Origin of the sequence: Streptomyces sp. E2N166, assembly GCF_003671715.1 — a bacterium.
Taxonomy (GTDB): domain Bacteria; phylum Actinomycetota; class Actinomycetes; order Streptomycetales; family Streptomycetaceae; genus Streptomyces; species Streptomyces thinghirensis.
In genome coordinates, this window is record NZ_RAIF01000018.1 from 448,816 (window position 1) to 503,024 (window position 54,209).

Consider the following 54,209-nt stretch of genomic DNA (forward strand, 5'->3'; position numbering starts at 1 on the left):
CCCGACGCGGACCGGCCGCAGGTCCGCGCCCCCGCCCACCAGCCGGACGTCGCCAACGGCCCGCCGTGCCCGTGGTGTTCCACCCCCAACCGCCCCGACCGCCACTACTGCGCGCGCTGTGCGATGCCCCTGGACCGCACCGGCGAGGACACCACCGCGCCCGCCCCCTGGTGGCGCCGCCTCTTCGGCGGCCGGCGCAGCGAGACCCCCTGGGCCGGTGACCGCCCCCGCCTCCGCCGCGTCTTCGACCGCATCGGCACCTGGATCACCGTCCTGGTCGTCATCACCCTGGTGGTCCTCGGCTTCGTCTACATCCCCGACGGTGTCCAGGCCACCCGGGACCACTTCGCCAAGCGCGCCCCGGTCTCTCCGGACCGGATCACGGCCTCGCGCTCCTTCACCGGTCACAAGCCGGAGTTCCTCATCGACAAGCTCAGCAACACCTGGTGGGGCCCGGGCATCTCGCAGTCCGGCCAGGGCGAGTGGATCGAGGTCAGTTTCACCGAGCCGACCCGTCTGCTGGACCTGATCATCACCCCGGGCACCTCCACCAAGCCCGACCAGCTCAGCAAGTCGGCGCTCCCGCACCGGGTGAAGGCGACGATCACGGCGAAGGACGGCCGGACCACGACCCGCGACCTGACTCTGGACCAGGGCGCCGGCGGCCAGCGACGCCCCTTCCGCGTCGGCGAGGTCACCAAGGTCCGCTTCACCATCGAGTCGGCCCACGCGGCCTCCGCGGACAAGCAGGTGGCCATCGCGGAGATCGAGTTCTTCGGCCCGTCGAGCGCCAACCGCACCTGACCCGCGCCCCGGAGCACATGGGAAACGGCCTCCGCCCGGCACCGGCGGGGGCCGTTTCCACCGAATGGACGCCACGCCGCGCGCCCCCGGACGGCCCGCCGGAGTCTTGGGCCATGCCCTCAGCACGAGCGATATCCACCGCTGTCCTGCTGTCCACCGCCACCCTGCTCTCCTGCTCCCTGACCGCCTGCGCGCCGAAGGCGCAGGACGGCGGCCGGGCCGGTGACGGCGGCGGCACGGCGACCGGCGCACAGGACGAGAACCGCTTCCGGAAGCAGACCCTGAACTGGAAGGACTGCCCCGCGCCCGCTCCCATCCAGGGCGGCGGCGAGGCCCCCGCGCCCCTCCCCGACGGAACCCGGTGGCAGTGCACCACCATGCGGGCGCCACTGGACTGGAAGAACCCGTCCGGGGAGTCGATCGGCGTGGAACTGATCCGGGCCCGCGCCGGCGGCGGAACCGACGACCGGATCGGCTCGCTGCTCTTCAACTTCGGCGGCCCCGGCGGCTCCGGAGTCACCACCCTGCCCGGTCTCGCCCCCGACTACGAGAAGCTCCGCTCCCGGTACGACCTGGTGAGCTTCGACCCGCGCGGCGTCGGCAACAGCCGGGGCGTGCGCTGCCTGGCCCCCGACGCCGCCGAAGAGGCCGAGGACGAGGTCGACGAGACCCCCGACGACGGCGGCGACGAGACCGACGCGCTGGTCGAGCTGAACCGGCTGACGGCCGCGGCGTGCGAGAAGAACTCCGGCGACGTCCTCCCGTACGTCGGCACCACCGAGGCCGCCCGGGACATGGACCTGATGCGGCACCTCCTCGGCGACGAGAAGCTCCACTACTTCGGGATCTCGTACGGCACCCAACTCGGCGGCGTGTACGCCCACCTGTTCCCCGAGAACGTCGGCCGTGCCGTCCTGGACGGCGTCGTCGACCCCACCCACGACATGATGGAGGAGGCCCTCGGACAGGCCGGGGGGTTCCAGCTCGCCTTCGAGCACTTCGCCGACTGGTGCGTCGAGCAGCGCTGCACCCTCGGCGAGGACACCGAGGCGATCGTGGCGGCCGCCGTGGAACTGGAGGCGGGCCTTGACGAGGCTCCGCTGCCCACCACGGACGGAAGCGAACTGGACGGCGACGAACTCGTCGAGGCCGTCGTCGGCTCGCTCTACAGCCAGACCCTCTGGCCGGCGCTCCTGGTCGGCCTGGAGGCGGTGACCAGGGGCGACGGCGATGTCCTGCTGGACCTGGCGGAGGCCCTCGGACAGCACGGCTCCGGCGGCGGCACCGACGACGACAGCGCCGAGGACGAAACCGACGAAGGCAACGAGAACGACGCCTTCAGGGCCATCACCTGCGACGACTCCAGCGACCGCTACACCCCGGCGGACGTGCGGGCCCGGCTGTCCGAGTTCGTCGAGGCGTCGCCCCTGTTCGGCCCGGGCCTGGCGTGGAGCACGCTCTCCTGCGCCGGCTGGCCGGTGCCGGGAGAGGCCGAGCACCCCGAGGTGAGCGCACCGGGCGCGCCCCCGATCCTCCTGGTCGGCAACACCGGCGACCCCGCCACCCCCTACGCGGGCGCCGCCCGCATGGCCGAGCGGCTCGGCAAGGGCGTGGGCGTCGAGCTGACCTACGACGGTGAGGGCCACGGCGCCTTCGACAGCGGGAATCCCTGCGTGCGCGACGCCGTCCACGCGTACCTGCTCGACGGCAGGCTCCCGAGGAGCGGCGCGGTGTGCGAGCCGGAGCCGCTGCCGGAAGGCAAGTAGCACCCGCGCGACAGCGTGAAGCCCTGCCGTCCGGTGGACGGCAGGGCTTCGTCTCGCTCCCGAGCCCCCTGTCGGATTCGAACCGACGACCTTCGCTTTACAAGAGCGGCGCTCTGACCAGCTGAGCTAAGGAGGCACCGCGCGGCGGCGCGCGCGGAGGCTGCTCCACTGTACACAGAGCCGGTGAACGATGGGGTTCGAAAATTTCGGCGAAGTTCACAGGTCCACAGGTACTGACAGACCAGGTGAACGCCAGGTACCGTCCTGTGCCAGTCCACCCGTGTGGACTACACCACACCACCTTCCTACAACGGATCGTCCGGCACGTTCCTGCCGGTAGAAGGGGGCCCATCACCATGGCCACTGTTACGTTCGACAAGGCGACCCGCATTTACCCGGGTTCCACGAAGCCCGCCGTCGACGGTCTCGACATCGACATCGAGGACGGCGAGTTCCTCGTCCTGGTCGGCCCCTCCGGCTGTGGCAAGTCCACCTCGCTCCGCATGCTCGCGGGGCTCGAGGACGTGAACGGCGGCGCCATCCGCATCGGCGACCGCGACGTCACGCACCTGCCGCCGAAGGACCGGGACATCGCCATGGTGTTCCAGAACTACGCGCTGTACCCGCACATGACGGTCGCCGACAACATGGGCTTCGCGCTCAAGATCGCCGGCGTCAACAAGGCGGAGATCCGGCAGAAGGTCGAGGAGGCCGCGAAGATCCTCGACCTCACCGAGTACCTGGACCGCAAGCCGAAGGCGCTCTCCGGCGGTCAGCGCCAGCGTGTGGCGATGGGCCGCGCGATCGTGCGTGAGCCGCAGGTGTTCCTCATGGACGAGCCGCTGTCCAACCTGGACGCCAAGCTGCGTGTCTCCACCCGTACGCAGATCGCCTCGCTCCAGCGCCGCCTGGGCATCACCACCGTCTACGTCACCCACGACCAGGTCGAGGCCATGACGATGGGCGACCGCGTGGCGGTCCTCAAGGACGGTCTGCTCCAGCAGGTCGACAGCCCGCGCAACATGTACGACAAGCCCGCCAACCTCTTCGTCGCCGGCTTCATCGGCTCCCCGGCCATGAACCTGGTCGAGGTCCCGATCACCGACGGCGGCGTGAAGTTCGGCAACAGCGTGGTGCCGATCAGCCGCGAGGCCCTGGCGGCCGCCTCCGACAGGGGCGACCGCACGGTCACCGTCGGCGTCCGCCCGGAGCACTTCGACGTGGTGGAGCTGAACGGCGGCGTCTCCAAGGCCCTGTCGAAGGACGCCGAGGACGCCCCGGCGGGCATGGCGGTCTCCGTGAACGTCGTGGAGGAGACCGGCGCCGACGGCTACATCTACGGCACGGTCGAGGTCGGCGGCGAGAGCAAGGACCTCGTGGTCCGCGTCAGCAGCCGCGCGGTGCCGGAGAAGGGCGCGACCGTGCACGTCGTGCCGCGCCCGGGCGAGGCCCACGTCTTCTCGTCCTCCACGGGCGAGCGCCTCACCGACTGAGGACCCGCACCCCGGGAGACCGGGCGCCGGGAAACCACACACCGAGAAACCACGCGACCGGGTGAATTCACCCGCGTTGACGCAAAGAGCCCCGCGGCCTGCTGCGGGGCTCTTCGCGTTGTCGACAAATACCCCGGCACAACGGACGTTTCGGGCAGTAGACGTCAACGCTCTACCCATTTCCCGCCCTCTCTTCATCCCCCATCCGGGTGACTAAATGTCGCCAAATCATTACCGGGCGCTACCCTCACTCGCGTGAAGCACTCCGTGAAGCACTCCACCACCCGACAGACGCGACGCGGCCGGGGCCCCGCCCGCCGGATCGGCCGCTCTCTCGCCTTCGTCCTGCCCGTCGTCCTGGTGCTCTCCGGGACCCTCGCCGTCACCCGGGTCAACTGGTCGGGCGATCCGGCCGACTCGGTGCTCGCCGCGTCGGAGGCATCGTCCTCCAAGGCCTCCTCCAAGGCCGCCGCCCGCGCGCCGCACGAGGTGCTGCGCGACCGGCTCCTGACCGAGCTGCAGGAGGAGGATCCGGGCGTCGCCCTCACCCACCTCCAGCAGGCCGTGAACGAGCGCCCGTCGCTGGCCGGCCACTGCGCGTCCATCGCCCGCGCCCTCGGCCGCGCCGCGGTCAAGGTGTACGGCCCGACCCGCGCCCAGTCGTACGCGCGCCCCGTCTGCGACACCGCCTTCGCCTCGGGCGTGCTGGCCGCGGCCGGCTGAGCACCCTTTCGGGGACCGGTGGGCCGCCGCGTACAGTTCGGGCATGACCGATCCGAGCGCCGCGTCCCGCCGCCCCGTTCAAGCCGTCGTCCTGGCCGGCGGACAGGGTTCCCGGCTGCGTCCCTACACCGACGACCGGCCCAAGCCGATGGTCGAGATCCCGGGCACCGGGACTCCGATCATCGGCCATCAGCTCGCCTGGCTCGCCGAGGAGGGCGTCACCGACGTGGTGGTCTCCTGCGGTCATCTGGCCGAGGTGCTGCAGAAGTGGCTGGAGAGTGCCGACCTGCCGCTCTCCGTCGCCACCGTCGTCGAGACGGAGCCGCTGGGCCGCGGCGGCGGCCTCAAGTACGCCGCCGCGCACCTGCCCCACCCGGACCGGCCCTGGTACGCCACCAACGGTGACATCTGGACCCGTTTCTCGCTGCGCGACATGGCCGACTTCCACGCCGAGCGGGACGCCGTCGCGACCCTCGCCCTGGCCCGCCCGCGACTGCCGTGGGGCGCCGTGCAGACGGACGGCTTCGGTCACATCACCGACTTCATCGAGGCACCGCCGTCGACCTTCGAGATCAACGCCGGTGTCTACGTCTTCTCGTCCGGCTTCGCCGCGATGTTGCCGGAGCGCGGCGACCACGAACGGACGACGTTCCCGAGACTGGCCCGTGAGCGCCGGCTGGCCGGCTTCCCGATCCCGCAGGGCTCCTACTGGCGCGCGATCGACACCGCCAAGGACCTGACGGAGGCGGCACGGGAGCTGGCGGCCCTGCGCGGCCGCTGAACGCCCCGGTACGCCGGTACGCCGAAGGGGCCCCGCACAGTCGATGTGCGGGGCCCCTTCGGCGTACCGAGGGCCGTGTGAGCCCTGTGGGCCGGCTAGCCCAGGAGACCGCCCACGAGGCGGCTGCCCGGCTCTCCGGTGGAGGAGGAGCCGCCGCCGTCGCCGCTTCCGGTGCCGCCGGTCGTGCCGCTGCCGCCGCCGGTCGCGGCGCCGCCGGAGGTGGGTCCCGCCGTGCTGCTCGGCGCCTGGCCGGCCGGTGAGGACTGCCGCGGCGGGGCCTGGCCCGTGGTGCCCTGGGTCTGGCTGGGCGTGCCGCCGGTGGCGGTGCCGCTGTCGCGGGTCGCTCCCGGGGTGGTCGCGGCGTCCTCGGAGGGGGTGGCCGCGCCGCTGGTGGCGCCCTGGGTGGGTGAGGCGGAGGCCTCCGGAGACGTCTTCGGCTTCCGGGTGCCGGGCTCCTGCGGGACCGGGGTGCCCGGCAGTTCGTTGCGCGGGGCCTCGCCGGGGCCGGGGACGACCACGCGGTCGGCGTCCCGGACCGCGCCGCCGAGCAGCGAGCCGACGAGGAGGGTGACGCCGGCGACGAGGAAGGTGACGAGGGCACCGCGGCGCAGGACGTAGCGGCGCAGGTCCCAGATGTCGGCGCGAGGGCCGAGCCGGCGCCAGGCACTGCCGGCGAGCCGGCCGTCCACGGAGTAGACGGGGGCGCCCGCGATGATCAGCGGGGACCAGGCGGCGAGGTAGATGATGTCGGGCGCGTCGTAGACGGGGACGCTCTTCCAGCTGACGGTGACGAGCAGCGCCGCGGACAGGCCCGCGCCGATGACGGCGCCGACGCGCTGCCAGCAGCCCAGGACGGTCAGCACACCGACGATCACCTGGAGGAAGGCGATCACGAGCCCGGAGCCGACGGGGTGGGCGAGGGCGAACTGACGCAGCGGCTCGGCGACGTCCCACGGGTGCAGCGTGTTGAGCCACTTGACCATGGAGCCGCGCTCGCCGCCGTCGAAGTAGACGGGGTCGCAGAGCTTGCCCATGCCGGCGTAGATGGAGATGAAGCCGAGGAAGACGCGCAGCGGCAGCAGCACGACGCCGAGGTTCATGCGGCGGCCGGGGAAGTAGGCGTGCCGCGCCGGGTCGTCGGCGTGGCGCCTGGTGCGCGGCCCGGCCGGCTGCGTGCCGCCCTCGTCGTAGCCGTCGGGACCGGCGGCGGAGTCGAAGTCCTCGCCGGTGTAGGCGGGTTCGTCGTAGGCGCTGCCGACGGTGCGCATGGCGGGCAGCAGCCGGGTGCCGTCGGGGACGGGGCCGCGCTGGGCGCCGACGAGCGGGGTCTCGAGGGTCTGGGTGGCGGGCCCGTCGTCGTAGCCGTCATAACCGTCGTAGCCCGGGCCGCCCCCGTCGATGCCGACGCGGGGGATGACCTGCGTGGCTCCGGCGTCGGCCGGGTCCTCGGCGTGGTGACCGGCTCCGGCCCGCACCGCCTGGAGCAACCGGTGTGCGCCGGTGTCGTCCGGGTCGGACCGCCCGCTCCACACGAGCGCGCGGCGGCGGGCGACGGCCGGGGCGGCGGGGCCCGCGGCACCTGCGACGGGCATGCGGGCGGTGTCCTGGGTGGCGCTCAAGTGCCGCGCGATCCGCGGGGATTGGGTCTGCCGCGCGGAGGCACCGAACTGCACGCGGAAACTCGCGTGATTGACGATGACCTGGGCCGGATCGCTCGGCACCTTCACCATGCTCAGCGCGGGAGCGTCGTCGATTCCCGACGAGCGGTCCCCCGTGGGTGTGCGGGGTGTTCTGGTGTCCACACTCATCTAACCGAGTGATGTGTCGTTAGGACACTGCCTTGACCGCCCCGAACTGTCCGGACCGCGTCAAGCCTGCCCGGACCGCCCGGAACACCCCCTGTGGGGGACCGAGTCGAACACTCGCTCCCCCTCCGGCCTCACCTCCGCCGACGCGCCGCCTCGTACAGCACGATCCCCGCGGCCACACCGGCGGCCCCTTCTCTCTGCCGCACTCGCACGCTGCGCGGCTTCGCACGGCTGCGCCGGCCTCCGACCGGCGGTCACCGCACCCCGCGCCCGCGTCAGCCCCGCCGACGCGCCGCCTCGTACAGCACGATCCCCGCGGCCACACCGGCGTTCAGGGACTCGGCGCCACCGGGCATCGGGATCCGCACCCGGAAGTCGCACGTCTCCCCGACGAGCCGCGAGAGCCCCTTGCCCTCGCTGCCGACCACGATGACCACGGGGCCATCGAGGGCCGCCAGCTCGCCGAGTTCGGCCTCGCCGTCGGCGGCGAGGCCGACGACCGTGATCCCGGCCTTCTGGTACGACTCCAGCGCCCGCGTGAGGTTGGTGGCGCGGGCGACCGGCGTACGGGCGGCCGTACCGGCGGACGTCTTCCAGGCGCCCGCCGTCATGCCGGCCGCGCGCCGCTCGGGCACGACGACGCCGTGGCCGCCGAAGGCGGAGACGGAGCGCACGATGGCCCCGAGGTTGCGCGGGTCGGTCACGCCGTCGAGGGCGACGATCAGCGGGTCCGCGCCCTCGTCGTGGGCGGCGGCGACCAGGTCCTCCGGGTGCGCGTACTCGTACGGCGGCACCTGGAGCACGAGCCCCTGGTGGTTCAGCCCGTTGGTCATCCGGTCCAGCTCGGGGCGCGGCGCCTCCATCAGGTTGATGCCGCCGCGCTCGGCCGCGAGCTGGAGCGCCTCGCGCACCCGCTCGTCGTTGTCGATGAACTGCTGGACGTAGAGCGTCGAGGCGGGCACACCGTCGCGCAGCGCCTCGTAGACGGGGTTGCGGCCGACGACCAGCTCGGAAGTCGACCGTCCGCCCCCGCGCCGCTGCGGGGCGCGTCCCGTGGCGCGGCGCGCCTTGGCGTTGGCGGCACGCTGCTTGACGTGCCCCTTGCGCATCTCGGCGGGAGGCGTCGGCCCCTTGCCTTCCAGGCCCCGGCGTCGCTTGCCGCCGCTGCCGACCTGCGCGCCCTTCTTGCCGGACATGCGGCGGTTGTTCGCGGCCATGAGTTACCTGTCTCCGCTCTCTACGGGAGTGTGCGTGATGCTTGCGTCTTATGCAGTGTGCCGCCCGGGAGGCCGGGCGGCACAATCGATCTACGGAACCCGTGCGGCCGACCGACCCGGGCTCCGGTGAACCGGGCGGGGGTCAGCGGGAGCCGAGGCTCCAGCGGGGCCCCTGCGGGCCGTCCTCGATGACCAGGCCGGACTGACCGAGCTGGTCGCGGATGGCATCGGCGGTGGACCAGTCCTTGCGCGCCCGCGCGGCCTCGCGCTGGTCCAGGACGAGGCGTACGAGGCTGTCGACGACGTGCCGCAGGTCCTCGCCCTGCTCCTGCTCCCCGGCCCAGTGCGGGGCCAGCGGGTCGAGGCCGAGCACCCCGAGCATCGCACGGACCTCGGCGAGGCGGGCGACCGCGGCGTCCTTGTCGTCGTCGGCCAGCGCGCTGTTGCCCTGCCGCACGGTGGTGTGCACGATGGCCAGCGCCTGCGGCACGCCCAGGTCGTCGTCCATCGCCTCGGCGAAGGCGAGCGGCACCTCGGCGGCGGGCTCGACGGCCTGGCCGGCCAGCTCGGTGACCCGCTGCACGAAGCCCTCGATGCGCGCGTACGCCGACTCGGCCTCGCGCAGGGACTCCTCGCTGTACTCGATGGTGGAGCGGTAGTGCGGCGTGCCCAGGTAGTACCGGAGCACGACCGGGCGCCACTGCTTCACCATCTCGCTCACGAGCACGCTGTTGCCGAGCGACTTCGACATCTTCTCGCCGCTCATGGTGACCCAGGCGTTGTGCACCCAGTACCGCGCGAAGGCGTCGCCGAACCCCTTGGCCTGGGCGATCTCGTTCTCGTGGTGCGGGAAGATCAGGTCGATCCCGCCCCCGTGGACGTCGAACTCCTCACCCAGGTACTTGTGCGCCATGGCGGAGCACTCCAGGTGCCACCCCGGGCGCCCCCGCCCCCACGGCGCCTCCCAGCTCGGCTCCCCGGGCTTGGCCGCCTTCCACATGGCGAAGTCCCGCGGGTCCCGCTTGCCGGAGGCGCCCTCGTCGGGCTGCCGCAGGTCGTCGAGGTCCTGGTTGGACAGCGACAGGTACCCGGGCAGGGACCGTACGTCGAAGTAGACGTTGCCGTCCGCCTCGTAGGCGTGGCCGCGCTCGATGAGGCCGCGCATCATCTCGACCATCTCGGTGATGTGGCCGGTGGCACGGGGCTCGTAGGTGGGCGGCAGGCAGCCGAGGGCGTCGTACGCGTCGTTGAACGCGCGCTCGTTGTCGTACCCGATGGACCACCAGGGGCGGTTCTGGTCCGCCGCCTTCTTGATGATCTTGTCGTCGATGTCGGTGACGTTGCGGATGAACGTGACGTCGTAGCCGCGGTACGCGAACCACCGGCGCATGATGTCGAAGTTCAGCCCCGACCGGATGTGCCCGATGTGCGGGGCGGCCTGCACGGTGGCACCGCACAGGTAGATCGAGACGCAGCCCGGCGTGAGGGGGGCGAAGTCACGGATCTGCCGGGCGCTGGTGTCGTACAGGCGAATAGTCACGACTCCAGGGTAGTAGGCGACGGACAGTGCCACGGGCGCACGTGCCCCGCTTGTTACGTCGCCTTACCCGACCGAGCCGGTGAGACAAGCCCGGCTTCCCGCCCTACCGAGCCCGTGAGGCAAGCCCGGCCTCTTGCCCGACCGAGTCGGGTGGTGGGTGGGCATAGGCCGGGGTCCAGGGGCGGAGCCCCTGGCGGGGTGCGGGGCGGAGCCCTCACGGCACGCCCGACGCCGGCGCGACACACCCCGGCCCAGGACACACCCCACCCCGCTCAACCCAAACCCACCCCGCTCACCCCACCCGCACGACCAACGCCGTAGCCACCGCCATCAGCCCTTCCCCCCGCCCGGGAAACCCAAGCCCGTCCGTCGTCGCCCCGGACACCGACACCGGCGCCCCCACCGCCTCCGACAACACCTTCTGCGCCTCGTCCCGCCGCTTACCGATCTTCGGCCTCGGACCGACCACCTGCACCGCGACGTTGCCGATCCGGAAGCCCGCCGACCGCACGATCCGCGCCGCCTCCGTCAGCAGCGTCACCCCGGACGCCCCGGACCACTCCGGCCGCCCGGTACCGAAGTGCTGCCCGAGGTCTCCGACCCCCGCCGCGGAGAACAGCGCGTTGCACGCCGCGTGCGCGACGACATCCGCGTCGGAGTGCCCGGCCAGCCCGGCGCCCTCGCCCTCCCACTTCAGCCCCGCGCACCACAGTTCACGCCCGTCCTCGAAGGCGTGGATGTCCGTACCGATGCCGACCTGGGGCAGCACGAGGAGCCCGTCCGTGCCGGACATGCCAGGACTGTCAGAACCCATCGTTCAGCCTCCTGCGCGCCAGCACGGCCTCCGCCAGCACCAGGTCGAGCGGTCGCGTCACCTTGAACGCCTCCTCGTGCCCCGGCACCACCATCACCGTGAGCCCGAGCTGCTCGACCATGCTCGCGTCGTCGGTGACGTTGTCGGTCACCGTCTCGTGGGCGCGCACCAGCGTCTCCCGGTCGAACCCCTGCGGCGTCTGCACCGCGCGCAGCCGCGCCCGCTCCGGCGTCGCCACGACCGGTTCCGGCTCACCCGGCACGGCGGCGGGCTCGACCTGTTTGACCGTGTCGGCGAGCGGCAGCGCGGGCACCACGGCGGGCGCGCCGTCCCGTACGGCCTCGATCACCGCGTCCACCGTGTCGACCGGCACCAGTGGCCGGGCCGCGTCGTGTACGAGGACGGTGTCGTAGGTGGCCGGCAGCGCGTCCAGGCCGAGCCGTACGGACTCCTGCCGCGACTCGCCGCCCGGCACGACGAGGAAGTCCGTCCGCTCCGGCAGCGCGTGTGCGTCGAGCAGGCTCTTGACCTCGGCGGCTCCGTCGGGAGGCGCGACGACCACGACGAGCGAGACGCCGCGCGAGGCGGCCATCGCCCGGACCGCGTGGATGAGCATGGGCGTGCCGCCCAGCGCACGGAGGGCTTTCGGAACGCCCGGACCCAGTCGGACGCCCCGGCCGGCGGCCGGAATGACGGCCGCGGTTCGGGTGCTCGCACGGGTGTCGGGGGGCATCTCGGCGGGCGAGGGACGCGATTCGTCAGACATCGGTTCCTGTCAGGTTTGTGTGCTCGACCTAGTTGGGTATGGCCTCACCGTGCCGGGCGCGAAGCCTTGACCGGACCCTTCCGTGACCCTGGTCGAGCCGGCGACCCGGGCCCGGCACGCCGGCACCACGCCAGACCGGGGGAAGTCCCCCGGAGTGATCGTACGAGGACTCGATCCGGGTACGGACATGCCGCAGCGCCCGGCGACAGCAAGGATGTCATCGGGCACCGCGGCATTTCAGTGCGCTGAACCGAGTGGGCAGCGGCCTGCGCCTCGACTCAAAGGCTGAGGTCAGAGACTCAGGAGGCGAGCACCTCGTCGAGCAGGGCCTCCGCCTTGTCCTCGTTGGTGTTCTCCGCGAGTGCCAGCTCGCTCACCAGGATCTGGCGGGCCTTGGCGAGCATGCGCTTCTCACCGGCGGAGAGTCCGCGCTCGCGCTCACGACGCCACAGATCGCGTACGACTTCCGCGACCTTGATGACGTCGCCGGAGGCGAGCTTCTCCAGGTTTGCCTTGTAACGACGCGACCAGTTCGTGGGCTCCTCGGCGTACGGCGCGCGCAGCACCTCGAAGACCCGGTCCAGCCCGTCCTGACCAACCACATCACGCACGCCGACGAACTCCGCATTGTCCGCTGGCACACGTACCGTCAGGTCACCCTGGGCGACCTTCAGCACCAAGTAGGTCTTGTCCACGCCTTTGATCTGGCGAGTTTCGATAGCCTCGATCAGCGCGGCCCCGTGATGGGGATAGACCACGGTGTCGCCAACCTTGAACGTCATGTGACAGGTACCCCTTCCGTGGCTATCCAGGGTAACACGGATACGGCGTCTTCTGAATGGCGTTTTCGCAGGTCAGGGCATATCTCGGGGCTTGACAACAGCAACAGGAACGTGCTGCGGCGGGCGAGCGGAAGAAAGTATTCGCAGGTCGGAGCAGCTCTTCAGGTCGCACGAAACGCGCACGTCACACACGCCCGGAGACCCTCCCGCCTGCCCGAAGATACCCAAATGTCCGGTTCCGGGCGTGCGACTTCCGCTACTCCGTTCGGTGACCGGTGCGGGCTTCCGGACGAATCCGGAATTGATCACGAGGTGCCCCGACCGTCCCACCGGTGATCAATTTCCTGGCCGTCCGCGCATTCCTCCACGGAAAATTCGTGCGCCGATCCACGACCGGTATGACAGCCGGCTTCTTATGTGAATGACGGACGAGTACGAGCCACAAAGTGACGCGGGAACCGGTCTCGGAACGAGCGCGCCGCGCACACCGCCCGCGCACACCGTCCGCGCGCCGGTCCTACCGCCTGCCGGGCGAAGCCGGGCGTCTTGGGGGAGGGTCGGGTGCGGCGGCCCGGGAACGGCTCGGTAGCCTGAAGCCGCTGACAGACACTTAGGGCGGCTTTATCCGTTGCCGCCACCTCGCTCGAGTCCAAGGAGTTGCCGCCGCCGTGAGCAGCAGCCTTCGACGCGGTGCCCTCGCCGCCGCCGCCATCGCGTTCTCGATCGCCTCGCTCGCCGCGTGCGGTGCCGGTCACAACGCCCAGACGCTGGAGATCAAGCCGGACAACGCTGCGACGAGCGTCGGTGACATCCAGATCCAGAACGCGATCGTCATCACGCAGCCCGACCTGGAGTCGACCGGCCCGGCCGTGGTCTCCGCCACCCTGTTCAACGAGGGCAGGTCCGACCAGAAGCTCGAGTCCATCACCGTGGCCGGCACCGGCAAGTCCGCCGAGCTGAAGCCCGCCGAGGGCGAGAAGGGCGGCAACGGCGGCCTGACCGTCCCGGCCGGCGGTTCCCTGATCCTGGGCGGCGAGGGCAACGCCTCCGCCGTCCTGCCCAGCAGCCGCGAGGCCATCCAGGACGGCAACGCGCAGGAGATCACCTTCACCTTCAGCAAGACCGGCGAGGTGAGCCTGCGCGCCTTCGTCGTCCCCGCCGAGAGGTACTTCTCCGAGTGGGGCCCGAGCGACGTCCCGGCGGCCCCCGGCTCGTCGGCGAAGCCGTCGCAGGACGCCTCGGGCGAGCCGTCCGACGGCCAGACCTCCGGCGCCCCGGCCGACGGCACGACGGACCCCTCGACCGGCGAGTCCGCCGACGCCGGGGACGGCACCGAGGGCGGGACCGGCGCCGGTACGGCGACGGACGGCACCTCGCAGGAGACCGGCACCGGCGCCGGTCACTGAGCACCGTGACGCCGAAGGGCGGGACCTCTCCGGGAGGTCCCGCCCTTCGTCGTACCGCCTTCCGCCGAGGGCGCCTGCGACGCGCGCCCGGGCGCTCTACGGCTCGAACTTGTAGCCGAGCCCGCGCACCGTCACCAGGTACCGCGGCGCGCCCGGGTCGGGTTCGATCTTGGCGCGCAGCCGCTTGACGTGGACGTCGAGGGTCTTGGTGTCACCGACGTAGTCGGCACCCCAGACCCGGTCGATCAGCTGCATGCGGGTCAGCACGCGGCCGGCGTTGCGCAGCAGCATCTCCAGCAGGTCGAACTCCTTCAGGGGCAGGTCGACCTTGGTGCCGCCCACGGTCACGACGTGCCGGTCGACGTCCATGCGGACGGGGCCGGCCTCCAGCGCGGCGGGGGCGACCTCCTCCGGCTCGCCGCGGCGGCGCAGTACGGCGCGGATGCGGGCGACCAGCTCGCGGGAGGAGAAGGGCTTGGTGACGTAGTCGTCGGCCCCTATCTCCAGCCCGACGACCTTGTCGATCTCGCTGTCCTTGGCGGTCACCATGATCACGGGGACGTTGGAGCGGCCGCGCAGCTGGCGGCAGACCTCGGTGCCCGGCAGGCCGGGCAGCATCAGGTCGAGAAGCACGAGGTCGGCGCCGTTGCGCTCGAACTCGTCGAGTCCGTCGGGGCCGGTGGTCGCCACGGCGACCTCGAAACCCTCCTTGCGGAGCATGTACGACAGGACGTCGGAGAAGGACTCCTCGTCCTCGACGACGAGCACACGGGTCACGGAAGGACCTCCGGGGCGGGAAGCGTTTCGTACGGGGAAGTATGGGGGGATGAGGGGGACCGCTCGGTCTCGGCGTTGAGTCCGGCGCGGTCGGGGCGCCGCTGTGCGCGGTCGCGGGCGGGGCCCGACTCCGGCAGTCGCAGCGTAAAGGTGGAGCCCTGGCCTTCGGCACTCCACACCGTGACCTCCCCGCCGTGCGAGGCGGCCACGTGCTTGACGATCGCGAGACCCAGGCCGGTTCCTCCGGTGGCCCGTGAGCGGGCCGGGTCGACGCGGTAGAAGCGCTCGAACACGCGCTCCTTGTCCTTCTCCGAGATGCCGATGCCCTGGTCGGTCACGGCGATCTCGATCTGATCGCCGCCGGGGGCGTTGACGCGGCGGGCGGCTATGCCGACGCGGGTGCGGGCGGGCGAGTAGTTGACGGCGTTCTCGACGAGGTTGCCGAGGGCGGCGGCGAGCTGGCCGCGGTTGCCGCGTACGTGCAGATCCGCCGTTCCTCCGGCGGCCATGGTGATCTGCTTGGTGCCGGCCGCGTGCCGGCAACGGTCGATGGCCTCGGCGACCAGCTCGTCCACCCGGACGGGCTCGGCGTCGTCGAGGGGGTCGTCGTTCTGGACCCGGGACAGGTCGATGAGTTCCTGTACCAGGTTGGTCAGGCGGGTGGCCTCGATCTGCATGCGCCCGGCGAACCGCTCCACGGCCTCCGGATCGTCCGAGGCGTCCATGACGGCCTCGGACAGCAGCGAGAGCGCGCCCACCGGCGTCTTCAGCTCATGGCTCACATTGGCGACGAAGTCGCGGCGTACTGCCTCGATGCGGCGGGCCTCGGTGAGGTCCTCGACCAGCAGCAGCACCAGCCGCGACCCGAGGGGCGCCACGCGTGCGGACACGGCGAGGGCCTCGCCCCGCCCCGTCCCCCGCCTCGGCAGATCCAGCTCGACCTGCCGTATCTCCCCGTCCCGCCGGGTGTCCCGGGCCATCTGCAGCATGGGCTCGACGGCGAGCTTGCCGCCCCGGACCAGGCCGAGGGCGTACGCCGCCGAGCTGGCCTTGACCACCGCGTCGGCCTCGTCGAGGACGACCGCGGAGGAGCGGAGTACCGACAGGACGGTGTCCACGCCGGGCGGCAGCACGGGGTCCGTGTGAAGCGAGGTGCGCGTGGGGCGCTTCTGCTCCCGCTCGCTCCAGCGGAACGCCAGCATGGCGATGACACCGGTGAGCACTCCGGCGATCGCTGCCGCTGCGGCGACCGCCGCGTTCACGTCCATGCATCCAGGTTAGGCATGCCGAACGGCCCCGCCCCAGCCATCGGACTGCGACCTCGAACACTCGTCGCCCAGAGTTCACCTTGGAGCCAGGGATGGTTCATTTGTGGTGCCGGAAACGGACGCGTACAGGCCGGAACGTGTAAGCGTGGGGGCACGGCAAGGGGTGCGAGCCGGCAACGAGCCAGCGCAAGCGGGTACGAGCCGGTGCGAGCCCCACAAACGGACGTACGAGAGGGAACCTGATGCGGGACGCGTACCACGAGGAACTTGATTCGATCGGCGACAGCCTGGTGGAGATGGCCCGGCTGGTCGGGTCGGCGATCGGGCGCGCCACGACCGCGATCCTCGACTCCGACCTGAAGCTGGCCGAGAACGTGATCGAGGGCGACCAGAAGGTCGACGAGCTCCACCACGAGCTGGAGGCCCGCGCGATAGCTCTGCTGGCCCGGCAGCAGCCGGTGGCGACGGACCTGCGCATCGTCGTCACCTCGCTGCGGATGTCGGCCGACCTGGAGCGCTCGGGCGACCTGGCCCAGCACGTGGCCAAGCTGGCCCGGCTGCGCTACCCGGAGCGCGCGGTCCCGAGCGACCTGCACGCGACCATTCTGGAGATGGGCCAGCTCGCGCAGCGCCTGATGGCGAAGGCGGCCGAGGTGATCATCACCAAGGACGTCGATCTCGCCCTCCAGCTGGAGCAGGACGACGACGCGATGGACCTCCTGCACCGCACCCTCTTCCAGCACCTGATGGACGACCGCTGGAAGCACGGCATCGAGACGGCCGTCGACGTCACCCTCCTCGGCCGCTACTACGAGCGCTACGCCGACCACGCCGTCTCGGTCGCCAAGCGCGTGGTCTACCTGGTCACCGGTGAGCACGTGGGCGACCTCCAGGCGGACATCCAGCCGACGACGCAGGTCGACGAGTCCTGACGGCACCTTGCGGGGCCTTGTGGGGTTTTGTTGGGACTTGCGGGGCCCACGCGGACCTGGGCGGGGCTCCGACAGGACCCGGCACGGGCCTTGGCGGGGCCCGACGGACCCGGCACGGACCTGGGTGGGAGCGCCCGGCGTGGGCCAGGGGCGCGCACGATCGCCCCAGTGCGCCGTTGATGCGACGGCCACTGGGGGCGTGCAATGGGCCCAGGCACCAGCCTCTAGGAGGAACCCATGGCCGATTCCCCCAGCACCAAGCCCGCCCCCACCCAGGAACGCCGGACCGAGCAGCCCCCCGAGCCCCGCAGCCTGCCCCTGATCGCCGCGTGCGGCTGCGGATCGGGCTGCGGCTGCGGCTGCCAGTCGGGAAATCCGTGCCAGTGCGGCTGACGCACCGGCGGTACTACGGCGGCCGGGTTCGCCCCGGCCGCCGTACGGGCGCACCCTGGAGGTAAGACCCTGAAGGGGGTGCGAAGCCATGGCTCACTTCATGGACGTGCACCACGGCATGCACGGCATCACCGCGGACCAGCTCCACGAGGCCCACCAGGCGGACCTCGCCATCGGGAAGGACGAGGACGTCCACTTCGAACACGCATGGGCGGACCCGGCCTCCGGTACGGTCTACTGCCTCTCCGAGGCCCCATCGGCCGACGCCGTCCAGCGCGTCCACGAACGCGCGGGCCACAAGGCGGACGAAATCCACGAGGTCCCGCTGACGGTATAGAGCGCCGGTACGTCCCTCCTCCCCCGAGTACCGCGCCGTCCGACTTGAGTACGGGTACTCAGGCCCGGGCCCCCGCCCCCGTCCGACCCTGGGACACAGGACGACGACCAAGGGGAGACGACACCCGATGAAGACCAGCCGGACCAGCCGGATACGCGCCCTCGCCCGCCTGACCTTCGCCAACCGCGCCTCGGCGGTCTACCTCGCCCTGGTCGGCGGCGCGATGGCCGTCGCCGCGCTGGAACCCCTCTTCACGTCCAGCCCGGACGCGTCCCTCATCTGGGTATGGCCGGCCCTGTTCACCTTCCCGGCCTTCGGCTTCGTCGCCTGGCTCGGCGAAGCCGGCTGGGGCGGCGACGCGCCCACCTGGTTCTTCACCGGCGGCATCGTGCTCGCGGCCCTGATCCAGTCACTGGCCCTGGGCACGGCCTGGGACGCCCTGCGGGGGCGCCGGGAGCGCCGGGGACGCCTGACGACGGCGAGCTGACGCGGGGGGTCGGTGGATCGGCCGGGCCGACCGGCCGTCAGTACCCCCGGCTAAAGTCACGAACGCGCGGTCGGCTGCCGGGGGTTCCAGCTCTGTAGGGAATGGTTGCATCCCCGTCCTGTCCGGGGGCGGCCCGGAGATCCCGTCCGGGACCCAACCGACGGACGGGCTCCGTCGATGACCAGGGAAAGACCTGTCAGCGCCGACCGCGCACCCTTGACGTGCCGACCGTGACAGAGCGGCGTTCCATCCTCAGCGGCTCGACCTTCGAAGAACGGATCGGCCACGCCCGTGCCGTGGTCGACGGCGACTGGGTGCACGTGTCGGGCACCACCGGCTTCGACTACGCCACGATGACGATCTCCGAGGACGTGGCGGACCAGGCCGAACAGTGCCTGCGCGACATCGAGGCCGCGCTGACCGAGGCGAAGTGCACCTTCGCCGACGTGGTCCGGGTCCGCTACCTGCTCCCCGACCGAACCGACTTCGAGCCCTGCTGGCCGGTCCTGCGCCGCGCCCTCGGCGAGATCCGCCCGGCGGCCACGATGCTCGTGTGCGGGCTGGCCGACCCCCGCATGAAGATCGAGATCGACTCGCCGTCCACCACGCGGTGATGCGGCCGGTCTTGCCTCAACTCGAACGCCCCGGCAACGCCGCCCGGGTCTGGCAGGCCCGCGGCCGTCGCTACGTCGCCAACCGCCGCATCCGGGACGTCATCACCCGCACCGGCCGTTACGACACCAGCCGCACCCAACTCCTCTGCTTCAGCGGCGCAGGCTTCAACGACAAGGCCCGCCACGCCGCCGCCACCTCACCGGACGTCCAACTCGTCGGTCTGCGGGCCCTGTACGGCGGCGACGGAGCCTGACCGGACCTCCCCCAGCTGCCGCTAGGCTCCCCGCATGAGCAGCGACGAAGCCCTCTTCGCGTCCATCGAACCGTCAGAAGCAGCGCCGGCGAATCCCGCCGATGCCGGGCCGTTGGCCGACGCCAGTGCCCAGGCACCTGAGCGAGTGCGGCCAACGCCTCACAAGTCGAAGCTCGTTGAGCTGCTCAAGAACCCGAAGCTGCCCGAGGACGACAGGTTCGCGGTCGAGGAATCGATAGAGCGATACAAGTCATGGGTTGGCGACATGGCGAGTATCGACGCCACCGGCAACGAACTCGTGCGACGCCTGGTCGACCTGACCAACGACTACAAGAAGAGCGTGGAGCTCGATCTGATCTGGGACAGCGGAGAGGATTTCCTGTTCAGGCAACGGGGACAGCTGAAGATCGACAACTCGATCATTGAAGAGTTCCTGCCGTGGTTGATCGATCCGCGGGTGATTCCCGCCTTGGCCGATCAGGATCTGTTCGCCGGACCGGCCGGAGCTTTTGCTGCCGCCTACTTCTCCAGTTCCCTCACGGCCCCGGCCAGTGACATCTCCATGGCGGTCAGGAAGAAGGACCAGGACTTCACACTGAGCCGGCGCGCCTACTTGAAGGCATCGTTCAAGTCGGACTTTCCCGCTGAAGCCACCTCCAGCATGGACGTATGGCTGGCCTATGTGGCCGCCGAATGCAAAACCAATCTGGACAAAACAATGTTCCAGGAGGCAAGCGCAACTTCCCACGACCTCAAGGTGGCCGTACCAGCCGCTCGCTACTACTTGATCTGCGAGTACCTTGACATGACGCCCATCAGTACCGCTGGTACAGATATTGACGAAGTATTGATCCTGCGCGGTAAGAGGCTGGGCTCCCACAAGAGGAAAGCTTACTCGTCAGCCGCAAACAGGAAGCGGCTCCGGTCGGAATATGTCGATTACATCGAGGCCAATCCGATCAGGTATGATGTCGTGCAGCGATTCGTCGACCATCTGAAATCCCTGTTCGAGGCCAAAGATCCGAACGAAGAAGATGTCGTCACCAAGGGATATTTCTAGAAAGCAGGAGAATGGACGTCGAGGAGACCTTTGACGCGGTCCGGAGGCGTGAATTCGACCGCAGCTTCATCGGGCAGGCTGATCTCGACGTGCTCGTGCGGGAGCGGCGCAGTGCGCTCCCCTGGCGCGGCCAGTTCACCCCGGGCCTCGTGAGCAAGCTCCTCGACGCCTACTATCCCGGCTCCGGAATGGTAGTCGATCCGTTCCTGGGCAGTGGCACGACTGTCCTGGAATGCATTCGGAAGGGTATCCCGTCGGCCGGTGTCGAGATCAATCCCGCGGCGTTGGAGCTGTCGGGCATCCTGGAGATCGCGTCATTGCCGCACGATCAGCGACTACGGATCGTACGGGAAGCCTCGTCGTACCTGGACAAGGTTGACGACGCGGGGCAGGACACGCTCTTCGGCAGCTCGGCAGGCATCGAAGACGTCGTTGAATACCTGCTCGATGGCCATCGCGGTGCCGTCGACAAGAACATCGAGCGCATCTTTTCCACCACCCTCCTGCTGAGCATGGGGGACAAGAAGGAAGCAGACGCGAAGAAGGTCAAGAAGTCCTGGAATCAGGTGCGAGACCTGATCATGGACTTCCCCTCCGCCTCGGTCCCCTCCCAGGTGATCGCCGGCGACGCCCGCAGGGTCCCCCTCGGCGACGGGTGCGCAGGTCTTGTGGTCACCTCCCCCCCGTACATCAACGTGTTCAACTACCACCAGAACTATCGCCCTGCGGTGGAAAACATCGGCTGGAATGTCCTGCCTGCCGCCAGAACCGAAATCGGGTCCAACCGAAAGAATCGCCAGAACCGATTCCTGACAGTCATCCAGTACTGCGTCGACATGATGCAGGCGCTCTGCGAGATGGAGCGGCTGGTTTTCGAGGCGGGGAACGTCGTCCTGGTCGTGGGCCGCGAGTCCCGGGTGCGTGGCGTCGCGTTCTCCAACTCCGAAATCGTGGCCGCTCTGGCTGAAGGGCTTCCCAACCTGCGGTTCGCACGGTGGCAGGAGCGCAAGTTCACCAACAGGTTCGGCGCTGTGATCTACGAGGACGTCCTGTCTTTCGAGGTGGACAAAACATCCGTCATCCCTGGCGGAGCGAAGTTGGATGCATTCTCTCGTGACGTAGCACGCCACATATTGACGGAGGCGCTGGACCAATCGACGGATGACGTGCGGAAAGATCTGCAGAGCGCCGTCGAGAGCGTAACGAAAGTAGAAGCTTCGCCAGAATTGAGCCTGCTGAAGGTCTGAGAACACTTGAGCCCCCGCACCGCGAACAGCCGCGGTGCGGGGGCTCAGTGCTGTGGGCCTACTTCTTCTTGCCCTGGTTCTTCACGGCCTCGATCGCGGCCTTCGCCGCGTCCGGGTCCAGGTAGGTCCCGCCCGGGTTCAGCGGCTTGAACTCGGCGTCCAGTTCGTAGGAGAGCGGGATGCCCGTCGGGATGTTCAGGCCCGCGATGTCGGCGTCGGAGATGCCGTCGAGGTGCTTGACCAGGGCGCGGAGCGAGTTGCCGTGGGCCGCGACCAGGACCGTGCGGCCGGTGAGGAGGTCGGGGACGATCGCGTCGAACCAGTAGGGGAGCATGCGGACGACGACGTCCTTGAGGCACTCCGTCTGGGGGCGCAGCTCCGGCGGGAGGGTCGCGTAGCGGGCGTCGTCGAACTGGGAGTACTCGGCATCGCGGTCCAGCGCGGGCGGCGGGGTGTCGTAGGAGCGGCGCCACAGCATGAACTGCTCCTCGCCGAACTCGGCGAGGGTCTGGGCCTTGTCCTTGCCCTGGAGGGCGCCGTAGTGGCGCTCGTTCAGGCGCCAGTGGCGGTGGACGGGGATCCAGTGGCGGTCGGCGGCCTCCAGCGCGAGCTGGGCAGTGCGGATCGCGCGCTTCTGGACGGACGTGTGGACCACGTCGGGCAGCAGGCCGGCGTCCTTGAGCAGCTCGCCGCCGCGCGTCGCCTCCTTCTCGCCCTTCGGAGTGAGGTTGACGTCCACCCAGCCGGTGAACAGGTTCTTCTCGTTCCACTCGCTCTCGCCGTGGCGGAGGAGGATCAGCTTGTACGGTGCGTCGGCCATGGCTCCGAGCGTAATCGAACCCCGTGATGCCCCGCGCGGTGCGCCCGGTGGGCGGACGGTTGACGAGAAGTGTTAATTGGCTGGCTTCCCGCGGCCCCGCGCTCGTAAGTTGTGCTCGCCGTCAGAGGCACTTACAGCCAGCCGCTTGTCGTTCACGGGGGTCTCCATGTCAGTCGTCGGAATGAGACGTGCCGTGCGCGAGTCCGTCTCCGGGCTCCCCCGCGAGTTCTGGTGGCTGTGGACCAGCACCCTGGTCAACCGGCTCGGTGCCTTCGTCGCCACCTTCATGGCGCTGTACCTGACCATCGACCGCGGGTACTCCGCCTCGTACGCCGGGCTGGTGGCCGCTCTGCACGGGCTCGGCGGGGTCGTGTCCTCGCTCGGGGCCGGGGTGATGACCGACCGGCTCGGGCGGCGGCCCACGCTGCTGGTGGCGCAGGTCTCCACCGCGCTGTCCGTCGCGCTGCTCGGCTTCGTGCGGGACCCGGTCGCCATCGCGGCCGTCGCCTTCCTTGTCGGCATGGCGAGCAACGCCTCCCGGCCGGCCGTGCAGGCGATGATGGCGGACATCGTCCGGCCCGAGGACCGTATCCGGGCCTTCTCGCTCAACTACTGGGCCATCAACCTCGGCTTCGCGATCTCCTCCATGGCGGCCGGGTTCATCGCCGAGGTCAGCTACCTCGCCGGGTTCCTGATCGAGGCGGGCATGACCATGGCGTGCGCCGTGCTGATCTTCGTCAAGCTGCCCGAGTCCCGGCCGGAGCGGACGCCCGGGAAGGGCGGGGCCGCCGGCCTCTCCGCGGCGAGCGAGCCCGCCGTCTCCCTCGGGACCGTCCTGCGCGACGGGCGCTACATGAGCGTGGTCGGGCTGTCCTTCCTCGTCGCCCTGATCTTCCAGCAGGCCTACGTGGGGCTGCCGGTGGCCATGGGCGAGGCAGGGTTCACGCCGGCCGACTTCGGCATGGCGATCGCCGTCAACGGCGTCCTGATCGTCGTACTGCAGATTCCCGTCACCCGGTTCATCGAGCACCGGGATCCGCGGCTGCTGCTCGTCCTCTCGTCCCTGCTGGCCGGGTACGGCTTCGGGCTCACCGCCTTCGCCGGGTCGGTCGGTGTCTTCGCCCTCACCGTGTGCGTGTGGACGCTGGCCGAGATCGTCAACGCGCCGACCCAGACCGGGCTCGTCGTCCGCCTCTCCCCCGTGCACGGGCGCGGGCGCTACCAGGGCATGTACACCATGTCCTGGGCGGTCGCCGCCCTCGTCGCGCCGCTGATGTCCGGGTTCGTCATCGACCACTGGGGCGCCGGGTGGCTGTGGGGTGTCTGCGCGGTCGTCGGCACGGTGGCGGCGGCGGGGTACTGGGCGCTCATGCGGGGGCTGCCCGAGGAGGAGGCCTTCACCTCCGCTGCCCCGGAGGACGCCGGAGCCCCGGAGGACGCCGGAGCCCCGAAGACCACCGGACGGCCCGAGGTCTCCCGGGCCGCCGAGCCTGCCAAGCCCGAGGTCAGCGCGGCCTGACGGCCGCCTTCGGGCGCCCGCGTACTCACGGGTGCATCCGTGCCCCCTTCAGCACCTTGTCCACCGCGTTCCTCGGGCCGTACACCGCGAGGCCGACCAGGTCCAGTCCGGCCGTGGGCACGGCCCGTACCGCCGCCCGGTTGTCGCGGTCGTTGCCCGTGGTGAAGAGGTCGGACGTGAAGAGTGCCCGGGGCAGGGAACGGGAGAGCACACGCGCGTGGGCGTTCGCCAGCGTCTCCTTGGTGCCCTCGAAGACCAGTACCGGCTGGCGGAACATCGGCAGGTAACCGACCGCGTCGGCGTCCTCGTACGGCTCCCCGACCACCTCGGGGAACTGCGCGCCCAGGCCGCTGACCAGGAAGGCGGTGACGTTCAGGCGCTGCCAGGTCTCCAGGTCCTCGCGGAGCAGGACGGCGATCTTGGTGTCGAAGCGGACGGGGGCGTCGGAGGGCGCGGGGGCCGCGTCGTGCGTGCTCATACGGTGAGACTGCCGGTCGGTGTGCGGCCGGGTCTTGTACGTTTTTTGCATGGCCGACCAGGACCGGCGGACCGTATCCGCCTGGCGCCCCCTAGTCCCGGGCGTCGTCGAGGTCTTCCACGCCCACTTCACCGAGTACGCCTACCCGATGCACGTCCACGACGCGTGGACGCTGCTCATCGTCGACGACGGGGCCGTACGGTACGACCTGGACCGGCACGAGCACGGCACCCCGCACGACACGGTGTCGCTGCTGCCGCCGCACGTGCCGCACAACGGCTCCCCCGCCACCCCGGACGGCTTCCGCAAGCGCGTCCTGTACCTGGACGCATCCCGGCTGGGGGACGAGCTGATCGGACCGGCCGTCGACGGCCCCGACCTGCGTGATCCCGTGCTGCGGCGGCGGGTCGGGCAGCTGCACTCCGCGCTCGCCCTGCCCGGTGACGAGCTGGAGGCGGAGAGCCGGCTGACGCTGATCGGCGAGCGGCTGCACGAGCATCTGCTGCCCCGGGGAGAAGGAAGCCCGGTGCGCCGACGGGACCCCGTCCTCGCCCGCCGGCTGCGTGAGCTGCTCGACGAGCGGGTCGTCCGGGGGATCGGCCTGGAGGAGGCGGCCGCGCAGGTGTCCGCCCATCCGGCCCACCTGGTACGGGCGTTCAGCGGCGCCTACGGCATCGCACCGCACCAGTACCTGATGTCCCGGCGGGTCGACCGGGCCCGGCGGCTGCTGCTCGCGGGGAGCGGCCCGGCCGACGTGGCCGCCGCGACCGGGTTCTACGACCAGGCCCATCTGACCCGGCACTTCAAGCGGCTGGTGGGGATAACGCCGGGACGCTACCGCACCAGCGGGCACTGAGCGCGAGGGCTCAGTCCTCGGCGCGCTCGGTGCGCTCGGTGCGCTCGATCAGGTGCTGGAACGCATCCAGGTTCCGCGTCGACTCCCCGCGCGAGGTCCGCCACTCGTGCTCCTTGCGGATGGCGGACGCGAAGCCCAGCTCCAGCAGGGTGTTGAAGGCGCCGTCGGCGGCTTCCAGGACCTGGCCGAGGAGGCGGTCGATCTCGTCGGGGGTGACGGTGGCGAGGGGGAGTTTCGCGGTGACGTAGATGTCGCCGAGGCGGTCGACGGCGTAACCGACGCCGTAGAGCTTGAGGTTGCGTTCCAGGAGCCAGCGGTGGACGGCGGGTTCGTTCTCGTCGGGGTGGCGGATGACGAACGCGTTGAGGGAGAGGGAGTGCCGGCCGAGGAGGAGGGAGACGGTCGTCGACAGTTTGCGGGTCCCCGGGAGCTTCACGACGTAGTTGCCGGGCTCGGGGCTCTCCCACTCCAGCTCGGCGTCCTTCAGGGCGTCCTCGACGACCTGTGCTGCCTTCTGTGCTGCCTCAGCCATGGTGGGAGCGTACGCGACGGCGGTGGGAGTGGATCGCGGCCGTGTAGGCGTCGGCCGTGGCGGCGGCGGCGCTGTCCCAGCCGAAGGACTGGGCGTGCCGGGCGGCGGCGTCGCCCATCCGGGGCGTCAGCTCCGGGTTGTCGGCGAAATCGCGCAGTACGCGCGCGTACGCGGCGGGATCGTGGCCCTGGACGAGGCGGCCGGTGTGCCCGTCGCGCACGGCGACCGGGAGGCCGCCGACCGCGGCGGCGAGCACCGGCGTACCGGCCGCCTGGGCCTCTATGGCGACCAGGCCGAAGGACTCGCTGTAGGACGGCATGACCAGCACGGACGCGGCCCGGAACCAGTCGGCGAGCTGCTCCTGCCCGACAGGCGGGCGGAACCGTACGACGTCGGCGATACCGAGCCGCGCGGCGAGTTTCTGCAGCCCCTCCGGCTTGGCGAGGCCGCTCCCGCTGGGGCCGCCGACGACGGGGACGACGATGCGGGAGCGCAGGTCCGGGCGTTCGTCGAGGAGTACGGCCACGGCACGCAGCAGTACGTCGGGCGCCTTCAGCGGCTGTATGCGGCCGGCGAAGAGCGGGATCAGCGCGTCCTGCGGCAGGCCGAGGCGGGCGCGGGCGGCGGCGCGGGCGGACGTGACGTCCCCGGGGCCCGGGTCGGAGCCCTTGGGGAAGGGGCGGAAGCGTTCGAGGTTCACGCCGGGGTGGACGACGGCGACCTTGGCCGGGTCGGCGGCGTAGTACCGGACCAGTTCGTCGGCCTCTTCGGCGGTGTTGGCGATCAGCCGGTCGGAGGCGGCGACGATCTGCGTCTCGCCGATGACGCGGGCGGCCGGTTCGGGGGTGTCGCCGTCGGCCAGGTTGGCGTTCTTGACCTTGGCCATGGTGTGCATGGCGTGCACCAGGGGGGCGCCCCAGCGCTGGGCGGCGAGCCAGCCGACGTGGCCGGAGAGCCAGTAGTGGGAGTGGACCAGGTCGTAGTAGCCGGGGCGGTGGCCGGCCCAGGCCTGCATGACGCCGTGCGTGAAGGCGCACAGCTGGGCCGGCAGCTCTTCCTTGGCCAGGCCCTCGTACGGTCCGGCGTCGACGTGGCGGACGAGGACGCCCGGGGCCAGTTCGACGGTGGGCGCGAGCGCGGCGGTGGTCGCGCGCGTGAAGATCTCGACCTCGATGTTGATCGCGGCGAGGCGCTGCGCGAGCTCGACGATGTAGACGTTCATGCCGCCGGCGTCGCCGGTGCCGGGCTGGTGGAGCGGCGAGGTGTGCACGGAGAGCATGGCGACGCGGCGCGGCCTGCGCAGCAGCCGGAGCCGCGGGGAGGCCGCCGGTGAACGACGCCCGAGCCTGCTGACGTACTGGCTCACGAGCCGTCCTCCTCGCTGCGGGCATGCCGGTCGGAGGACACGCGCCGCCCTCCAAGGGGTGGAAACACCGGGCGGCGGTGCTCCATTTCCGGTTTCCCGACCTTTGCCTAATCATTACCGCCGATCGATCAACCGTTCGAGCGCTGGTTGCGTCAAAGAGAGCGGGCAGAGCCGCATACCCTCGTAGGCATGCCCTCCCGCGCCACCCCCCGCCCTGTGGGCACCGTCACGCGCGGGACGACGAATCCGAACCGGCTGCGCCGCATGGACCGCTGGATCGCGGCCACCCACGGTGCCGAACTGCGCCGCGCCGCCGATCCCGTCGCCGTCGACCTCGGGTACGGCGCGGCCCCCTGGACGGCCGTCGAGCTGCTGCACCGCCTGCGCACGGTCGCCCCGCTCGCGCGCGTGGTGGGCGTCGAGATCGACCCGGCGCGCGTGGCGGCGGCCGAGCCGTACGCGCGCGCGGGGCTCGCCTTCCGGCACGGCGGCTTCGAGATCCCCGTCCGCCGGCCCCCGCTGCTGATCCGCGCGGCGAACGTGCTGCGCCAGTACGACGAGGACGAGGTGGCCGCCGTCTGGCAGCGGCTGTGCGCGCGGCTCGCGCCGGCGTCGGAACGGTCCCGCGGCGGGCTCCTGGTCGAGGGGACCTGCGACGAGATCGGACGCAGGCACGTGTGGGTGGCGCTCGGCCCCGGGGGGCCGCGCACGGTCACCTTCGCGACCCGGCTGGGCTCCCTGGACCGCCCCTCCGACCTGGCGGAACGGCTGCCGAAGGCGCTGATCCACCGCAACGTGCCCGGCGAGCCCGTGCACGCGTTCCTGCGCGACTTCGACCGCGCCTGGGCCGCCGCCGCGCCCTACGCCTCCTACGGCGCCCGCCAGCGCTGGACGCGGGCCGTGCGGGACCTGACGGCCGACTGGCCGGTGACGGACGGGCCGGTGCGGTGGCGGCAGGGCGAAGTGACGGTGCGGTGGGAGGCGTTGGCGCCGCGCGCGTGAACTCGCGGACACGGGCGGGGACGCGGGTGTGCCGGGAACGATCTCGGTGCGGCGTTCGTCACACAGCGGGGGAATCGCCGTGGGAAAGCACGACCTCTGTCGCTTTCCACGCCGGCATGGCACGATCCCCCAGGCGACCTATGTTACTGACGGTTAATCAGTTTGGGGGCGAGGTATGCGTACGGGGAAGCATGGCTTGATGACCGCTGCCGTGACCGTGGTCTGCGCGGTCACCGTGCTCGCGGCACCGGGCACGGCGTTCGCGGATCCCGGGCCCACACCCTCACCCGGCACCCCGAGCGCCTCACCGTCCCCGGCCGCCACACCCGGCAAGGACCTGGAAGCCGTACGCAAGAAGCTCGACAAGCTCTACCGTGCGGCGGCCTCCGCCACGGACGAGTACAACGCGGCCGAGGAGAAGGCGGACAAGCAGTCCGCCGAGATCGTCGAACTGGCCAAGAAGATCGTCAAGGGCCAGGAGAAGCTCGACGGACTGAAGGACCGCGCGGGCGCCGCGGCCCGCTCCCAGTACCGCACCGGCGGCCTGCCCGACGAGGCCAAGCTGCTTCTGAGCGACGACCCCGAGGACTTCCTCGACGGCACCGGCCGGGTCAGTCAGGGCCAGCGCGCGACCAAGGGCCTGCTCGGCGAGATGACGCGCACCCAGGAGGACCTGAAGGCCTACGCGGCGGACGCCTCCGCCCAGTTCAAGAAGCTGGAGGCGAACCGCGAGGCCAAGGCCACCGCCCAGAAGAAGATCGAGAAGCAGATCGCGGCGGCCGAGAAGCTGGAGTCCGAGCTGGAGAAGGAGGAGAAGGAGCGCCTCGCCCGGCTGGAGCGGGAGGCCCAGGCCAGGGCCCAGACCGCCTGGCTCGACTCCGGCATCCTCAAGGACCTCGACACCGAGGCGACCGAGCGGGGCAGGAAGGCCGTCGAGTACGCCACCGCCCAGATCGGAAAGCCGTACCAGTGGGGCGCCGAGGGCCCGAAGGCCTACGACTGCTCCGGCCTGACCTCGCAGGCCTGGGTGTCGGCGGGGCAGTCGATACCGCGCACCTCGCAACAGCAGTGGAAGCAGCTCAAGCGCGTCGACATCGAGGACATGCGCCCCGGCGACCTGATCATCTACTTCGACGACGCCAGCCACGTCGGCATGTACGTCGGCGACGGCTCCGTCGTGCACGCCCCGCGGCCGGGACGCTCGATCACCATCGCGGGGGCGGGCACGATGCCGATCCTCGGCGTCGTACGTCCGGACACGGGCGCGGGCGCGACACCCCAGGAGTGACGCGGGCCACGCCCCTCGCGCCGGGCCGTGAAACGGGCCACGTGACCCAGTCCACGCCCGGAGCGCCACCCCGCGTGACCTTCGTCATCCCCGGCCCCCGGTCGACGTGTCCAACTGCGGTACGGAACGCGGCATATGACAGCGGCCGAGGACCGACCGGCGTGTTCTGGACCATTCCGCAGCGGCACCGTCACCCGCTATGGTCCCCGTCGGTGGGTCGAGGTCCCTCGCCCCGCCATGCCCTCGGGGGGAGGGAAGGAAACCAAGACGATGCCCGTACCCGTACCGCGGCAGAGGGCGATCCCGGCCGTGGAGTGTGGTCAGGCGCCCGCCGCGTCCCCGGACAGCGGCCCTTCCAAGGAACAGGCCCCGCCCGGGACGAACACGGCCGAAAACCCCACCACTCGGCGAGAGAACCCCACGGAGAAGCGCGAGAAGACCACGAACGAGACCACGGACCAGCCCGGGAGCACCGCTCCCACCAACCTGACGCTGCTGCTGATCGAGGACGATCCGGGCGGCTCGCCGATCGTGCCCGACCTGCTCGACCAGTCCGGCAAGCCGATCCGCGTGCGCACGGCCCGCAACCTCACCGAAGCCGAGCGGCTGCTGACCGACGACGTCCAGTGCATCCTGCTGGACCTCGCCCTGTCGGCGCCCGCCCCGGCCCGCGCGAGCGCCGACGGCAACGGGGACGGTGACGGGAGCGGGGACGACGAGCTGGCCGTGCTCAGGCACGTGCTGGAGCTGGCGCCCCGGCACGCCGTGCTCGCGCTGACCTCCTCCAGCGACGCCGAGCGCGGCGCGGAGGCCGTGGCGGTCGGCGCCCAGGACTACCTGTTCCGCGACGAGCTCGACGGCCGGCTGCTGAGCCGGGCGATCCGCTACGCCGTCGAGCGCAAGCGGTCCGACACGGCGGAGCGGCGCCTGGCCGAGGGCCGGCTGCGCGCCCAGGAGAACCGCCGCCTGGAACGCGGCCTGCTGCCGACCCCGCTGCTGGCCGGGTCCTCGCTGCGCTTCGCCGCCCGCTACCGCCCGGGCCGCTCGCGTGCCCTGCTCGGCGGCGACTTCTACGACGTCGTCCGCACCCCGGACGGCACGGTGCACGCCATGATCGGCGACGTCTGCGGGCACGGCCCGGACGAGGCCGCGCTCGGCGTGGAGTTGCGGATCGCCTGGCGCGCGCTGACCCTGGCCGGCCTCTGCGGCGACGAGCTGCTCGGCACGCTCCAGCAGGTGCTGGAGCACGAGCGCTCGGACGACGAGATCTTCGCGACCCTGTGCGCCGTGGACATAGCCCCGGACGGCCGCCGCGCCGGCCTGTGCCTGGCCGGGCACCCGTCACCCCTGGTCGCCGGTCCGGGCACGCCCGCACGGCTGCTGCCCTACGACAACAACGGCCCGGCGCTGGGACTGCTGCCGGGCGCCCGCTGGCCGCGGACGCAGGTGGAACTGGGCGCCGAGTGGAGCCTGATGCTCTACACCGACGGCCTGATCGAGGGCCACGTCGGCGAGGGCCGGGAGCGGCTCGGCCAGGACGGCATGGTGGAGATGGTCCGCCGTCAGTTCGCCGAGGGGCTGCAGGGCGAGCAGTTGCTGCGGGCGACCGTCAACGAGGTCCGCGAGCTGAACGGCGGCGAACTGGCGGACGACGTGGCAGTGGTCCTGCTGGACCGGACGGCCTGAGCGGGGCGGACGCGACGCCCGCGGTACGGATTGAGCGCGGTACGTATGCTCGCCGTACGGGTCGATCGCCGTACGGATGACCGTCGCGCCCCGCCTGGCGGTTCGTTGTGGCTGGTCGCGCAGTTCCCCGCGCCCCTTTGGGCGCGGCGCGCTTCAGCGTCCGCCGTTGTACGGGCCGTAGGGGCCGTCGCTGCTGGAGCCGCGGCGGCTGCTGCGGCCGCCGCCCGGCAGGCCGCGCAGGGCGGGCCGTACGTCGACCATGTACACGATCGTCGCGATGAGCCCGATGATCGGCAGGAACGACAGGATGTTGAAGATCAGGTTCACCACGAAGGCGATCCCGAGAATGATCAGCCAGAACGGCTTGGTCTTCTTGTCCGCCGCGCGGTAGGCGTCCTCACGGCGCACGGCGGCGTCGACCAACGCGAAGCCGCTGAAAAGGATCAGGGCGATGCTCAGCAGCCACATGAAGCCTGCGAACCCCTGCATCAGCACAACGTCCACCACCAGACTCGGATCGTCTCTACGCGGTCACCGTACCCGGAGAACGGGCCGGACACCCCAAGGGTGCCCGGCCCGTACCGTACCCGCGGTACCCGTCGCCGGTTACTTGGCGGGCGGCGTCGTCTTCTTCGCGGTGCCGTTGGTGCTCTTCTTGGCCGGGGCCTTGCGCGGGGCGGGGGCCTTCTTCGCCGCGGCGGCCCTGTCCTCCGTGACCTCGACCGTCTCGGACTTGGCGGGCTTGGCCGGCTCGACGGCCACGGCGAACTCCTCCACCTCCTCGGCGATGTCCTCGATGCCGTCGGCGGCCTGGCCGCGCCAGGTGCGGACCGCGTGCTCGCCGCGCTCGGCGACCTTCTCGTAGGTCTCCCGGGCCTTGACGGCGTACTCGGCGGCGACGCCGACCGAGCGCAGCGCGAGGTCCTGGGCGCTCTCGCCGAGCTTCTTGAGGTCGGTGTCGAGGGAGCCGAAGAGCTCGTTGGCCTTGGCCTGGAGGGTGCCCTGGGTCTCCTTGACGCGGGCCGTCGCCTTCTCCTGGACGGCCTTCGGGTCGGTGTTGCGCACGGCCTCGATACGGGACGGTGCCTCGGCGCGCAACTGCTCCACCAGCACCGGCACCTTCTTGGCCTGCTGGAAGGCCAGGTCGGCGGTGCCCGCGGCGAAGTAGAGCGGGGTGGGGTCGCTGAAGGTCTTGCGCAGGTCGTCGGTGATGGCCATTTTGATGGTCCTCCGGTATTGCGTTCGGCTGAGGGTTTGTGGTGGTCCCGCGCCCGGCCGGCTACTCGCTCCCGCTCATCCGGCCGTCTGCTGCGGGCCGGCGTCACTGCCGCCGGTCGTACGTGGGCCGAGGCCCGGTATGGAGGCCCCGCCTTCGGCGGCGTCGCCCGCCGTCGCGTCCTGAGCCGGCACCTCGTCGTCGGCGTCGGTGCCGAATCCGTTCTCCTTGCGGAAGGACTCGTAGATCTGGAGCAGCACCTGCTTCTGCCGCTCGTTCAGCGAGGGATCGGCGAGGATGACCGCACGCGTCTCCACGTCGTCCCGGTCGCGCTCCGCGTCGAGGATCCCCGCGCGCACGTACAGCGTCTCGGCGGAGATACGCAGCGCCTTGGCGACCTGCTGGAGCACCTCCGCGCTCGGCTTGCGCAGCCCGCGCTCGATCTGGCTCAGGTAGGGATTGGACACGCCCGCGGCATCGGCGAGCTGCCGCAGCGACAGCTGCGCGTTGCGCCGCTGCTCGCGCAGGTACTCACCGAGATTGCCGACGTTGAGCGATGCCATGCCTCCACGATGCACCACACCGCTAACTATTGCAAGCATGCGCTTGCAATAGTGTGCCTTCGAGCGTCGGACCGTGCACCCGGGCGCCGGACCGCTGTCGTGTCTCTGCGATGTGTAGGCAAGTTCCGGAGTGTTCCGGTCACGTGTAGGTACGGCGGTCACTGCGTTTCTACGGTCGAAGTGGCTGGTCGCCGTCGTACCGGAGGCCCGGCTGGATGTGCGCGAGGTGTCGGCGGAGGACGTTGAGCTGGCGTACGTCAGCACGGCCGGCATCCGTGAGCGGGGATCTTTGGGGCGTCTGCGGCCCGTGCGGTTCGAGTCGGTGCGGCCCGAGCGCCGGTTCCCGGCCTTTCGTGGTCAGGGGAACTGGTGCGGCTGGTACTGGTCGGCGACCTGCGGCGGGTTCGTCCGCCGCGCCGACGGCACGGGCTTGGTGGTGGACGTGCGTCCGGACGAGCGGAGGGCCGCTGCAAGCGTTGGCCGGGCAGAGCGTTCACCGCGGCCCCGAACGTCGCCCAGCGGGACGACCCCGGCCAACGCGCCCCAGGCAGGGCGCCGATCAGCGCAGGCTGATGCAGAACGGATGCCCAACCGGATCGGTGAGGACCCGCGCCTTGCCCCCATGCGGTTGGTGATCCGGCATGCCCGCACCCAGCTCCAGCAACCGGGTCTCCGCCACGTCCAAGTCCTCGTCGACCTTGAAGCAGATGTGAAGCTGCTGGGGAACGATCTGGTCGGGCCAGCTCGGAGGCCGATAGTCGTCGACCCGCTGAAACCCGATCAAGAGTTCGTGCTCACCGTTGAGGCCCGCGAAGTCGGCGTCCGACTTCGGGTGCAGTTCAAGGCCGGTGGCCTGCTGATAGAACGCCGCCAAAGCCAGCGGATCAGGGCAGTCGAGCGTTATTGCAACCAGCTTCATCTGCAGGGACATGGCGCCTCCGGGCCGATCGGTGGACTTCCGCGATCAACACCCTAGAGGCGGCTACCTACAGTTGAGCGGGACACCGACCGCCCTCCCGTCCCACTCAACCGTAGGCACCCCAGGTCAGAGCCTTACTCTGCCCACAGTTATCTGGGACAGGACAACCGCGCGCGTCCCGGTGCCGGACCGCGCCCCTGCCGGCGCGCGGTCACACCGTCTCGCAGCGACCGCGGAGCAGCTCCGCACCGTCGCCGTCGAGTTCGTCGCAGTACGTCGCGCGGCCGGTCATGGCCATCACCAGGGACAGGGTGGGGCCGGACACGAGCGGCCCTGAACCGGTCGCGAAAGGACCGTCGTCCGCTACGAGCCGCAGCCCGTCGACGCGCCCCTTGGCGAGGACCACGAGATCCGATCCCCGGTAGTACTCGGCCACCCGGGTGACGACCTCGACCGGGTGGTCGCGGCGGATGCCCAGCGGACGCCGGATGTCCTCTCCGTGCACGACCGTCTCGCCCAGCATGGCCAGGGCGGGCAGGGGAGGCTTGGTGGTGCTCGGAACGACGCGCCGGAAGCGCTCGAGGGTCTCGGCCGGGGTCGTGCCCAACTGCTCGGCCAGCCGCACGGCCACCTGCTTGTCGAAGTCGAACCGGCAACGGATCACCCCCGCCATCCAGCGCACGGCGTTGAGGCTCGCGCCCGCGGTGAGGTGGGCGAGCACCTCACGCACCGTCAGACCCACGCAGAGCGACGGCGTTTCCCAGCGCTCCTCGGTCATGTCCCCGAGATCGGCCGCCAACGCGGCTCGCTCGGCGTGGATCAGGGGCCAGGCCCCGGCTCCGCGACCGCGGGGCGCTGTCACTGCCGGATCAGTCATACGGGAGGTCTCCTGTCACGGGGCCGGTCATGGGCCGGTCACGAGGGCGTACTTCGACACCGCGCCCGGCACGGGTGTTCGTGAGGAAGACCGGTACTCCGGAGCAAAGTCATCGCCCGGGACAGGACGGCGGCCCCTACCCACTTTTTTGTGCGTACTTGGCAGCGCGCACCCCTCGGCCGAAGCTGAAGGGGCGGGTGATCGTCAGGAGGCCGCGCGGGTGGCGGACTCCGGCCCGGCCAGCCTGTCCAGGCGCCGGTGGCCCCAGTCGGAGAGAGGAGAGAGGGCCTCGGCGAGATCGCGGCCGAACGCGGTCAGGGAGTACTCCGTCTTCAGCGGAAGCACGTCGTACACCCGCCGGTCCACCAGTCCGTCCGCCTCCATCTCGCGCAGCGCCTGGGTCAGCACCTTCTCGGTGAGGCCGGGCGCCCGCCGGCGCAGTTCGGCCGGCCGCCGCGGGCCGGACTCCAGCAGCCACAGCAGCGTCGTCTTCCACTTGCCCTCGATCACGGCGATCGCGGCGGTCACTCCGCAGACGTTCGGATCCTGACGCCGGTGCGTCATGCCGTGCCCCTTTCATCAGCAATTGTTCACTACGTTACGGGAGTTGAAGCATGTCCGTGCACACCGACCAGTCTGCCGCCGCCGTCACCGTTCTCGGCCTCGGTCCGATGGGCCGGGCGCTGGCCGAGGCGTTCGTGGCCGCCGGGCTGCGGACCACCGTCTGGAACCGCACGCCCGGCCGGGACGCCGACCTGGCCGCCCGGGGCGCGGTCTCGGCGCGCTCCGCGGAGGAGGCGGTCGCCGCTTCCCCGCTGACCGTCGTCTGCGTGGTGAACTACGACGCCTCGGACGCCGTACTGCGCCAGGACGCCGTCACCGCCGCCCTCAAGGGCCGTACGGTCGTGAACCTGAGCGCCGACACCCCCGAGCGGGCCCGGGACACGGCCGAGTGGGCCGGCCGGCACGGCGTCCGCTACCTGGACGGCGCGATCATGACGCCGACCCCGACCATCGGCACGGACGACGCGGTGTTCCTGCACAGCGGCCCCGAGGAGCTGTACCGGGAGCACCGGCCCGTGCTGGCGGCGCTCGGCGGCGCCCACACCCACCTCGGCGAGGACCCCGGGCGGGCCGCGGCCTACGACATCGCGCTGCTCGACATCTTCTGGACGGCCATGGCGGGCTACACGCACGCCCTCGCCGTGGCCCGGGCGGAAGGCGTCACCGGCGCGGAACTCGCCCCCTTCGCCCAGGGCATCGCCGCGATCCTGCCGCCGCTGTTCACCGAGTTCGCCGCCGACACCGACGCCGGTTCGTACTCGGGCGAGCTGAACCCGATCACCTCGGCCGCGTCGACCATGGCGCACGTCGTCCACGCCTCCGAGGCGCACGGCATCGACGCGAGCGTGATGCGCGTGATCGAGGGGCAGGCCCGGCGGGTCATCGCGCTCGGGCACGGCACGGACGGGTTCACCCGGGTCGCCGAGGTGATCGGCCGGAGCTGACCCGCGCTCGGCACGTCAGAAGGGCAGGGGCCGCCCGTGCACCACGTCCAGCCGGGACACCGCGCGGGTGAGCACCACGTACAGCCGGTGCAGGCCCCGCCCGCCGGTGCCCTCCGCCTCCGCGATCGCCGCCGGTTCGACGGCGACGACGTGGTCGTACTCCAGTCCCTTGACGACAGTCGCGGGCACCACGGCCACCCGGGCGCCCAGCGCCTCCGGTCCCGCCGCCGCGATCCCGGCGGCGGCGAGTGCGTGCCGCGTCCGGGGCACGTCCGCGTCGGCGGCGACGACACCGACGGAGCCCTTCCGGGCGAGAGCGCCCCGTACGGCGTCGACGACCGCGCTCCCGACCTCCCCGGGCGCGACGGGGCGCATCGTCAGCTCGCCGTCCCCGCGCGCGGAACGGGCCGCCGGCACGTCCACGTCCAACCGCGCCAGCAGCCGGTTGGCGAGGCCGACGACCGCCTGCGGCACCCGGAAGCCGGTGGTCAGCGGCGTCACGGTCGCGTCCGGCCGGCCCAGGTGCGCGAGGGTCGTCCGCCACGACCGCGCCGCCCACGGCGTGGTCCCCTGGGCCAGGTCGCCGAGGACGGTGAGCGATCCGAAGGCGGCCCGGCGGGCGATGGCCCGGCACTCCATGGGGGAGAGGTCCTGGGCCTCGTCGACGACGATGTGCCCGTAGCCCTCGGGGTGTTCGAGGAGCCCGGCGACCTCGTCGAGGAGGACCAGGTCGGCGGCGGACCAGCGGGCCGACCGCCACGACCGCGGCGCACCGGCCGCCGTCCACCGGACCGCCTTCTGCTCATCGTCGTCCAGCAGCCCGTCGGCGGCCCGCGCCAGCGCGTCGGGGTCGCCGAGCAGCCGCGCGACGACCTCCTCGGGACGCACCCGGGGCCAGACGGAGTCGAGGTACGCGCCGACCGGCCGGGACCGTTCGATCCGGCGCACCCAGGCGTCCGTCCGCGGCCCGGCGCGCCGCTCGGCCAGATCCTGGACGTACCGCACCATCCGGGCCCGCACCCGCTCCCGCCCGACGGCGTACGGCGGTTCCTCGTCCCGTACGTCCGCCACGATCCGGGCCGACTCGTCGGCCGGGACCCGCCAGCGGTAGGAGCCGTCCGGTACGGCGAGGGAGCCGGCCGCGTCGACGGCCACGCGCGCGTACAGGGCGCGGCGCAGCACCTCGGCCATCCGGGCGTCGTGCTTGACGGCGGCGGCCCGCTCGTCGTCGGCGCCGGTGACCGGGTGCCGGGCGATCTCCCGGGGGAGCGTGGACTGCCGTACGCCGGTCTCGCCGAGGGCGGGCAGTACCTCGGCGATGTAGGAGAGGAAGGTGGGGTTGGGGCCGAGGATCAGCATTCCGCCCCGCCGGATGCGCTGCGGGTGGGTGTAGAGCAGGTACGCGGCCCGGTGCAGTCCGACGGCGGTCTTTCCCGTGCCCGGGGCGCCCTGGACACAGACCGTGGCGGTGAGGTCCGCGCGGACGAGGTCGTCCTGCTCGGGCCGGATGGTGGCGGCGATGTCCCGCATGGGTCCGACGCGGGGCCGTTCGATCTCGCGGGCGACGATGTCGCTCGCCCGGGACTCGCCGCGGCCGAGCCGCTCGTCCTCCAGCCCGGTGAGGTCGGCCGAGTCCCCACGGCTGCCGGGCGCCCAACCGAAACGGCGGCGGACGGCGACACCGCGCGGGTCGTCGGCGGTGGCCTGGTAGAAGGCCCGGGAGACGGGGGCGCGCCAGTCGACGACGAGGGGCGGGGCGGCAGGGTCCTCGGTGACCCGCAACCGGCCGACGTGCAGTCCGGCGGGGTCGCCGCCGGTGTCCGTGTCCTGAGCCGCGGCGAAGTCCAGCCGTCCGAAGAACAGCGGCCCCTCGGGCAGTTCACGCAGCCCCTTGGCCCGGCTGCGCAGCCGGTGGCCGAGCACCTCGGCGTCGGCACCGGAGGCGGAGACGTCCTCGCCGGTGACCACGTGGTCCCCGGCGCCGTCGACCATGGCGGCGAGAGCGGTACGACAGCGGTCGTGGTGGGCTCGTTCCTGGGCGAGGGCGTGCTGGAGGGCGGAGTCGGGTGACGTCATTCCGTCGACCATACCCGAATAGCGTTACTGAGTTACATTTTTTACTCAGACGCGAGACGCGTCGGGTTCCGGCCGGTCGAGCCCCGGCAGCCCCGCCGCCAGCCTGCCGAACGCCCGCTCCGCCGCCGCCACGGCATCACCGCGCACCTTTGCCACACCCTCCCCGCCCGCGATCCGGCGCCAGTTCTCCTGCGCGAGGATCCGCCGCACGGCGATGATATGCCCGGCGGCCAGCCTGGCCTCCAGGTCGCCGCCGAGGGCCTCGGCGAGCGCGTTCTCCGACCGCTCAAGGTGCGTGTGCAGCCGGGCGACCAGGGCGGGGGTGCCGTAGAGCAGCGCGTGGAAGGCGAGTACGTCGGGATCGTCACTGAGCCCGGTCACCGGGTCGGACCGCTCCAGCCCCGCCAGGAAGTGCCTGCGCAGCGCGGCGAGCGGCGCCGGCCCCTCCCCCGCCACCCGTGCCGCCTCGCCCTCGTGGTCGGCGATGCGGTGCAGGACGAGGTCCTCCTTCGCCGGGAAGTACCGGAAGAGCGTCGGCTTGGACACCTCGGCCGCGGCGGCCACCTCGGCGACGGACACCGCTTCGAACCCCTTCTCCACGAAGAGGCCGATGGCGATGTCCGACAGCGACTGGATCGTCCGCTGCCTCTTGCGCTCACGCAGGCCGGTCTCCACCATGCGACGACCCTACGCCGGGTCCGCCGGCCCCGGTGACGGCTCAGGCCTCCGCCGGGACCAGGGCCGCCCGTGGCCCACCGTGGGCTCCGTGCGGCAGCGCACGGGCGAGGTGGGGATTGGCCATGGACCTGCCCGGCAGACCGAGGGCCGCCGTGGCCTCGGCCAGCGTCATCGCGTAGGCCTGGACGGCGCGCTTGACGTTGGGCGCCTCAAGGCCGGCGCCGGTCACCAGGCGGTGGAGGTCGATGTAGGCGGAGCGGACGGTCTCGATCCACCGGTACACACGCCAGTCGTCGTGCCAGTTGCGGGCGCAGTCGGGCGGCAGCCTGCGCTCCCACCGCCGGAACATGCGGTCGCGGATCTCCGGCCGCGTCGGCGTGAGGTGCATGTGGCGGACGAGGTCGTACAGGGGATCGCCCACCATGGCCATCTCCCAGTCGATGAGCGTCAGGCCCCCGTCCGGGCGGCGCACCAGGTTCCACGGGTTGAGGTCACCGTGCAGCAGTACGGGCCTGCGTCGGCTCAGGGTGTGCCGGGTGAGGATCTCGGCCAGCCGCACGTTGTCCGGCAGTCCCAGTTCGCGGGCCAGTTCCATCGTGGCCTTGGGCAGCTCGCTCACCATGCGCACCAGCTCGCCGCGCAGCCAGGGATAGAAGGCGGCCCCGTTCAGCGGGTCCAGCTCTCCGCACTCGACCTCGGCCAGCTCGCCCAACTGGTCCACGAGGTCGTCCGCCTCGTGCGGGCGCAGCCCGTGCTCGGGGTGCTCCGGGGGGCGGAAGCCGCCGGCCGGACCTTCATAGGAGTGGATGGTGAACTGCTCGCGCAGCCCGCTGGTACCCAGGGCCAGCACCCGCGGAGCCCGTACGCGCGCCCCGGAGCGTTCGATCGCCGTCAGCACGGCGTGCTCGCTGAGGAACCGGCGCTCCAGGGATTCGGCGGTGCCCACCTTCCGGCGGACCATGACGGGGAAGCCGACGCCCTCGACGTGCACGGCCGTGTTCAGATGTGCGGTCCCCTTGAAAACCCGGTCGGCGGCGGCCGCGCCCTCCTCCAGCAGTGCCCGGCCGACCGCCCAGGCGGGGAAGTCGCCGCGGACGCGGACCCTTCGGTCGCGCTCCCACACGATCTGGTCGAGGGTCCGCTCCCGGCCGGGCCGGACGCCGTGCGACTCGTTCCACCGGAAGAGGATGCGCTCGATGGCCGCCTCGTCCGGCACGTTCCTCAGACGCAGCGGTTCCTCCGCGGCCACCAGCGCCCGGCGCACCGCCCGGGTCGCGGCGTCCAGGTCCCGCTGTTCGAATCGGTCGCCGAGCGACTTCGCGGCCCGCATGACGTCCGGATAGACGGACTGGGCCCGCTCGAACGCCACGTAGTGCCTCAGATCCCGGTCCAGGCCGTTGACGGCCCTGCCGCGCCGTTCCCCCATCACCTTGCGCCACGCCTCGATGACCTCCGGCCACTGGTAGTCGGGGTAGCGCATGCGCACCAGGTGGTTGGCGAGGTCGTGGAGGGGGTCGCCGTAACTGGCGAGTTCCCAGTCGACGCAGATCAGTGGGGGGTTCCCGCCGTAGGGGACGATCACGTTGTCCCGGTGCAGGTCCGTGTGGAGCAGGCTGAAGGGGCGGCTGACGAGCGTGGGCACCCTTTCGGCGAACCGCACCATGGCGTCCTGCGGAATGCCCAGCATGGCGAACAGGCCGCCGAACTCCGCCCGGTTGCGCTGCCTGATCTGCTCCTCGGCCGCCAACGCCAGCGCTCTGAGGAACGCGCTGCCGTCCCGGCTGGACCGGGGCCAGGAGACCGGCAGCGGAGGCAGGTGCTGCCTGCGCACCTGAGTCATGTCGGCGAGCAGCCCCGCCAGGGCGACGATCAGGTCGTGGTCGACGGGCGTGTCGCCCGGGCAGACGCTCGACAGGGGCACGCCCTCGACGTAGCTGAGGACGACGACGTCACGGTGCTTGGCCAGACAGCGCGGGACGTTGTCCAGCACACCCCAGATGCGGTTGAGCAGGTCGGCCTCGTCCTGCCAGGTCCGGATCACCACCGGCAGGGCGGACGGGACGCGTTTGCGGACGGTGACCGGCGCGCCGTTCTCGGCGGCGACCAGCCGCGAGTCCTCGGCGGTGAGGGGACGCACCATGTAGTTGAGGTTGTGGTGCCCCCGTCCGAACCGCCCCAGTGCCGTCGCGTGGGCGAGAAACCGGTCGAACGCCTCGTCCGCCGCCCGCTCCAGCGCCGGCTTGCCAAGCGGGGACGGACGACTCACGGAGTGCTCCAGGAGGGACTTGCGACGCGCCAGATCTTCATGCTGCGACGAAGAAAGTGGGCACACAGTACAGCCAGGACACGTGACCCACTGGAAGTACTCCAGTATTCGGAACGCACTTGAGCAACTCGGGTGACCGGAACGGGCGAATCGACCCCCGCCAACCGGACGCCGGACATCCGCCGCACGGGCTCGGTCGGCGGCCCCGGCCCGAGAACGTCCCGACGTCGTGACTCAGGCGTGGCCCCGCGCCCCGCCGTCCTCCCACAGCAGCCTCAGTACCGGCTCCAGTGAGTGCACGACCGTCTCCGCGCCGGCCTGTCTCAGGAGCTTCGCCTTCTCGTCGTCGCGTGCGTAGCCCAGGAACGGCACCCCGGCCCGCCGGGCGGCGGTCAGGTCGGAGGTGGTGTCGCCGACCATCAGCGCCTGCCCGGGGGCGGAGCCCATCGCTCTGAGGGCCCGGTTCAGGCAGTACGGGTCGGGCTTGAGCAGGTGCAGGTCCCGGGTGCGGCCGTAGATGTGGGAGGCGAAGCAGTCCAGCAGGCCCCGCGTGGCGAGGTACTCGGCCACCACGCGCGGCGAGTTGTTGGTCGTGACCGCCAGTCCGACCCCCAGCGCGCTCCAGGTCCGGATCAGGGGGTCCGCGTACGCCGTCGGCCGCGCGGTGGGCACGGCGCGCAGCTCCTCACGGGTCAGCCGCTCCTCGAAGTCGGCCGCGAGATCACTGCGGTGCCGCCTGCGGTCGACCGCTCCCAGCAGGACGTGCGGATCCGGATGGACCCGCTCCTCCTCGCTCAGCAGCTCCTTCAGCCCCAATCGCGCCAGCCAGTCCACCAGTTCGGCCGCGACCCGGTCCGCGGAGTAGCCCGCGAACAGCCTGCAGACGGGGCCGTCGAAGTCCAGGAGGACGACCCGGGCGCCCAGGACCAGATCCCTCAGCCCATCGGCCCGCCCGGCCACCGGTTCCGTCTGATCCGTATCGGAAGTCACTAGGAGAGTGTCATGTCCGAGGTGATGGTTTCCCAGAGGGCGTCGAACCACTTCTGTGATTCCTCCACGAACACCGCGTCCCGGTGGCCCGCCCGCTTCAGGAAGGAGAACAGCAGCGACTGGGAGCCGAGGGCGTCGTACATCTCCAGCGTCCTGCTCTCGTACTCCTCCTCGCGCCGGGTGAGCATGTAGTAGCCGAGGAGCGCCTCGTCGCCGTTGAGCAGGTAGAGCTTCATCGGCGGGGTGAAAGGCAGTGCGCGGAAGGCGATGTGCACGTCGACGCGGTGGGTGGAGCGTACGGCGTGCAGGTTGTGCTGGAGCACCCGGGCCTGGGCGTTGCGCATCTGGAGCCAGCGCTGGTGGACCGGGTTGTCCTCCTCGTCCTCGACCAGGACGGGGAAGGCCAGTTCGATGTCCCGCGACGGCATCAGGACGCGGAAGTCGATGGACTCCGGGTGGATGCGGCCCTCGTGGATCAACCGGAGCGGCTCGCTCAGGGCCAGCATCAGCGTCTCCGAGGTGTGGCACACGACGTCGACCCGTACCCGCGGTGCCGAGAACGCCTCCGACAGCCGCGGTCCGAGCGCCACCATCGTCGGCTGCGGCTCGCCCCGGGGCGTGGCCGGCTCGGCGATGCGGGGCGGGCTGCCCTTGCTGACGTTGGTGAGCAGGCCGTCCTCCTGGAGCGCCCGCAGGGCCTGGCGGACGGTGCCGCGCTCCACCTTGAACTCGTCGGCCAGCTCGGCCTGGGTGGGCAGGCGGTCGCCCGCCTTGAGGTCGCCCCCGCGGATCCGTTCCCGCAGGATCTCGGCGATCTCCTGGGACGAGAGCCTTCTGCTGCCGTTCACGGACACGTTCTCCTGAGTCACGACCAAACGCTACAACTTCGACCTACCTACAGGGAGTTGTTTGAAACTTGTTTATAGGTAGCAGCCAAGTGGGGACAACATAGGCAGAGTTGGTTGCCAACTTGGTCTAGTTGGCGGAAGTCCCAAACTTCCGAAGGGGGAAAGACCATGCCCGTTCTCGCCCTTGTCTCCGCGGTCCTCGTCGTCGCCTTCGAGCAGATCGTCCAGTGGAGGTACGGCGCCTCCGGCATCGTCGGCCTGCTCCTGCTCACCATCGGCATCAAGGCCAAGAGCCCGTCCGTCAGCTCCGTCGGAGCGGTGGTGCTGGCCCTGCTGGTCGCGGGTCCCGCGCTGTGAAGGGGAGATGATCAGGCGGTGAGCAGCAGCTCCGAACTGATCGTCTCCCAAAGCGCGTCGAACCACAGCCGCGACTGCTTCACGAACGCCCCGTCCCGCAGGCCACCGCCCTGCTCGAAGGCGAACAGCGTCGAGCGGACGCCCTCCGCGTCGTACGTCTCCATCGGCTCGTGGTCGATCTCCTGCTCACGCCGGCTGAGGGTGTAGTACGCGAAGAGTGCCTCGGCGCCGTTGAGCACGTACAGCTTCACCGGCGGCGTGAAGGGCAGCGCGCGGAACGTCACGCGCACGTCGATGCCGTGCGTCGCCCGCAGGCCCAGCAGGTTGTGCTGGAGCACCTGGCCCTGGGCGTTGCGCATGGCCAGCCACCGCTCGTGCACCGGGTCGCCGGACCCGCGGCCCGCCACCGCCACCGGGAAGGCCAGTGCGATGTTCCGGCTCGGCAGCAGGACACGTACGTCGATCTTGGCCGGTTTCAGTCGCCCCGCGTGGATCAGGCGCAGTGGTTCGCCGAGGGCGAGGGTGAGGGAGACCGAGGTCAGGCACAGGGCGTCGATCTCGACGTGCGGGGCGGCGAAGGCCTCGGCGATCCGGGGCGCGAGCGCGGCCGTGGTGGGCATCGGCGGCGCCACGGGCCCGGTCAGGGCGCTGTGGAGGTCGGGCGCGACGGTCGCGGGGCTCCCCTTGGACACGTTGGTGAGCAGACGTTCCGACTGCAGGATGCGCAGGGCCTGGCGGACGGCGCCGCGCTCCACGCCGAACTCGTCGGCCAACTGGGCCTGGGTGGGCATGCGCTGGCCCGGCTGCAGCCGACCGGACCTGATCCGGGCGCGCAGTTCGTCGGCCACCTCGCGGTGTGTTCTCTGTGGCCGCTGCGGTCTCTTCCGCCCGTTGACGGGGGCATGTTCCGGCTCCACGACCAAACACTACAACTTCTCGCCATCTTTGGGCAGTTCACGAGAAGGTGGTTATGAGACGTGCCCAAGCGGAGATAAGTACAGTGAAGTTGGCAGCCAACTTGAGCAACGTGGTCGGACCCGCAAGGGGTTGGCCACCACGGTGACAGGGGGTCCACCATGCCGCTCATCGCCATCGTCGTCGCCGCTCTGGCCATCGGGTTCGAGCAGCTCGTGCAATGGAAGTACGGGCCCATGGGCATCATCGCGTTCGTCGCGCTGTCCATCGGCATCAAGGCGAAGAACACCATGATCGGCGGTGTGGGCGCGGTGATCCTCGTGATGCTGCTCGCCCAGTCCGGCTGAACCGACGTACTGCTGTCCGGGCCCCCTTCCGGAGGGGAGCCGGGAGCCCGGACAGTCAGTCGGCACGACGCACGACAACCACAACCGAAGAGCAAGCGCTACGGATGCGCACACCCACCCGTCACCGGCAGAAGGGAGCCACCTCAGAACATGTCCGGGCACCAAGGCCGCCTGGACGTACGCAGCAGGGCGTCGGCCACTCGGGCGGCGCCCGCTCGTTCTTCCCGGACCCGGCCGAGCGCGGCCAGCCGTACCGCCGACTCGTCGCCCAGCCACAGCGCCGCCAGCTCGGCCACGTCGAGCACGAGGTGGGCGCTCTCGGTGGTCGGCGTGCAGGACGCGCCGTCCGCTCCCGCCTCCAGCCGCCACCGCCCGCCGGTCAGCCCTCCCCGGTCCACGACCTCCAGCACCAACGAGCCCTGCCCCTCGTACGTCCGCGCCTCCAGCGCCCGTACGACGTCCAGGACCCGCACCCACAGCCAGTCCGCCTGCGTGGTGATCCTGGCCGCGCGCGGGTCCGGCAGGAGGTGCGGGAGCAGGTCGTCGGGGGCCCGCCAGCCGCTCTTCAACGTCATGACCCAGTCGATCGAGCACAGGTAGCGCCACAGCGCGCGCTCGGCGTCCGGCGTCACGGCCAGCAGCCAGTCGACGGTCGCCGTGTTCAGCGGCTGCTTGGCGTCGCCCCATCTGGCGTCGGCCCGGTACGAGGCCATGCCCTCGACCTCGCCGTCCGCCGAGCGGTACACGGCGTAGAAGGGCTCGGTCCACGGTGTGCCGTCCGTGCTCACGACCCCGGTCCGGATCTGCCACCACAACTCGGACCGGCTGACCGCGCCCGGCTGGACCCGGCGCAGCCGCTCGTGCAGTTCGGGGCCGAGCTTGCGGACGTCCTCGCCGTCCACGAGGTCGATCCGGCCGCCGTCCTCCGGGGCCGCCCAACGCGCGTCGAGACCGGCGCGCGGCACGTCGACGGTCCACTCGGTCATGGTGGTGGCGGGGCCGAAACCGTAGCGGCCGTAGATCGGGTACTCGGCCGCGATCAGCGTCGCGACGACGTCCCCGCGGTCCTTCGCCGCCGCCAGGTCCTGCGCCATCATGCGGGTGAGCAGGCCGCGGCGGCGGTGGGTCGCGGTGACGGTGACGTTGGAGATGGCGTCGGCCTGTACGGGCGTGCCGCCCACGGCGGTGACCTGCTGGTCGAAGGACCGGAAGGTCGCCACGCACCGCTCACCGTCGAAGGCGCCGAGCGACCGGCCGGGGACGAAGAGGTTGCGGCGGGCCTCCAACTGCTCCGCGCCGACGGCGGGCGGCATCAGGAACCCGGTGTTCAAGGCACGCTGCCAGTCGGCGAACTCGGCCTCGGTGATGGGACGTACGTCGATGTCGGTGCGGCGGGTCATGAGCTCACGGTAGGTCGGCGACCGCCCCGGCGTCGCGCGGATTTGCCCGGCCCGGCGTCCCGGGCGTGCGCGCTCTCCGAGAGTCACCCGCTCTCAGAAGGCCGCCCGGACCTCCCCCACCTCGCGTCCGCCGCCCAGCAGGGGCGCACGGCCGATGCGGTCGACCACCGGACCCTCCACGCCCAGCAGCGTCAGCGCGCGGGCCAGTACCGGGCCCAGGGCCCGCGCCGCGCCGTCCTCGACCTTGAAGGCCAGGGCGCGGCCGTCCGGCAGGGCCACCGCCTGGACGGCCTCCGCGCCCATCTTGGAGAGCGCGCCGGGCACCTCACGCATCAGCCAGGTGTCGGCGCGGCGGGTACCGGCGACGTACTCGGGGTGGGCGCGCATCGCGTCGGCGACCCGGCGCTCGGCCGATCCCGGCTCGGCACCGGCGAAGGAGCGGAAGGCGCGGGCCAGCCCGACCAGGCTGACCGCCATCAGCGGCGCCCCGCACCCGTCCGTGCCGACGGCGGCGACCGGCTCGCCCGCCGCGTCCTCCACAACCCTGTGGATGATCCTCTGGAGCGGGTGCTCTGGGTCGAGGTACGACTCCAGCGGCCAGCCCCGCCGCGCGCAGACGGCCAGCATCGCGGTGTGCTTGCCGGAGCAGTTCATGGTGATCCGGTCGGGCCCCGCGCCCGACGCCAGGTAGGTCTCCCGCTCCTCCGCGTCCAGGGGCAGGTCGGGCGGGCACTGGAGCAGGTCCGGGTCCAGGCCGTACTCGTCCAGCATCTTGCGGACCAGGCCGCGGTGGAAGGGCTCCCCGGAATGGCTCGCGGCGGCCAGCGCCAGCCGCTCCCCCGCGAGGTCCAGACCCGCGCGCAGGACGCCCGCCGCCTGCATCGGCTTGTTCGAGGAGCGCGGGAAGACCGGCGCCGTCACCTCCCCCAGCGCCAGCTCCACGGCGCCGTCGGCGCCCAGTACGACCAGGCTGCCCCGGTGCCGCCCCTCGACGAAGCCGGACCGGACGACCTCGGCGAGGACGGGCGGTACGACCGGCGCGAGGGCGGACGTGGGCGCGTGCTGGGACGGCTGGGCCGTCGGGGGAGGGAACGGTTGCGACGCGGGCATCGGCGGTGGCCTTCCGGACGGACGGCCCGCCGCGGCGACGGCCCGGGATCGCCGGGCTGCGGAGGGCGGCTCCGGAAGCCGCCCTCGTGTCACACGAGCAGGTCGTCGACTTGTGCTTCCCCCTCACGGTACCGGCGTGCGATCTCCGCGCTGCAGTCGTCGGCCGTACGCTGCAGCCGCTGCCGCCGACGGGAGACCTGCTGTTCGTAGCGCACGAGCCGGCCCATTCCGGCGGTCAGCTCGACGTCGGTGCGGGCCGTCAGGTCGGACAGCTCGACCTCGCCGAGCATCTCCGCGGCCAGCCGCCGGCACTCCTCGCTCCGTGGCGTGCCGAGCGTCACGTGCCGCGCGGAGGAACGCTGCCGGGCCGGCGCGTCGGTCAGGATCTCCGACAGCCGCTCGACCACGGGCCCCTTGGCAGCGGTCGTCACCACGGACGCCGGACGGCGCCGCGCGAGCTCGGCACGCAGAATGTCGATACGGCCCTGCAGCAGCCGCCGTACGTAGCTCAGGTCGGCCTCCTCGCGCTGCGCGTCCCGGCGCAGCGCGCGCAGCTCCGGCAGGCTCAGCGCGATCAGGTCGCGCCCCGGAGGATCCGCGGGCAGCTCCGGGCTGTCCGTGCGCTGCACGGGCGGCCGGGGCGCCTCCAGGCCACCCGGATATGTCAACGCGACAGTCCCAAGCGGCTGCCCCGTACTCGGTGTGCTCATGTGCCTCTACCGTCCGTCCCCTCGACCGGCCTCTGGAGAGCATCGTGCCACCCCAAGTGGCCGCTATGTGACCGAGTGCCCACGATCGGCCCCGATCGGCCCCAGATGGGGGGTTAGGGAGCGAAAAAACCCCGGTACGGGCCCGTGTGCCCACACCCTGGGGGCGCACGGCATCATGACGGGATGCGTGCAGTGGTACAGCGGGTGGACGGCGCGGACGTCGTCGTGAACGGCGAGACCGTGGGAGCGATCGACGGCGAGGGCCTGTGCGTCCTGGTCGGCGTCACCCACGACGACACCGAGGAGAAGGCGGCGCAGCTGGCCCGCAAGCTCTGGTCGGTGCGGATCCTGCACGACGAGAAGTCGTGCAGCGACATCGACGCACCACTTCTGGTGATCAGCCAGTTCACCCTTTACGGCGACGCCCGCAAGGGCCGCCGCCCCACCTGGAACGCCGCCGCGCCCGGCGACGTGGCCGAGCCGCTCGTAGACGAGGTCGTCGCGCGACTGCGCGCGCTGGGCGCGACCGTGGCGACGGGCCGCTTCGGCGCCCAGATGCGGGTGTCGCTGACGAACGACGGCCCGTTCACGGTGATCGTCGAGGTCTGAGGCCCCGGGCTCCTCCCGGGGCCCCTCGCTCTCAGGGCTCTACGACCGTCTCCTGGGCCGCCGCCGTCTCCTCCGCCATCAGGCGGGCGTCCACCGGGACGTTCCGCTTCACCAGGGCGAGGGCGACCGGACCCAGCTCGTGGTGGCGTACGGACGTGGTGACGAAGCCGATCTTCCGGCCGTCGGGGCCGTCGTCGGCGAGGCGCACCTCGGCGCCGTTCGGCGGCAGGTGGACCTCGCTGCCGTCCAGGTGCAGGAAGACCAGGCGGCGCGGCGGCTTGCCGAGATTGTGCACCCGGGCGACGGTCTCCTGCCCCCGGTAGCAGCCCTTCTGGAGATGGACCGCCGTCCCGATCCAGCCCAGCTCGTGCGGGATGGTCCGGTGGTCGGTCTCGAAGCCGAGGCGGGGGCGGTGCTGCTCGACGCGCAGCGCCTCGTGCGCGAAGATCCCGGCCGGCGGGCCGGCCCGGTCGGCGAACGCCTCCAGCTCCTCGCGCGGCAGGAAGAGGTCACGGCCGTACGGCGTCTGCCGGACGGCGACGCCCTCGGGGACCTCGGTGATCGAGCCGGCCGGCAGGTGCACGACCGCGGTGTCGGCGGTGCGGTCGGCGACCTCGACCCGGTAGAAGAACTTCATCGACTCCAGGTAGGCGATCAGCGCCTCCTGGGTGCCGGGTTCCACGTGGGCCCAGACGGTCGTGCCGTCGTCGACGAGGTACAGGGCGTGTTCGATGTGGCCGTTCGCGGAGAGGATCAGCGCCTCGGTGGCCTCACCGGCCGGCAGGTCGCTGACGTGCTGGGTGAGCAGCAGGTGCAGCCAGGTCAGCCGGTCGTCGCCGGTGACGGCGACGACGCCGCGGTGGGAGAGGTCGACGAAGCCGGTGCCGTCGGCGAGGGCACGCTGCTCGCGGAACAGGTCACCGTAGTGGGCGGCGACGCCTTCGTCCACGCCCTCGGCTGGGACGGCGCCGGGCAGGGACAGCAGGGGGCTCTTCATAACCTCTAGCCTACGACTCGGTAGTTGAACCCTTCAGGGAGCAGTCCTTGCACCTGCCGAAGATCGCGAAGTGCTTCAGGTCGGTGTCGAAGCCGAACTGCTCCCGCAGCTTGGCGGTGAACTCGGCGGCCACCGACAGATCGGCCTCGATCACGTTGGTGCAGTCCCGGCAGACCAGGTGGATGTGGTGGTGCCGGTCGGCCAGGTGGTAGGTGGGCGCGCCGTGCCCGAGGTGGGCGTGGCTGACCAGCCCCAGCTCCTCCAGGAGCTCCAGCGTGCGGTAGACGGTGGAAATGTTGACCCCCGACGCCGTCTTCCTCACTTCACCGAGGATGTCGTCGGGGGTCGCGTGCTCAAGGGTGTCCACGGCTTCGAGGACCAGCTGCCGCTGCGGGGTCAGCCGGTAGCCGCGCTGCCTGAGATCGCTCTTCCAGTCGGTGCTCACCACACCCACGAGTCTAGGACCTCTTGGGCGGGGTCCTACTTGAAGAAGGCGATCCCGTCGTCGGGCATGTCATCGGGCAGGGCCTTGGCCCAGCGCTCGACGTCCTCCGGGGTGACGACCTTCTTCAGGTGCGCCGACATGTAGGGGCGCAGCTCGACCTCGGGGGTCTGCTTCTCGCCCACCCACATCAGGTCGCTCTTGACGTAGCCGTACAGCCGCTTGCCGCCGGTGTAGGGCCGCGAGGCCGCGGTGCGGGCCACCGCGTCCGTGACCAGGTCGATCTGGGGCTTCTGGTCGGCCAGTTCGCCGTACCAGATCTCGATGACGCCGTCGTCGCGGGTCATCGTGGCCTCGACCCGGCGGTTCGCGTCGATGCGCCAGAAGCCGTGCTCGGACTCCAGCGGGCGGACCTTGTTGCCGTCGTTGTCCAGCACCCAGGTGTGCGACCGGTACTCCAGGAAGTCCCGGCCGTCGTGGGTGAAGGAGACCTCCTGGCCGAAGTTGCACTTCTCGTCGCCGGGGAAGTCGTGCACGCCCGCGCCGGCCCAGTCACCCAGCAGGAAGACGAGGGGGACGAGGTCCTTGTGCAGGTCGGACGGGATCTCGATCATGAGCGGTACTTCCTGGCGTCGGTGATCAGCGCTGGCCCTGGTACAGCTTCTTCACGGTCAGACCGGCGAAGGCGAGGACGCCGACGCAGACCAGGACCAGCAGGGCTTCGAAGAAGATCTCCACGGGGTGCTCCTCGGTAAAGCGGAGTGCGGTGCGTGCGCCGGGTGCGCTACATGCACAGGGCCGTGGCCCAGCTTACGCGGCCCGGGGCGGCGCCACTTTGTGAGGTGCGCCCTCCAGTGCGCCGTACGATGCGGCCATGGCGAAGAAGCTCGTGATCAAGGTGACGGCGGGCGCCGACGCGCCCGAGCGGTGCTCCCAGGCGTTCACGGTGGCGGCGGTGGCCGTGGCCAGCGGGGTCGACGTCTCGCTGTGGCTGACCGGCGAGTCCGCCTGGTTCGCGCTGCCGGGCCGCGCGGCCGAGTTCGACCTGCCGCACGCCGCGCCGCTGCCCGACCTGCTGGACTCGATCCTGGCGGGCGGCCGGCTGACCCTGTGCACCCAGTGCGCGGCCCGCCGCGACATCACCGAGAAGGACGTCCTCGACGGCGTACGGATCGCCGGCGCCCAGGTCTTCGTGCAGGAGGCGCTGGCCGACGACACGCAGGCCCTCGTCTACTGACCCTGCCCGGTCACGCAGCGTCCGTCCGGGTGCTGCGCGCCGCGCGGGGCCGTCAGCGGAGCAGCAGGGACTGCAGAGCCACGGTCTGCTGGAAGGGCACCGCCTCGGCCCCGCCCTTGCGGCTCTGCAGGACGACGGCCAGCACGTCACCGGCGCCGAGGTATGCCTGGCGGACCTGTTCGGTGCCGTAGGGCTCGGGTTCGGTGTACAGGAAGTACGACAGGTCCTCGATCTGGGCCTCCGTCGGGAAACCGTCGTCGGGGACGGCCTCTTCGGCACCGCGCACGGCGTAACGAGGGCCGCTGTACGACGCGAGATGACGGTTGCGCAACTCGTCCACAACGGCCGCGGTGTCGAACTGCAGCAGGTAGACACGGGTGCGGGTGCCGTCATCGGTGGTCCAACCGCGAGCGGCGATGTGGCGCAGCCCGTGGTCGACGAGTTTCTGCCGCAGTTCGTCGTGTTCCGCGGTGTCCCGGTACTCCTTCAGGAAGACGTCCGTCGCAAGCCAGCCGTCCGTGCCGTGCAGCTCCCCGTCGGCCTTCGCGCCCTCGGGCGCCGGCAGCACGAGGGCGCGAAGGTCGGCGTAGTGGGTACCTGCCCTGTTGGCTTCGGCGAACGGTCCGGGGCTGCCGGACGGCAGCGGCGGCCTGGTGAGCGTGGGGTAGGACCAGCGCCCGTCCGACTGTGTCGCCAGCCCGGGTACGTCCGTCCGGTCCGTCCGTGTGATGCCGTACGCCGTCGCCGACCCGACGGCGGCGAACACGGCGACCGCCGCGGTCCAGCGCAGCACGGCACGCAGCGCACGGCGGTCCTTCGTCACCACCGGGGACGTCCTCGCCGGATCGGCGTCCCGGAACACGGGCGGCGTGTCGGGCATGGGCGGCAGGGCCGGTGGGACCGGACGAGCCGCCTGCTCCGTCGACTCAGCCTGGTCCGTCTGGTCCGTCTGCTCCGTCTGGTCCGTCTGCTCCGTCTGCTCCGTCTGCTTCGCCTGCTCGGTCACACCGCCTCCCCGGGCTCAGCGATGCGGTCGAGCTGCTCGGTCAGCAGCGCGGCGACACTCTTGGCGCCGAAGGGCCGCACGCCCTCGCCCGTGGCGGAGACCAGCACGTCGCCTCGATAGGCGGCGCAGAACATCATGTCGAGTCCTTCGTCCGAGTCAGCGGGCAGGCGGTAGCACCGGGCGTCCTTGTGGCCCTCGATGCGCGGTCCCGCCCGGAAGGCGTCCAGGGCTTCGAAGAACGCGTTCTGGCCGGCCGCCCCGGAACGCACGGCCGCCCGGTCCTCCATCCGGGTCAGCACCACGGTCAGGGAGAGGGCGCCCGTCAGTTCGCCGTCGTGGAAGCCCCCGGTGCTGGCGTAACTGCGCATGGCCACGCCCGTGATGTGCCGGCGTTCGATCTCCTTCTCCACTTCCCTGCGCTGCGAGCGGGGCAGGCCGCTCAGCGACTCCTTGCTCAGAGCGGTCGCCTGGGCGCCGCTCAACGCGACGTCCGCCCCGAACTCCCCGAGGTCGGGCCCACGCGTCCAGCCGTCGGGACGGTACGGCACGAGGACCCGGGCCAGTCCGGTGGCTCCGGCCGCCGGCTGCTTGTTGTCCGCCGCGCCCTCGGGGGACGCCCAGACGGGCGCGCCCGCGTCCCGGGCGGCGTCCTCGACCTTGTCGACCGTGTACCCGACGGCACCGACGACCGTCGCGACCAGCAGCCCGCCCGCGACGACACCGGCCCACCGCCCGCGCCCCGCCCGCTTCTCGCTCACAACCGCTCCATCTGCCGCTCGGCCAGATCCATGATCAGCTTCTTGTCGATCCGCTTCGTGCCGGTCACCCAGACCTCCATCTGGATGTCGCCACGCCAGGCGTGCGCCTCGGCCGTGTACACCGGCGCGGAGCCCGGCTCGGCCTCGGGGCGGTTGTGCACGAACGCCTCGCCGTCACCGGTGCCGGGAATCCCCCATCTGTCGGTGTCCTCCTCCCGAGCCCATCCGGCCCAGTGCCGGCCGTTGTCGCCGGCCTCACGGGCCGACATGACCTCTTCCTGACGGAACTGGATCAGGCGGATCTCGACGCTGTAGTCGTCCCCGACGTCCCAGCCGGTGACGGCCGCCCGGCGGAACTCGTCGTGGATGTACTGCGAGAACTGCTCGTCCGGCCTTCCGAAGGTTTCGGCGTAGGTCGCGAGGTCCATCCAGCCGTCGACGCTCTTCAGCCACTCGGCCTCCCGCGCCCCCTGCGGCTTCTTCAGCAACAGCTCACGCAGGTCACCGTCGGTCCGTACCCTGCGGTCCTGGTCGGCGGGCAGCGGTTCCGGTGCCTTCCCGGCGCTGCGCGCGAGCGTGGCCTGCGACAGCGGCGGCAGCTTCGTCGGCTCCCGGTCCGCCTGCACGAGTACTCCCGCGCAGGTACCGCCGACCAGGCCCAACACGGCGGCGGCGGTGATGAGCAGGGCCGTACGCCCGCGCCGCCGGCGTCGTCCCGCCCCCTCGACGGACCCGGACGGACCCGCGCCGCCGATCGGCGGCGTGCGGACCTCCGGTGGCGTCGGCGCGGCCGGTGCCGCGGGTGTCGCCGGTTCCTCTTCCATGACGTCCCCCCACAGAACGTGAAGTGCGCGTTCCGTATGCGCGCACCCAGGAGACCCGCAGCCGACGACCGGGGTTGCGGCGATGTTGATCACGATTCGGCCCCGACGCCGGGCAGCCGGGGCGGCGCCGGGCACCCGGTGCGCGGCCCGGGCCCGACACGCAGGCGCCGCTACTGGGAGTGCGGGCGCTTCTTTCCGTCCAGCTCGTCCCACCACTCGTCGGACTTCGGGTCGCCGGAGGGGTCGTCCCACCAGCGGTCGTCGGGGCCGCGGCGATTGGCGACCATCGCGGCGAGCGGGGGGATGACCATGGCGACCAGGCACATGCCGACGGCCGCGGGGACCGACCAGAGGCGGACGACGCCCCAGGCCAGGACGAACAGGGCGATGCAGACGCCCATCATCACGAAGTAGCGATGCCGCCGCCGCGCGTACATACGTCCCAGGGTAGGTCCGGACACGCCGAAGGGCCGCACCCCGGGCGTCCGACCCGTGGGGTGCGGCCCTTCGGCCGTCGCTTGCCGCTGCCGCGTGCCGTCAGACGGCGATCGCGACCTCCGCCAGTCCGCCCTGCTGGGCGACGACCGTGCGGTCGGCGCTGGCGCCCGGGACGAGCGCCCGTACGGTCCAGGTGCCCTCGGCCGCGTAGAAGCGGAACTGGCCCGTCGCGGAGGTCGGGACCTCCGCCGTGAACTCTCCGGTGGAGTCCAGCAGACGGACGTAGCCCGTCACCGGCTCGC

Annotated in this window: 58 protein-coding genes, 1 tRNA gene and 1 pseudogene (1 of these 60 running past the window's edge); 24 read left to right on the top strand and 36 right to left on the bottom strand. The window is 71.4% G+C overall.

Annotation, left to right across the window (positions count from 1 at the left end; translation table 11 throughout):
• Positions 1-804 (top strand): annotated as a pseudogene (locus EBH09_RS16330) (discoidin domain-containing protein); the annotation flags it as partial.
• A gap of 113 nt (positions 805-917) precedes the next feature.
• Positions 918-2,570: an alpha/beta hydrolase gene (locus EBH09_RS16335; RefSeq protein WP_121747718.1), complete on the top strand. Its 1,653-nt coding sequence runs from the start codon at positions 918-920 to the stop codon at positions 2,568-2,570.
• Between the two features lie 62 nt (positions 2,571-2,632).
• Here the strand turns inward: EBH09_RS16335 and EBH09_RS16340 are convergent.
• Positions 2,633-2,706 (bottom strand) — tRNA-Thr (locus tag EBH09_RS16340).
• 220 nt (positions 2,707-2,926) lie between these two features.
• Between EBH09_RS16340 and msiK the strand changes: the two genes are divergently transcribed.
• The 3 genes from msiK (at position 2,927) to EBH09_RS16355 (ending at position 5,567) form a co-directional block, all read left to right on the top strand.
• The gene (msiK, locus tag EBH09_RS16345; protein WP_121747719.1) at positions 2,927-4,063 is read left to right on the top strand and encodes a diacetylchitobiose ABC transporter ATP-binding protein MsiK; all 1,137 of its coding nucleotides are present in this window, start codon (positions 2,927-2,929) and stop codon (positions 4,061-4,063) included.
• Between the two features lie 267 nt (positions 4,064-4,330).
• On the top strand, positions 4,331-4,786 hold the full coding sequence (locus tag EBH09_RS16350) for a hypothetical protein (RefSeq protein ID WP_121747834.1): 456 nt from the start codon (positions 4,331-4,333) through the stop codon (positions 4,784-4,786).
• Between the two features lie 43 nt (positions 4,787-4,829).
• Positions 4,830-5,567, top strand: coding sequence for a nucleotidyltransferase family protein (locus tag EBH09_RS16355; protein ID WP_121747720.1), 738 nt, complete (start codon positions 4,830-4,832; stop codon positions 5,565-5,567).
• A 95-nt stretch (positions 5,568-5,662) separates the two neighbouring features.
• Here the strand turns inward: EBH09_RS16355 and EBH09_RS16360 are convergent, their stop codons facing one another.
• From EBH09_RS16360 to EBH09_RS16390, 6 genes are all read right to left on the bottom strand, one after another.
• Positions 5,663-7,375 carry a DoxX family protein gene (locus EBH09_RS16360; protein WP_193776343.1) on the bottom strand — a complete coding sequence of 571 codons (1,713 nt, stop codon included), beginning with the start codon at positions 7,373-7,375 and terminating at the stop codon, positions 5,663-5,665.
• Between the two features lie 275 nt (positions 7,376-7,650).
• Complete coding sequence (gene rlmB, locus EBH09_RS16365; RefSeq protein ID WP_121747721.1) at positions 7,651-8,592, bottom strand: 23S rRNA (guanosine(2251)-2'-O)-methyltransferase RlmB; 942 nt, start codon at positions 8,590-8,592, stop codon at positions 7,651-7,653.
• A gap of 142 nt (positions 8,593-8,734) precedes the next feature.
• Entirely contained in the window at positions 8,735-10,132 is a 1,398-nt protein-coding gene (cysS, locus tag EBH09_RS16370) for a cysteine--tRNA ligase (RefSeq protein WP_121747722.1), read from the bottom strand.
• Between the two features lie 292 nt (positions 10,133-10,424).
• Positions 10,425-10,925, bottom strand: coding sequence for a 2-C-methyl-D-erythritol 2,4-cyclodiphosphate synthase (gene ispF, locus EBH09_RS16375; RefSeq protein WP_238697334.1), 501 nt, complete (start codon positions 10,923-10,925; stop codon positions 10,425-10,427).
• A gap of 10 nt (positions 10,926-10,935) precedes the next feature.
• Positions 10,936-11,712, bottom strand: a complete 777-nt coding sequence (gene ispD, locus EBH09_RS16380; RefSeq protein WP_121747724.1) for a 2-C-methyl-D-erythritol 4-phosphate cytidylyltransferase — start codon at positions 11,710-11,712, stop codon at positions 10,936-10,938.
• A gap of 299 nt (positions 11,713-12,011) precedes the next feature.
• Complete coding sequence (locus EBH09_RS16390) at positions 12,012-12,494, bottom strand: CarD family transcriptional regulator (RefSeq protein ID WP_003953493.1); 483 nt, start codon at positions 12,492-12,494, stop codon at positions 12,012-12,014.
• Positions 12,495-13,162: 668 nt separating this feature from the next.
• On the opposite strand from EBH09_RS16390, the gene EBH09_RS16400 reads away from it, so the two are divergent.
• The gene (locus EBH09_RS16400; protein WP_121747725.1) at positions 13,163-13,900 is read left to right on the top strand and encodes a copper chaperone PCu(A)C; all 738 of its coding nucleotides are present in this window, start codon (positions 13,163-13,165) and stop codon (positions 13,898-13,900) included.
• Positions 13,901-13,996: 96 nt separating this feature from the next.
• Here the strand turns inward: EBH09_RS16400 and EBH09_RS16405 are convergent, their stop codons facing one another.
• Entirely contained in the window at positions 13,997-14,677 is a 681-nt protein-coding gene (locus EBH09_RS16405; RefSeq protein ID WP_043381903.1) for a response regulator transcription factor, read from the bottom strand.
• Entirely contained in the window at positions 14,674-15,945 is a 1,272-nt protein-coding gene (locus tag EBH09_RS16410) for an ATP-binding protein (RefSeq protein ID WP_121747726.1), read from the bottom strand. Before EBH09_RS16410 ends, EBH09_RS16405 begins: the two co-directional genes overlap by 4 nt.
• 242 nt (positions 15,946-16,187) lie before the next feature.
• Between EBH09_RS16410 and phoU the strand changes: the two genes are divergently transcribed.
• From phoU to EBH09_RS16445, 8 genes are all read left to right on the top strand, one after another.
• Positions 16,188-16,877 (top strand): phosphate signaling complex protein PhoU, encoded by a 690-nt coding sequence (gene phoU / locus EBH09_RS16415; protein WP_121747727.1) that lies wholly within the window; start codon positions 16,188-16,190, stop codon positions 16,875-16,877.
• 237 nt (positions 16,878-17,114) lie between these two features.
• Positions 17,115-17,270 (top strand): hypothetical protein, encoded by a 156-nt coding sequence (locus tag EBH09_RS37855; protein WP_193776344.1) that lies wholly within the window; start codon positions 17,115-17,117, stop codon positions 17,268-17,270.
• A gap of 88 nt (positions 17,271-17,358) precedes the next feature.
• Positions 17,359-17,607, top strand: coding sequence for an SCO4226 family nickel-binding protein (locus EBH09_RS16420; RefSeq protein ID WP_121747728.1), 249 nt, complete (start codon positions 17,359-17,361; stop codon positions 17,605-17,607).
• 127 nt (positions 17,608-17,734) lie between these two features.
• A complete protein-coding gene (locus tag EBH09_RS16425; RefSeq protein WP_121747729.1) occupies positions 17,735-18,094 on the top strand; it encodes a hypothetical protein in 360 nt (119 codons plus the stop codon).
• Positions 18,095-18,324: 230 nt separating this feature from the next.
• On the top strand, positions 18,325-18,708 hold the full coding sequence (locus EBH09_RS16430; RefSeq protein WP_121747836.1) for a RidA family protein: 384 nt from the start codon (positions 18,325-18,327) through the stop codon (positions 18,706-18,708).
• Between the two features lie 11 nt (positions 18,709-18,719).
• Positions 18,720-18,962: a hypothetical protein gene (locus EBH09_RS16435; RefSeq protein WP_238697335.1), complete on the top strand. Its 243-nt coding sequence runs from the start codon at positions 18,720-18,722 to the stop codon at positions 18,960-18,962.
• 34 nt (positions 18,963-18,996) lie between these two features.
• A complete protein-coding gene (locus EBH09_RS16440; RefSeq protein WP_121747730.1) occupies positions 18,997-20,022 on the top strand; it encodes a Bpu10I family restriction endonuclease in 1,026 nt (341 codons plus the stop codon).
• 11 nt (positions 20,023-20,033) lie between these two features.
• Positions 20,034-21,269 carry a DNA methyltransferase gene (locus EBH09_RS16445; protein WP_121747731.1) on the top strand — a complete coding sequence of 412 codons (1,236 nt, stop codon included), beginning with the start codon at positions 20,034-20,036 and terminating at the stop codon, positions 21,267-21,269.
• Between the two features lie 58 nt (positions 21,270-21,327).
• On the opposite strand, the gene EBH09_RS16450 is transcribed toward EBH09_RS16445, so the two are convergent.
• Positions 21,328-22,089, bottom strand: a complete 762-nt coding sequence (locus tag EBH09_RS16450) for a phosphoglyceromutase (protein WP_121747732.1) — start codon at positions 22,087-22,089, stop codon at positions 21,328-21,330.
• A 166-nt stretch (positions 22,090-22,255) separates the two neighbouring features.
• On the opposite strand from EBH09_RS16450, the gene EBH09_RS16455 reads away from it, so the two are divergent.
• Entirely contained in the window at positions 22,256-23,608 is a 1,353-nt protein-coding gene (locus EBH09_RS16455; protein ID WP_121747733.1) for an MFS transporter, read from the top strand.
• A gap of 25 nt (positions 23,609-23,633) precedes the next feature.
• On the opposite strand, the gene EBH09_RS16460 is transcribed toward EBH09_RS16455, so the two are convergent.
• Complete coding sequence (locus tag EBH09_RS16460; protein WP_121747734.1) at positions 23,634-24,086, bottom strand: DUF2000 domain-containing protein; 453 nt, start codon at positions 24,084-24,086, stop codon at positions 23,634-23,636.
• 49 nt (positions 24,087-24,135) lie between these two features.
• Here EBH09_RS16460 and EBH09_RS16465 point away from each other — a divergent pair, with 49 nt between their 5' ends.
• On the top strand, positions 24,136-24,942 hold the full coding sequence (locus EBH09_RS16465) for an AraC family transcriptional regulator (RefSeq protein ID WP_121747735.1): 807 nt from the start codon (positions 24,136-24,138) through the stop codon (positions 24,940-24,942).
• A 10-nt stretch (positions 24,943-24,952) separates the two neighbouring features.
• Here EBH09_RS16465 and EBH09_RS16470 read toward each other — a convergent pair whose 3' ends face one another.
• Entirely contained in the window at positions 24,953-25,474 is a 522-nt protein-coding gene (locus EBH09_RS16470) for a YbjN domain-containing protein (protein ID WP_121747736.1), read from the bottom strand.
• Positions 25,467-26,840 (bottom strand): D-inositol-3-phosphate glycosyltransferase, encoded by a 1,374-nt coding sequence (gene mshA / locus EBH09_RS16475; protein WP_121747737.1) that lies wholly within the window; start codon positions 26,838-26,840, stop codon positions 25,467-25,469. The genes EBH09_RS16470 and mshA overlap by 8 nt, the downstream gene beginning before the upstream one ends.
• A 189-nt stretch (positions 26,841-27,029) precedes the next feature.
• Here mshA and EBH09_RS16480 point away from each other — a divergent pair, with 189 nt between their 5' ends.
• The 3 genes from EBH09_RS16480 to EBH09_RS16490 all read left to right on the top strand — a co-directional run bounded on the left by EBH09_RS16480 (position 27,030) and on the right by EBH09_RS16490 (position 30,816).
• Positions 27,030-27,842 carry a class I SAM-dependent methyltransferase gene (locus tag EBH09_RS16480; protein WP_121747738.1) on the top strand — a complete coding sequence of 271 codons (813 nt, stop codon included), beginning with the start codon at positions 27,030-27,032 and terminating at the stop codon, positions 27,840-27,842.
• A gap of 175 nt (positions 27,843-28,017) precedes the next feature.
• Positions 28,018-29,130 carry a C40 family peptidase gene (locus EBH09_RS16485; RefSeq protein ID WP_121747739.1) on the top strand — a complete coding sequence of 371 codons (1,113 nt, stop codon included), beginning with the start codon at positions 28,018-28,020 and terminating at the stop codon, positions 29,128-29,130.
• A gap of 270 nt (positions 29,131-29,400) precedes the next feature.
• The gene (locus EBH09_RS16490) at positions 29,401-30,816 is read left to right on the top strand and encodes a fused response regulator/phosphatase (protein ID WP_193776346.1); all 1,416 of its coding nucleotides are present in this window, start codon (positions 29,401-29,403) and stop codon (positions 30,814-30,816) included.
• A 153-nt stretch (positions 30,817-30,969) separates the two neighbouring features.
• Here the strand turns inward: EBH09_RS16490 and EBH09_RS16495 are convergent, their stop codons facing one another.
• From EBH09_RS16495 to EBH09_RS16525, 6 genes are all read right to left on the bottom strand, one after another.
• Positions 30,970-31,305 (bottom strand): DUF2516 family protein, encoded by a 336-nt coding sequence (locus EBH09_RS16495; protein ID WP_193776347.1) that lies wholly within the window; start codon positions 31,303-31,305, stop codon positions 30,970-30,972.
• Positions 31,306-31,422: 117 nt separating this feature from the next.
• Positions 31,423-32,034 carry a hypothetical protein gene (locus EBH09_RS16500; protein ID WP_121747741.1) on the bottom strand — a complete coding sequence of 204 codons (612 nt, stop codon included), beginning with the start codon at positions 32,032-32,034 and terminating at the stop codon, positions 31,423-31,425.
• Between the two features lie 75 nt (positions 32,035-32,109).
• Complete coding sequence (locus EBH09_RS16505; protein WP_121747742.1) at positions 32,110-32,595, bottom strand: helix-turn-helix domain-containing protein; 486 nt, start codon at positions 32,593-32,595, stop codon at positions 32,110-32,112.
• A gap of 559 nt (positions 32,596-33,154) precedes the next feature.
• On the bottom strand, positions 33,155-33,526 hold the full coding sequence (locus tag EBH09_RS16515; protein ID WP_121747743.1) for a VOC family protein: 372 nt from the start codon (positions 33,524-33,526) through the stop codon (positions 33,155-33,157).
• A gap of 199 nt (positions 33,527-33,725) precedes the next feature.
• Positions 33,726-34,391, bottom strand: coding sequence for a maleylpyruvate isomerase family mycothiol-dependent enzyme (locus EBH09_RS16520; protein WP_121747744.1), 666 nt, complete (start codon positions 34,389-34,391; stop codon positions 33,726-33,728).
• A 204-nt stretch (positions 34,392-34,595) separates the two neighbouring features.
• Entirely contained in the window at positions 34,596-34,955 is a 360-nt protein-coding gene (locus EBH09_RS16525; RefSeq protein ID WP_121747745.1) for a helix-turn-helix domain-containing protein, read from the bottom strand.
• 50 nt (positions 34,956-35,005) lie between these two features.
• Between EBH09_RS16525 and EBH09_RS16530 the strand changes: the two genes are divergently transcribed.
• On the top strand, positions 35,006-35,899 hold the full coding sequence (locus EBH09_RS16530; RefSeq protein WP_121747746.1) for an NAD(P)-binding domain-containing protein: 894 nt from the start codon (positions 35,006-35,008) through the stop codon (positions 35,897-35,899).
• 15 nt (positions 35,900-35,914) lie between these two features.
• On the opposite strand, the gene EBH09_RS16535 is transcribed toward EBH09_RS16530, so the two are convergent.
• The 5 genes from EBH09_RS16535 to EBH09_RS16555 form a co-directional block, all read right to left on the bottom strand.
• Positions 35,915-37,975 carry an AAA family ATPase gene (locus EBH09_RS16535; protein WP_121747838.1) on the bottom strand — a complete coding sequence of 687 codons (2,061 nt, stop codon included), beginning with the start codon at positions 37,973-37,975 and terminating at the stop codon, positions 35,915-35,917.
• A gap of 45 nt (positions 37,976-38,020) precedes the next feature.
• Complete coding sequence (locus EBH09_RS16540) at positions 38,021-38,653, bottom strand: TetR family transcriptional regulator (protein WP_121747747.1); 633 nt, start codon at positions 38,651-38,653, stop codon at positions 38,021-38,023.
• A gap of 40 nt (positions 38,654-38,693) precedes the next feature.
• Positions 38,694-40,793, bottom strand: coding sequence for an aminoglycoside phosphotransferase family protein (locus EBH09_RS16545; protein WP_121747839.1), 2,100 nt, complete (start codon positions 40,791-40,793; stop codon positions 38,694-38,696).
• Positions 40,794-41,153: 360 nt separating this feature from the next.
• The gene (locus EBH09_RS16550; protein ID WP_238697336.1) at positions 41,154-41,909 is read right to left on the bottom strand and encodes an HAD-IA family hydrolase; all 756 of its coding nucleotides are present in this window, start codon (positions 41,907-41,909) and stop codon (positions 41,154-41,156) included.
• Positions 41,909-42,784: a winged helix-turn-helix domain-containing protein gene (locus EBH09_RS16555; protein ID WP_121747749.1), complete on the bottom strand. Its 876-nt coding sequence runs from the start codon at positions 42,782-42,784 to the stop codon at positions 41,909-41,911. The genes EBH09_RS16550 and EBH09_RS16555 overlap by 1 nt, the downstream gene beginning before the upstream one ends.
• 141 nt (positions 42,785-42,925) lie before the next feature.
• Here EBH09_RS16555 and EBH09_RS16560 point away from each other — a divergent pair, with 141 nt between their 5' ends.
• Positions 42,926-43,114 carry a hypothetical protein gene (locus EBH09_RS16560; protein ID WP_121747750.1) on the top strand — a complete coding sequence of 63 codons (189 nt, stop codon included), beginning with the start codon at positions 42,926-42,928 and terminating at the stop codon, positions 43,112-43,114.
• 11 nt (positions 43,115-43,125) lie between these two features.
• On the opposite strand, the gene EBH09_RS16565 is transcribed toward EBH09_RS16560, so the two are convergent.
• Positions 43,126-44,037 carry a GntR family transcriptional regulator gene (locus EBH09_RS16565; protein WP_121747751.1) on the bottom strand — a complete coding sequence of 304 codons (912 nt, stop codon included), beginning with the start codon at positions 44,035-44,037 and terminating at the stop codon, positions 43,126-43,128.
• A gap of 153 nt (positions 44,038-44,190) precedes the next feature.
• On the opposite strand from EBH09_RS16565, the gene EBH09_RS16570 reads away from it, so the two are divergent.
• Entirely contained in the window at positions 44,191-44,376 is a 186-nt protein-coding gene (locus EBH09_RS16570) for a hypothetical protein (protein WP_003974784.1), read from the top strand.
• 143 nt (positions 44,377-44,519) lie between these two features.
• Here the strand turns inward: EBH09_RS16570 and EBH09_RS16575 are convergent, their stop codons facing one another.
• The 3 genes from EBH09_RS16575 to EBH09_RS16585 form a co-directional block, all read right to left on the bottom strand.
• Complete coding sequence (locus EBH09_RS16575) at positions 44,520-45,776, bottom strand: GNAT family N-acetyltransferase (RefSeq protein WP_121747752.1); 1,257 nt, start codon at positions 45,774-45,776, stop codon at positions 44,520-44,522.
• Positions 45,777-45,869: 93 nt separating this feature from the next.
• A complete protein-coding gene (locus EBH09_RS16580; RefSeq protein ID WP_121747753.1) occupies positions 45,870-46,886 on the bottom strand; it encodes an asparaginase in 1,017 nt (338 codons plus the stop codon).
• Positions 46,887-46,975: 89 nt separating this feature from the next.
• On the bottom strand, positions 46,976-47,596 hold the full coding sequence (locus EBH09_RS16585) for an aerial mycelium formation protein (RefSeq protein WP_121747754.1): 621 nt from the start codon (positions 47,594-47,596) through the stop codon (positions 46,976-46,978).
• A 183-nt stretch (positions 47,597-47,779) separates the two neighbouring features.
• Between EBH09_RS16585 and dtd the strand changes: the two genes are divergently transcribed.
• A complete protein-coding gene (gene dtd / locus EBH09_RS16590) occupies positions 47,780-48,205 on the top strand; it encodes a D-aminoacyl-tRNA deacylase (RefSeq protein WP_121747755.1) in 426 nt (141 codons plus the stop codon).
• Between the two features lie 31 nt (positions 48,206-48,236).
• Here dtd and EBH09_RS16595 read toward each other — a convergent pair whose 3' ends face one another.
• The 3 genes from EBH09_RS16595 to EBH09_RS16605 are packed head-to-tail and all read right to left on the bottom strand — an operon-like array spanning position 48,237 to position 50,258.
• On the bottom strand, positions 48,237-49,202 hold the full coding sequence (locus tag EBH09_RS16595) for a folate-binding protein YgfZ (protein ID WP_121747756.1): 966 nt from the start codon (positions 49,200-49,202) through the stop codon (positions 48,237-48,239).
• A 10-nt stretch (positions 49,203-49,212) separates the two neighbouring features.
• Positions 49,213-49,650 carry a transcriptional repressor gene (locus EBH09_RS16600; protein ID WP_121747840.1) on the bottom strand — a complete coding sequence of 146 codons (438 nt, stop codon included), beginning with the start codon at positions 49,648-49,650 and terminating at the stop codon, positions 49,213-49,215.
• Positions 49,651-49,682: 32 nt separating this feature from the next.
• Positions 49,683-50,258, bottom strand: coding sequence for an FABP family protein (locus EBH09_RS16605; RefSeq protein WP_121747757.1), 576 nt, complete (start codon positions 50,256-50,258; stop codon positions 49,683-49,685).
• A gap of 260 nt (positions 50,259-50,518) precedes the next feature.
• Between EBH09_RS16605 and EBH09_RS16615 the strand changes: the two genes are divergently transcribed.
• On the top strand, positions 50,519-50,881 hold the full coding sequence (locus EBH09_RS16615; RefSeq protein ID WP_121747758.1) for a DsrE family protein: 363 nt from the start codon (positions 50,519-50,521) through the stop codon (positions 50,879-50,881).
• A gap of 52 nt (positions 50,882-50,933) precedes the next feature.
• Here the strand turns inward: EBH09_RS16615 and EBH09_RS16620 are convergent, their stop codons facing one another.
• The 5 genes from EBH09_RS16620 to EBH09_RS16640 form a co-directional block, all read right to left on the bottom strand.
• A complete protein-coding gene (locus EBH09_RS16620) occupies positions 50,934-51,887 on the bottom strand; it encodes a hypothetical protein (protein WP_238697337.1) in 954 nt (317 codons plus the stop codon).
• Entirely contained in the window at positions 51,884-52,645 is a 762-nt protein-coding gene (locus tag EBH09_RS16625) for a hypothetical protein (RefSeq protein ID WP_121747759.1), read from the bottom strand. The genes EBH09_RS16620 and EBH09_RS16625 overlap by 4 nt, the downstream gene beginning before the upstream one ends.
• Positions 52,642-53,469 (bottom strand): hypothetical protein, encoded by an 828-nt coding sequence (locus EBH09_RS16630; RefSeq protein ID WP_121747760.1) that lies wholly within the window; start codon positions 53,467-53,469, stop codon positions 52,642-52,644. The genes EBH09_RS16625 and EBH09_RS16630 overlap by 4 nt, the downstream gene beginning before the upstream one ends.
• A 170-nt stretch (positions 53,470-53,639) precedes the next feature.
• The gene (locus tag EBH09_RS16635; protein ID WP_121747761.1) at positions 53,640-53,906 is read right to left on the bottom strand and encodes a DUF3099 domain-containing protein; all 267 of its coding nucleotides are present in this window, start codon (positions 53,904-53,906) and stop codon (positions 53,640-53,642) included.
• A gap of 100 nt (positions 53,907-54,006) precedes the next feature.
• Positions 54,007-54,209, bottom strand: the 3' portion of a protein-coding gene (locus tag EBH09_RS16640; RefSeq protein WP_121747762.1) for a DUF1416 domain-containing protein. 85 nt of this gene lie beyond the right edge of the window; the window shows 203 of its 288 coding nt (coding positions 86-288); the start codon falls outside the window, past its right edge; it ends in the stop codon at positions 54,007-54,009.

Excerpts from the sequence above, each read along its gene's own strand:
- EBH09_RS16335 (WP_121747718.1), top strand. The coding sequence starts at position 918 with ATGCCCTCAGCACGAGCGATATCCACCGCTGTCCTGCTGTCCACCGCC.
- msiK (WP_121747719.1), top strand. The coding sequence starts at position 2,927 with ATGGCCACTGTTACGTTCGACAAGGCGACCCGCATTTACCCGGGTTCC.
- EBH09_RS16355 (WP_121747720.1), top strand. The coding sequence starts at position 4,830 with ATGACCGATCCGAGCGCCGCGTCCCGCCGCCCCGTTCAAGCCGTCGTC.
- EBH09_RS16360 (WP_193776343.1), bottom strand. The coding sequence starts at position 7,375 with ATGAGTGTGGACACCAGAACACCCCGCACACCCACGGGGGACCGCTCG.
- rlmB (WP_121747721.1), bottom strand. The coding sequence starts at position 8,592 with ATGGCCGCGAACAACCGCCGCATGTCCGGCAAGAAGGGCGCGCAGGTC.
- ispF (WP_238697334.1), bottom strand. The coding sequence starts at position 10,925 with ATGTCCGGCACGGACGGGCTCCTCGTGCTGCCCCAGGTCGGCATCGGT.
- ispD (WP_121747724.1), bottom strand. The coding sequence starts at position 11,712 with ATGTCTGACGAATCGCGTCCCTCGCCCGCCGAGATGCCCCCCGACACC.
- EBH09_RS16390 (WP_003953493.1), bottom strand. The coding sequence starts at position 12,494 with ATGACGTTCAAGGTTGGCGACACCGTGGTCTATCCCCATCACGGGGCC.
- EBH09_RS16410 (WP_121747726.1), bottom strand. The coding sequence starts at position 15,945 with ATGGACGTGAACGCGGCGGTCGCCGCAGCGGCAGCGATCGCCGGAGTG.
- phoU (WP_121747727.1), top strand. The coding sequence starts at position 16,188 with ATGCGGGACGCGTACCACGAGGAACTTGATTCGATCGGCGACAGCCTG.
- EBH09_RS37855 (WP_193776344.1), top strand. The coding sequence starts at position 17,115 with ATGGCCGATTCCCCCAGCACCAAGCCCGCCCCCACCCAGGAACGCCGG.
- EBH09_RS16420 (WP_121747728.1), top strand. The coding sequence starts at position 17,359 with ATGGCTCACTTCATGGACGTGCACCACGGCATGCACGGCATCACCGCG.
- EBH09_RS16425 (WP_121747729.1), top strand. The coding sequence starts at position 17,735 with ATGAAGACCAGCCGGACCAGCCGGATACGCGCCCTCGCCCGCCTGACC.
- EBH09_RS16440 (WP_121747730.1), top strand. The coding sequence starts at position 18,997 with ATGAGCAGCGACGAAGCCCTCTTCGCGTCCATCGAACCGTCAGAAGCA.
- EBH09_RS16445 (WP_121747731.1), top strand. The coding sequence starts at position 20,034 with ATGGACGTCGAGGAGACCTTTGACGCGGTCCGGAGGCGTGAATTCGAC.
- EBH09_RS16450 (WP_121747732.1), bottom strand. The coding sequence starts at position 22,089 with ATGGCCGACGCACCGTACAAGCTGATCCTCCTCCGCCACGGCGAGAGC.
- EBH09_RS16455 (WP_121747733.1), top strand. The coding sequence starts at position 22,256 with ATGTCAGTCGTCGGAATGAGACGTGCCGTGCGCGAGTCCGTCTCCGGG.
- EBH09_RS16460 (WP_121747734.1), bottom strand. The coding sequence starts at position 24,086 with ATGAGCACGCACGACGCGGCCCCCGCGCCCTCCGACGCCCCCGTCCGC.
- EBH09_RS16465 (WP_121747735.1), top strand. The coding sequence starts at position 24,136 with ATGGCCGACCAGGACCGGCGGACCGTATCCGCCTGGCGCCCCCTAGTC.
- EBH09_RS16470 (WP_121747736.1), bottom strand. The coding sequence starts at position 25,474 with ATGGCTGAGGCAGCACAGAAGGCAGCACAGGTCGTCGAGGACGCCCTG.
- EBH09_RS16480 (WP_121747738.1), top strand. The coding sequence starts at position 27,030 with ATGCCCTCCCGCGCCACCCCCCGCCCTGTGGGCACCGTCACGCGCGGG.
- EBH09_RS16485 (WP_121747739.1), top strand. The coding sequence starts at position 28,018 with ATGCGTACGGGGAAGCATGGCTTGATGACCGCTGCCGTGACCGTGGTC.
- EBH09_RS16490 (WP_193776346.1), top strand. The coding sequence starts at position 29,401 with ATGCCCGTACCCGTACCGCGGCAGAGGGCGATCCCGGCCGTGGAGTGT.
- EBH09_RS16495 (WP_193776347.1), bottom strand. The coding sequence starts at position 31,305 with ATGCAGGGGTTCGCAGGCTTCATGTGGCTGCTGAGCATCGCCCTGATC.
- EBH09_RS16500 (WP_121747741.1), bottom strand. The coding sequence starts at position 32,034 with ATGGCCATCACCGACGACCTGCGCAAGACCTTCAGCGACCCCACCCCG.
- EBH09_RS16505 (WP_121747742.1), bottom strand. The coding sequence starts at position 32,595 with ATGGCATCGCTCAACGTCGGCAATCTCGGTGAGTACCTGCGCGAGCAG.
- EBH09_RS16515 (WP_121747743.1), bottom strand. The coding sequence starts at position 33,526 with ATGTCCCTGCAGATGAAGCTGGTTGCAATAACGCTCGACTGCCCTGAT.
- EBH09_RS16520 (WP_121747744.1), bottom strand. The coding sequence starts at position 34,391 with ATGACTGATCCGGCAGTGACAGCGCCCCGCGGTCGCGGAGCCGGGGCC.
- EBH09_RS16525 (WP_121747745.1), bottom strand. The coding sequence starts at position 34,955 with ATGACGCACCGGCGTCAGGATCCGAACGTCTGCGGAGTGACCGCCGCG.
- EBH09_RS16530 (WP_121747746.1), top strand. The coding sequence starts at position 35,006 with ATGTCCGTGCACACCGACCAGTCTGCCGCCGCCGTCACCGTTCTCGGC.
- EBH09_RS16535 (WP_121747838.1), bottom strand. The coding sequence starts at position 37,975 with ATGACGTCACCCGACTCCGCCCTCCAGCACGCCCTCGCCCAGGAACGA.
- EBH09_RS16540 (WP_121747747.1), bottom strand. The coding sequence starts at position 38,653 with ATGGTGGAGACCGGCCTGCGTGAGCGCAAGAGGCAGCGGACGATCCAG.
- EBH09_RS16545 (WP_121747839.1), bottom strand. The coding sequence starts at position 40,793 with ATGGTGCGTCCCCTCACCGCCGAGGACTCGCGGCTGGTCGCCGCCGAG.
- EBH09_RS16560 (WP_121747750.1), top strand. The coding sequence starts at position 42,926 with ATGCCCGTTCTCGCCCTTGTCTCCGCGGTCCTCGTCGTCGCCTTCGAG.
- EBH09_RS16570 (WP_003974784.1), top strand. The coding sequence starts at position 44,191 with ATGCCGCTCATCGCCATCGTCGTCGCCGCTCTGGCCATCGGGTTCGAG.
- EBH09_RS16575 (WP_121747752.1), bottom strand. The coding sequence starts at position 45,776 with ATGACCCGCCGCACCGACATCGACGTACGTCCCATCACCGAGGCCGAG.
- EBH09_RS16580 (WP_121747753.1), bottom strand. The coding sequence starts at position 46,886 with ATGCCCGCGTCGCAACCGTTCCCTCCCCCGACGGCCCAGCCGTCCCAG.
- EBH09_RS16585 (WP_121747754.1), bottom strand. The coding sequence starts at position 47,596 with ATGAGCACACCGAGTACGGGGCAGCCGCTTGGGACTGTCGCGTTGACA.
- dtd (WP_121747755.1), top strand. The coding sequence starts at position 47,780 with ATGCGTGCAGTGGTACAGCGGGTGGACGGCGCGGACGTCGTCGTGAAC.
- EBH09_RS16595 (WP_121747756.1), bottom strand. The coding sequence starts at position 49,202 with ATGAAGAGCCCCCTGCTGTCCCTGCCCGGCGCCGTCCCAGCCGAGGGC.
- EBH09_RS16605 (WP_121747757.1), bottom strand. The coding sequence starts at position 50,258 with ATGATCGAGATCCCGTCCGACCTGCACAAGGACCTCGTCCCCCTCGTC.
- EBH09_RS16615 (WP_121747758.1), top strand. The coding sequence starts at position 50,519 with ATGGCGAAGAAGCTCGTGATCAAGGTGACGGCGGGCGCCGACGCGCCC.
- EBH09_RS16630 (WP_121747760.1), bottom strand. The coding sequence starts at position 53,469 with ATGGAAGAGGAACCGGCGACACCCGCGGCACCGGCCGCGCCGACGCCA.
- EBH09_RS16635 (WP_121747761.1), bottom strand. The coding sequence starts at position 53,906 with ATGTACGCGCGGCGGCGGCATCGCTACTTCGTGATGATGGGCGTCTGC.